The following is a 56,814-nucleotide window of genomic DNA, read 5'->3' as shown; positions in this document are numbered from 1 at the left end:
AGAAGCGCACCAGCATCGGCAGCACGACGAAATAGACCAGCGCCGCGCCGAGGACGAAGAAGAACGGCGTCGCGACCAGATACGGCAGGAACGCCTGCTTCTCGTGCTTGTAGAGCCCGGGCGCGACGAACTTGTAGATCTGCGTCGCCACGATCGGGAACGAGATGAAGCCGGCGCCGAACAGCGCCAGCTTGAGCTGGGTGATGAAATATTCGAGCAGCGCCGTGTAGATGAATTTCGAGTTCTCCGGCCCCGCAATCCACACGAACGGCCAGACAAGCACGTTGTAGATCTGCTTGGCGAAGAAGAAGCAGAAGATGAAGGCCAGGCCAAAGCCGAGCAGCGCCTTGATCAGCCGCGAGCGCAGCTCGATCAAATGGTCCATCAGCGGGGCTTTGCTGGCCTCGATATCGGCGTCGGTCATGACGCTTTGGCGTCCTTGATCGCTTCGGATGGCGCGGTGTCCTGCGCAACCTCTGCCTGTTCGACCTCACGGGTGATCGCGAGCGGCTCGTTCGCGGCCGCATGCGCTTCGGCTTCCATGAAGGTCGACGGCGTCGGGGTCTCCGGTGTCGTGGGCGTGACGGGCGGATCGATGGCAGTAGCGGCCGGCGTCTCGGCCGGCTTGTCCAGCGCATCGATGCGAAGCGCGTCGCTCACGTCCTTCTGGAGCGAGCTCATCGGATTGAAACCCGTGGCGGCTTCCTTGACCTCGTCGAAGCTTTTCTTGAGGTCGGCCATCTCGGCCTCACGCATCGCCTCCTGGAACTGGCCCTGGAATTCGGCCGCCATCTTGCGCGCCTTGCCCATCCACTGCCCGACCATGCGCAGCACGCCCGGCAGCTCTTTCGGGCCGATGGCGATCAGGGCCACGACCCCGATGAGGACCAGTTCACTCCACCCGATGTCGAACATGAGGTCTTCCGTTCACGCGAAGCCGGAGCCGGCCCAATCCCTTGCGCGCAGGATCGGGCCGCTACCCGCGTCTCGCGTGCTTCTTCCGGCTCAGACGGCCTTGCTGCCGACGTCGGACCGTGTCGCGGTCGGCGCAGCATTGTGCTCGATCGACTTCGCCGGCTCGGGCTTCTCGGCAGCCTTGTCGTCGTCCTGCATGCCCTTCTTGAACGCCTTGATGCCCTGAGCCACGTCGCCCATCAGATCCGAAATCTTGCCGCGGCCGAACAGCAGCAGGACCACTGCGATCACCAAGATCCAGTGCCAAATGCTGAGTGAACCCATCCTGCAACCCTCCAAACGCGCATGGCCGGGGACCCGGCCGATCTCACCGAAACCTAGGCTTGGCAGACCTCAAAAACAAGGACCAAGGCAGCGCCAATTCGCTGTCGGCGCTACGCAATCTTGCTAGTGTTAACTGGTCGCAGGAGCCCGTATTTCGCCGGTACGTCAGTCCTCGGCGCCGCCTTCGCTGCCACCCTCATTGCCGCCTTCTGGCGGGCTCTCAGGCTCGACCGCAGGCGCAAGGGCGAGATCGAGGTCATCGCCCGGTTCCAGCGGATCCTCGTCCTCCCGCAGGGCCGGATCATCCGACGGCGTCGGCACGCTGAACCCGGTGGGCAGACGCGAATCCAACAGTCCCGTCCCCTTCAGCTCTTCCAGGCCCGGCAGGTCGCCGAGCTGTTCCAGGGTGAACTGCGACAGGAACTCCTCGGTGGTTCCGAAGGTCAAGGGCCGGCCCGGCGTCTTGCGCCGGCCGCGCGGCTTGATCCAGCCGGTCTCCAGCAGCACGTCGAGCGTGCCCTTCGACGTGACGACGCCGCGGATCTCCTCGATCTCGGCCCGCGTCACCGGCTGGTGATAGGCGATGATCGCGAGCACCTCGATTGCGGCCCGCGACAGGCGGCGGGTCTCGGTGCTCTCCCGCGTCATCAGCCAGGCCAGATCGCCCGCGGTGCGGAACGTCCATTTGTTGGCGACGCGAACGAGATTGACGCCGCGCGAGGCATAATCGGCCTGCAACTGCTCGAGCGCAGCCTTGACGTCGACGCCCTCGGGCATGCGCTTGGCCAGCGTCGCGGTGTCCAGCGGTTCATTCGAGGCGAACAGCAGCGCCTCCAGCAGCCGCAACTCCTCGGGACGCGCCTGGTATTCGTTCTCCATCGGCTCGGCCTCTTCTACCCGCACTTCAGCCAGGCTTGCCATGGCAGATTCTCCTTCTTGCACTTAAGCGACCGGCGCATCAGGCGCAGGAGCTGCGTCCGGGACCGGTTTTGGGCGCCCCTTCCGGAAATAGATCGGCGCAAACGCTTCCTTCTGATTCAGCTCGAGCTGACCTTCGCGCACCAGTTCGAGCGCGGCGGCAAAGCTCGAGGCGAACACCGTCGCGCGCTGCGTCGGGTCGGCGACATGCCGGATCAGGAAGTCGTCGAGAACACCCCAATCGTCCTGCTCGGTGATGCTGCCGACCAGCCGCTCCAGCGTGGCGCGTGCTTCGGCGAGCGACCACACCGTGCGCTTGGCCAGATGCACGCTCGCCAGCACGCGCGACTGGCGTTGCGCGGCATAGGCGGTGAGCAAATCATAGAGCGTGGCCGTGTATTTCGGGTGCTTGATCTCGGCGATGTGCTCGGGCTCGCCACGCGCGAAGATGTCGCGCTGCAATTGCGGCCTGTTCATCAGCCGGTTGGCGGCTTCGCGAATGGCTTCCAGGCGGCGCAGCCGGTTGGCGAGCGCCGTCGCCATCTGCTCGGCGCTCGGGCCTTCCGCGCTCGGCGGCTCCGGCAGCAGCAGGCGCGACTTCAGGAAGGCAAGCCATGCGGCCATCACCAGATAGTCCGCGGCGAGCTCCAGCCGGATCTTTCGCGCGGCTTCGATGAAATGGAGGTACTGGTCGGCGAGCGCGAGGATCGAAATCTTGGCGAGATCGACCTTCTGCTGCCGCGCCAGCGCAAGCAACAAATCGAGCGGGCCCTCATAGCCCTCGACGTCCACCACCAACGCCGGCTCACCCTCGGCGAGCTCTGCGGGCCGCCCGGTTTCGAACGATAGGATTTCTGCAGTCATGCCGATGCCGTGTTTGCCCGTGCGATCAATGCATCCAGTTCGGCGCGTGCGGCCACGCGGTCGAACGGCTGCGGCGGCTTGCGTGCGGCGAGCGCGGCGTTCGCCCGCTCCAGCGCCCCACCGGCCAGTTCAGGTGTCTCGCCGGCGACGTCGCGCATCTCCTCGATGTTGCCGTTGCAATGCAGGGCCACGTCGCAGCCGGCCGCGAAGATCGCGCGAGTCCGCTCGGCGATATTTCCCGACAGCGCGTTCATCGACACGTCATCACTCATTAACAAACCCTGGAACCCGATTGCGCCGCGAATCACGTCAGCAATCATTGTCGCAGATGTCGTCGCCGGATGGGCGGGGTCGAAGGCGCTAAACACAACATGTGCAGTCATGGCCATCGGCAGATCAGCCAGCGGCCTGAATGCGGCGAAATCGGTCCGCTCCAGCTCGTCCCGGGGCGTGTCGACGGTCGGCAGCTTGAAATGGGTGTCGGCGGTGGCGCGGCCATGCCCGGGAATATGCTTGAGCACCGGCAGCACGCCGCCCTGCTCCAGGCCCTCGGTGACGGCGCGGGCAATCGCCGCGACCTTGCCCGGCTCCGTGCCGTAGGCCCGGTTACCAATGACCGCATCGGCGCCCGGCACCGGCACGTCGGCCAGCGGCAGGCAATCCACGGTGATGCCGAGATCGGCGAGATCGGCTGCGATCAGGCGGGCACTGAGGCGCGCCGCAGTGAGCCCGAGGGCCGAATCAGTGTCGTACAAGCTCGCGAATACGGCCCCCGGCGGATAGACCGGCCAGTGTGGCGGCCCCAGCCGCTGCACCCGTCCCCCCTCCTGGTCGATCAGGACCGGCGCGTCGGGGGCCTTCGCGACCGAACGCAATTCCGCAACCAATGCAGCAACTTGAGCCGGTGTTGCGACATTACGCTTGAACAGGATGAAGCCCCATGGGGGTTCGGCACGGATAAACTCCCGCTCGGCGGCGGTCAGTTCCGTTCCGGATACGCCGGTAATGAAGGCCCGCGTGCTCATAACGGCCGATTAACCCTGCCCCGTCAGGGGGTCAAGGAAACGACCGTTAATTCCTCTGGACGAAGCAGGCAGACAGGCCTGCGGACTTCAGATTGTTGCAGGCCTGCGTCGCTTCCTCAGCCGAACCATAGGGGCCGGCGAAGGCGCGGTAGACGACTCCCTTGCCCTTGTCGGTGAGGTCGACACGCTTGATGACGGGCGAACGGGAACCGAGCACGCTGCCGTATTTGCTCTGAAGCACCCGGTAGGATGCGGCGGCGCTATCCTCGCTCTGCTGCGAGGAGACTTGCACGATGTAGCCGCCACCGCTGCTGGTGGGCGCGATCTGCGTCGGGTTGGTCGCAGCTATCCGCTGCGGCGGCTCGGCCGCCGGGGACGATTGCGGCGCCAGCGACATCGGTTGGTTGGCGCTGGCATTGGCCGAGGTCGGCGGATTGCGCGGCGCGGCGGGCGCAACCGGCGCGGCAACGGGCTTCGGCGCCGCGGGCGCCGGCTTGGCGGCGGCCGATTGCGGCACGGCGCTATCGGTCTGATCGCTCTTCACCGCAACGGTCCTGATCGCGCGCGGCGAATTGTTCGGCAGCGTGCCGTTGCTCGGGCTCGGACCCGCGCTCGGCGGCGGCACGGTGGATGGTGACACGCTCGCCACCGAGGGCGGATTCGCATTCTGGTTCAGCGGCGGGAACACCACGCGCGGCCCGCCCGCCTTGGCGTTGACGTCGACGGGCGCCTCCTCGCGCGGCACGATCTTTTCAGTGCCGTCACCGCTGACCATGCGATCCGGCACCTTGGCCGCGGAGTCCGTCGGCGCCGGCACGATCTTGGTCGGGGTGTTGTCGGCCTTGATGATCGGCGGCTCGCCGCTGCGAGGCGAGCCGATATAGGTCTTGTAGGCGAATGCAGCACCGGTGCCGAGCACGGCAAGCGCCAGGATCGCCGCGACCGTCATCATGCCGCCGCGCTGCTTCTTCGGCTCCTCGACCTCGTCCTCCGGATAGTCGCTCTGGTCGGCGTAAGGGTCGTCGGGATAGGCCGGCTCGCGCTGATAGTCCTGCTCGCCTGTCTCCAGCCGACCATAGAGCGCATCGTCGTAGCGCGACGGATCGGGCTGCGCATACGGCTCCTGATAGGATTGCTCCTGGTAGGCCTGACCATGCTGCTGATAGGCCTGCTCCTGATGAGCCTGATCTTGATGAGCCTGATCTTGATAGGTGTCCTGATAGGCCTGGGGCTGATAAACGACAGGCTCGGGCGCGGCAGACTTGGCGGCGTAGCGATGCAGCGGGTGGACCGGGCTTACGGTGACCGGATAGTCAGGCTCCGGCGCGGGTGCCGGCTGCGGTTGCACGTTGGCACGCCGCATCCATGAGGGCGGCGACGGTGCCTGCTCCGCGTAGTCCTGCTGATCATCGAGCTGGCGGTAATCGTGGTCCTGATAGCTCTGGACCGGCGGACGCGACTGCGCTGCAAACGGATCGGTCTGCCCGATCAGACGGGCGAGCTCGGCCAACGGATCGCTATCCGCCTTCCCATGCTGGTCGCCGCCGCGACCATAGTCATCGGAAGGAAACGGTCTGTCCTGATATCGTTCGGCCATCGTGATGATGCGTCCCTTCGGGAAAGCCGCGCGCCCCTCGACCAAGGCACGGCTTTCGACCCACAAGGCTTTGAACCAAGTCTAAGCGATCCGGCTTCTGCCGGTTACCCCCGAATTCCCCTTAAGTAGTTCGCCCCAAACTACCGCATCTCGTCCGGGGCATGGACGCCGAGGATGGCGAGGCCCGATGCCAGGACCGAGACGACGCCCTGGACCATTGCCAATCGCGCCTTTGTAAGATCTGCATCATTATTGATAATGAAGCGTAAATAGGGCAAATCGCGCCCTTTCGTCCAAAGTGCATGAAATTCGCTGGCTAAATCATAGAGATAAAAGGCAATTCGGTGCGGCTCATGGGCCGCGGCGGCAGCTTCCAGCATGCGCGGATAAATTGCGAGGCGCTTAAGAAGATCGAGCTCGACGGGGTCCGACAGCCGTTCCACCGCCGACTCAGCGAGCCATGCGATCCGCGCGCCGGCATCCTCCGGGAGTTCCGGGAACACCTCGGCGCGAGCATTGCGGAAGATCGAGTGACCGCGAGCATGGCCGTACTGGACGTAGAACACCGGGTTGTCGCGCGACTGTTCCATGACCTTGGCGAGGTCGAAATCGAGCACCGCGTCGTTCTTCCGGTACAGCATCATGAAGCGGACGGCGTCCTGGCCGACTTCATCCACCACTTCACGTAAGGTGACGAAGTCCCCGCTCCGCTTGGACATCTTCACCGGCTCGCCGTTACGCAAGAGCTTCACCAGCTGGACGATCTTGACGTCGAGCGATCCCTTGCCCGAGGTCGTCGCTTTCACCGCCGCCTGCATGCGCTTGATGTAGCCGCCGTGATCGGCGCCCCAGACGTCGATCATCTCGGCAAAGCCGCGGTCGAACTTATTCTTGTGGTAGGCGATGTCGGAGGCGAAGTAGGTGTAGGAACCATCCGACTTGATCAGCGGACGATCGACGTCGTCGCCGTAGGCGGTCGCCCTGAATAGCAGCTGCTCGCGGTCTTCCCAATCCTCGACCGGCGCGCCCTTCGGCGGCGGCAGGCGGCCTTCGTAGATGTCGCCCTTGGCCTTCAGGAAATCGATGGTCTCGGCGACCTTGTTGTTGCCGGTTTCGATCAGGGAGCGCTCGGAGAAGAACACGTCGTGGCGGATGTTGAGGGCGGCGAGATCGTCCTTGATCTCGTCCATCATCATCGCGATGGCCTTGGCGCGCACGGTCGGCAGCCACTGGGCCTCGCTCATCGCGAGCAGCTTGTCGCCATGCTCCGTCGCCAGCGCCTGCCCGACCGGCTTGAGGTAGTCGCCGGGATAGAGCCCTTCCGGGATCGCGCCGATGTCCTCGCCGAGCGCCTCGCGATACCGCAGGAAGGCCGAGCGCGCGAGCACGTCGACCTGGGCGCCGGCGTCGTTGATGTAATATTCGCGCGTGACGTCGTGACCGGCGAACTGGAGCAGGCTGGCCAGCGCGTCGCCGAACACGGCGCCGCGGCAATGGCCGACATGCATCGGCCCGGTCGGATTGGCCGACACGTATTCGACATTGACCTTGGCGCCGCCCCGGATGCGGCCGTAATCGGCGCCTTCGCGCAGCACCGTACGCAGCGCCTCGGCCCAGGCGGCCGGCTTCAGCGTCAGATTGATGAAGCCGGGACCGGCGACATCGACCCTGGCGATGAGCGCGTCGGCACGCAGCCGTTCGGCAATCTGCTCGGCGAGATCGCGCGGCTTTGCCTTTGCCTCTTTCGCAAGCACCATGGCGGCGTTGGTCGCCATGTCGCCATGGGAGGCATCGCGCGGCGGCTCGACGACGACGCGGGAGAAATCGATGCCCTCGGGCCAGCTGGAATCCGCCGCAAGCGCGCGGCAGGCGCCGTGCACGCGTGCGAGCACGTCGGCGAACAGATGCAGCGATGAGGATGTCTGGGGCATGGCCGCCGCCTAACGCAAATCCGGGGTCGAGTCAAAGAGCCGCTGGTGCTCGGTCAGGGCGAAACGGTCGGTCATTCCGGCGATGAAATTGCCGATCCGGCGGGCCCGGTCGCCCTCATCGTCCGCCTCCGACCCCAGCAGCCATTCCGGCGGCAGCTCGCTGGGGGATTTCAGGTATTTTGCGAACAGGTCAAACAGGATCTGCTCGGCCTCGCCCATCACCCGCATCACCCGCGCGTGGCGGTACATGTGCTGGTACAGGAAGCGTTTGATGGCGGCCTCTTCCTCGGCCACTTCGGCGGGGAACGCGACCAGCGCCCGGCTCTGCCGGCGGACATCCTGGGCCGATTGCGGCTTCACGGCCGCCAGGTTCTTCCCTGTCTCCGCAAACACCGCTCCGATCAGGTGCGAGATCAGCTCGCGCACCAGCTCAGCACCGCGCCGGACGTCTTCAAGATCGGGATAATGCGCCGCAGTCTCGGCGATGATCTCCGCCGTCAGCGGCATCACCTTGAGATCGTCGAGCTGGAACAGGCCGGCGCGCAGACCGTCATCGATGTCGTGGGCATCATAGGCGATGTCGTCGGCGATCGCGGCGACCTGCGCCTCCAGCGAGGCGAAGCTCCACAATTCGAGATCGTAGGTCTTGACGTAGTCGGCGATCCCGACGGGAACGCCATGCTCGCGGTAGCCCCCGACCGGGGCGCCGCTGCGGTCGGTCAGCGGACCGTTATGCTTGACGATGCCTTCCAGCGATTCCCAGGTCAGGTTGAGCCCGTCGAACTCGGGATAGCGGTGCTCGAGCGAAGCCACGACGCGCAGCGTCTGGGCATTGTGGTCGAAGCCCCCGAACGCCTTCAGACAGGCGTCCAGGGCCCGCTCGCCGGCATGCCCGAACGGCGGATGACCGAGATCGTGCGCGAGCGCCAGAGTTTCGGTGAGGTCCTCGTCGAGCCCGAGCTGGCGGGCCAGCGCGCGGGCGATCTGGGCCACCTCCAGCGAATGGGTCAGCCGGGTGCGGTAGTGGTCGCCCTCGTGGAACACGAACACCTGGGTCTTGTACTTGAGGCGGCGGAACGCGGTGGAATGGATCACCCGATCGCAATCGCGCCGGAACGGGCTGCGGGTCCGGCTCGGAGGCTCGGCGACCAGCCGGCCGCGGCTGCGATCGGGGTCGCAGGCATAGGGCGCGCGGGGGGCTGCCATTCCGACGGACACGGCGAATTTAGTCCCTATCCATTTGATTCTGCGTATGGTGGCACTTAACTATGTCGGGCGCGGGATACCAAATGAATTGGGTATGACGCCGGGACTATCGGAGACCAGCAATGACGACTGCCGTGACCATCAGCGACCGGGCCGCACGCCGGATTGGGGAGATCCTCAAGGGCGAAGGCTCGGGCGCGATGCTGCGCATTTCGGTCGAGGGCGGCGGCTGCTCCGGCTTCCAGTACAAGTTCGACATCGACCGCGCCCGCACCGAAGACGATCTCGTGATCGAGCAGGACAATGCGGTGGTGCTGGTCGATTCCGCCTCCCAGCCGTTCCTGGCGGGGTCGCAGGTCGATTTCGTCGACGACCTGATCGGCGCCTCGTTCCGCGTCAACAATCCCAACGCCACCGCGTCCTGCGGCTGCGGGACGAGCTTCTCGGTCTAGCGCGCCTACGCGCCCGTTATCTCCCTTTCCTCGTCCGTCCAGGCCACCTCGACCGGCATCAACGTCGGCTGGAGCGGTGCGTCCTCCGACATGACGTGACCGTCCAGCGCCCGCAGGAGCGCTCCGACCAGTGCCGGCTTGCGCAGCGGCTTGGCCAGGAAGTCCGACATGCCGGCTTCGCGGCAGATCTTGATGTCCTCGGGGAAGGCATTGGCGGTCAGCGCGATGATCGGCATGGCTTCGAAGCGCTCGCCTTGCGCGCGGATCGCGCGGGTGGCGGCGAGCCCGTCCATGTCGGGCATGCGCACGTCCATCAGCACGACGTCGTAATTGCCCTCGCAGGCTGCCGCGACGGCTTCGGTCCCGTCGGTGACGACACGCAGCTCGATGTCGAATGCCCCCAGCATCTTGCTCACGACCATGCGGTTGACCGCATCGTCCTCCGCGACCAGCACCTTCAGCGGCCGGTCGAGACCGGAGATCCGGGCCTGGAGCTCGTCGGCTTCGTCGCGGCCGCCAGCCTGATCGGACGCCTGCGCCTGGCTCCAGGGCAGGACCAGCGTGAAGCGGAAGGTCGAGCCCTCTCCCGGCGTCGAGATGACGCCGATCGTGCCGCCCATCTGCTCGATGATCCGCCTGCTGATGGCAAGGCCGAGGCCAGTGCCGCCGAAGCGGCGGCTGATCGAGGCATCAGCCTGGGCGAAGTCGCTGAACAGCAGGTCGAGCTTGTCGGGCGCGATACCGATGCCGCTGTCGGTCACCGTCCATTCGACGGTCGCCAGCAGGTCGCGCCGCGCCTGGCAGGTCGCCGATATCGTCACCTCGCCTTCGTCGGTGAACTTCACAGCGTTGGAGGCGAGATTGAGCAGCACCTGGCGGATGCGCGCGACGTCGCCGCGGAGCGTCGGCGGCAGGTTCGGATCGAGCTCGACCTTGACCGTGAGCCCCTTGCTCTTGGCGCTGGCGCGCACCACGGTCGCAACCGTCTCGACCAGCGCCTGCGGCGCGAAGTCGATCGCCTCGAACTGGAAGCGGCCTGCTTCCAGCTTGGAGAGATCGAGAATGTCGTTGAGGATGCGCTGGAGGTTGTCGCCGGACTCGCGGATCGTGGTGACGGCCTCGCGCTGCTCCGGATCGAGCCTGGTTTCGAGGAGCATGCTGGCAAGACCGAGCACGCCGTTCATGGGCGTGCGGATCTCGTGGCTCATCACCGCCAGGAAGTCTGACTTGGCGCGGCTTTCGGCCTCGGCCTTTTCCGCGCGCCAGCGCTCGGTGACGTCGCGCCCGAAGCCGCGATAGCCCAGGAAATGACCGTCACGATCATGGGCCGGCTTCGCCGTCAGCGACCACAGCCGGGCCTCGCCGCCGGCGACGACCTTGAGATTCATCTCGTGCAGCGGCTCGGCCTGCTCCATCAGGCCGACGATGTTGTAGGCCGCTGACTTGTCCTCGGGGCAGAGCATGTCGAGCACGTCGGCGAACTGCGCGCCTTTCAGCAGCGGAAGCGGCAGCTGCGCGACGTCCGCGAAGCGCTCGGGCACGTCGACGAGGCGTCCCTCGGCATCGGTCTGCCAGAGCCAGTCGCTGGCGTTCTCCTGAAAATCCTTCAGCAGCAGCGAGATGATCTCGGTCTGGCGCTCGAGCTCGAGCTGGGCCTTGAGATTGCCGAGGAAGAGGTTGCCCTGGGAGACGATGTTGCGCGCCATGAAGAATGCGAACAGCAGCAGGAACACGGCGGTCACCAGATATGGGCCGGTGCCGCACAGGAGCAGCGCACCGGCGCAGGCGATCGTCATGGTCGCGAGATAGACGAGGCCCGCGCGCGGGAAGGTCGAGAGCGTGAAAGCGCCGCCGGACATCATGCCGACCATCAGGCAGGCCAGGAGCAATTGACTGGTCGGCTCGATGCGGCTGAACAGAGCGAGCGGCAGCGCGCCCCAGATCGCGGCGAGAAAAAACGCCTGCCGCAGCATCTGCCGCGCCGCGTGCGGCGATGCCTCCTGCGGCGGGTTCTGATGCGACTTGTGCCACGCGCGCACCGCGAGCGAAGCGGTGGCGGCGAGCGTCAGGCCCCAGATCGCGAGGAAGTCGTTCCAGCCCCTGCCCCAGAACAGGATCAGCACGATGGCGACGTTCAGCATCGTCACGGCCATCGTCACGGGGATCAGCTGGGTCACCGCGTCGATCTGCTTGGCGCGGATGCGGCGGATCTCGCGCTCGCTGAGATCGGCGGTCAGACCGTCCTCGATCTCGAAGCCGCCGAGCCAATACAGGAACGCGCCGATCAGGCCGTCACGCGGCTGAGTTCGATTCATCGCCTTGTCCGGCCATCCATCCGAGGAACCTCTTGACGATCAATGGCCTGCGGCCTGCTTAAGCCGGGTTAATTTGTGGGAGATTTTGCGGCCGGCTTGACGGGTGCGTTTGCATTTTGTTCTAACAAAGACCCCTGCCCGGAGCCCCCCATGCCCATCAGAGTAGCCACCTGGAACGTGAATTCGGTCCGGCAGCGGATCGATCTGCTCCTGACCTGGCTGAAAGAGTGCCAGCCGGACATCGTCTGCCTGCAGGAGATCAAGTGCGTCGACGAGGCCTTTCCGCGGCTGGAGATCGAGGCACTCGGCTACAACGTGGTGACGCACGGGCAGAAGACGTTCAACGGCGTCGCCCTGCTCTCCAAGCTCAGGTTCGACGAGACCAAGTCGGGCCTCGCCGGCGACGACGAGGATAGCCATGCCCGCTTCCTCGAAGGCGTGGTGACGCTGAAGCGAGGGGTGCTGCGCATCGCCTGCCTCTATCTGCCCAATGGCAATCCGGTCGGGACCGATAAATATCCCTACAAGCTCAAATGGATGTCGCGGCTTCTTGATTATTCGAAGGAGCGACTCAAGGAGGAGGTCCCGCTGATCCTGGCCGGCGACTTCAACGTCATCCCGCATGCCCGCGACGTGCACAATCCGGCCGCCTGGACCGAGGACGCCTTGTTCAAGACCGAGACGCGCGAGAGCTTCCAGTCCCTGCTCGGCATCGGCCTCAGCGACGCCTTGCGCGCCGTCACCGACGAGGGCGGGCTCTACACGTTCTGGGACTACCAGGCCGGGGCCTGGCAGAAGAACCAGGGGCTGCGGATCGACCACCTGCTGCTGTCGCCGCAGGCCAGCGACAAGCTCGCCAATGTCGGCATCGACAGCTATGTGCGCGGCTGGGAGAAGCCGTCGGATCACGTGCCGGTGTGGGCGGATCTCGATCTCGAGGCGGCTTAAGGCCGCCTCAGCCGATCACTCCCGACGCCCCTGCACCCATTGCTCCAGCATTTGCAGGGCCATGGCGCGGTCGTCGTCGGAGGCCTTGGCGAAGGCGCGGTTGTAGCTTTCCTTGATCCAGACCTCGTCGGCACCGGCGCTGTCGCGCGCCAGCGTCAGCCACATCAGGCCGCGTGCGGCCTGCCGCGGCAGGCGGTCGCCGTTGAACAGCATCTGACCGAGCAAGGCCTGGGCCTGATGCTGGCCCTTCTGCGCCGCGAGGCCAAGCCAGCGCGCGCCATAGCGGTAGTCCTCGCGCGAGGCGTCCGGGGTCTTCAGGTACAGACGGGCGAGGTCGTACTGCGCGTCCGCGTTGCCGAAATAGGATGCGGCATAGGAGAACATCTCGCGGGCGCGGTCCGGGTCGGCCTTGACCTTCGAATTCGGGATGCCGGCCAGATAGTAGCGGCCGAGGGCGACGAAGGCGTTGGCCACGATCTGCGCCTGCGGCGCCGACGGGCTGTCCTCGGCATGCGCGTTGGCGATCCGGCTGAAATATTCGAAGGCACGCAAATCGTCCTGGGCGACGCCGTCGCCGTTGGCGTACATGCGGCCGAGCTTCCATTGCGCGATGGGGTGGCCGCCCTCGGCGGCATATTGCAAGGCGGTGAGCGAGGTTTCCTGGGTCGCGACCTGCGGCGGAACCTTGGTGCGCACCGCACCCGCAGCGCCGGGCAAGGTCGTCACGACCGGGATGGTGGCATCCTTCGGGTTGACCGGCGCACCGTCGAAGGCGAACGCCGGCGCGGCCAGCGCAGCCGCCCCCAACACAAACGCAACTGTGGCACGCCTAAATGTCCGCATAGCACTGTTTCTCGTGCGCGCCGCCCGGATGGGTCACTGCCCCCCCGACCGCCGGTCCAACCTGCTGAGCATATTTCCAGAGCGCACCCGACGTGTGGTTAGTCGCGCGGGCGCTCCATTTGGTTCTGCGCTGGGCGAGCTCGGCGTCGCTCAATTTTACGTTAAGAGTACCGGCCACCGCGTCGATCTCGATGACGTCGCCGTCCTCGAGCAGCCCGATCGGGCCGCCGACCGCCGCCTCCGGCCCGACATGGCCGATGCAGAAGCCGCGGGTGGCGCCGGAGAAGCGGCCGTCGGTGATGAGCGCGATCTTGCCGCCCATGCCCTGGCCGGTCAGCGCTGCCGTGGTCTGGAGCATTTCCCGCATGCCGGGACCGCCCTTCGGCCCCTCGTAGCGGATCACGATGACTTCGCCTTCGCGGTAGGTGCGATTCTGGACCGCCTCGAACGCGTCCTCCTCACGGTCGAAGCACCTGGCCGGACCGGTAAACCTGAGGTTGGACATTCCCGCGACTTTCACGATCGCACCTTCTGGCGCCAAATTGCCCTTCAGGCCGACCACACCGCCTGTCACGGTGATGGGCTTGTCTGCCGGGTGCACCACGTCCTGGTGCGGATTCCATTTCACGCTCTTGAGGTTTTCGGCGATCGTGCGGCCCGTGACGGTAAGGCAATCACCGTGCAGGAAGCCGTTGTCGAGTAGCGTCTTCATCAGAAGCGGTATGCCACCTACTTCAAACATGTCTTTGGCGACATAACGGCCACCCGGCTTCAAATCCGCGACATATGGTGTCTTTTTGAAGATTTCAGCGACGTCGAACAGGTCGAACTTGATGCCGACCTCGTGCGCGATCGCAGGCAGGTGCAGCGCAGCATTGGTCGAGCCGCCGGATGCAGCGACCACGGCGGCCGCATTCTCCAGCGCCTCGCGGGTAACGATGTCGCGCGGCCGGATGTTCTGGGCGATCAGGTCCATCACCTTCTCGCCCGCGGTCATGCAGAAGGCGTCACGGATTTCATACGGTGCGGGGGCACCGGCCGAGTAAGGCAGCGCGAGGCCGATCGCCTCAGACACGGTCGCCATGGTGTTGGCGGTGAACTGCGCGCCGCAGGCGCCGGCCGAGGGACAGGCGACGCGCTCGATCTCGTCGAGGTCCTCGTCCGACATGGCGCCGACCGAATGCTTGCCGACCGCCTCGAACATGTCCTGCACGGTGACCTGCTGCCCGCGGAAATTGCCGGGCAGGATCGAGCCGCCATAGATGAAGATCGAGGGCACGTTGAGGCGGACCATCGCCATCATCATGCCCGGCAGCGACTTGTCGCAGCCGGCGAGCCCGACGAGCGCGTCATAGGCATGGCCGCGCACGGTCAGCTCGACCGAATCGGCGATGCATTCGCGCGACGGCAGCGAGGAGCGCATGCCGTCATGGCCCATGGCGATGCCGTCGGTCACGGTGATGGTGCAGAATTCGCGCGGCGTGCCGCCGGCGGACGCGACGCCTTTCTTCACCGCCTGCGCCTGACGCATCAGCGCGATGTTGCAGGGAGCAGCTTCGTTCCAGCACGAGGCGACGCCGACGAAGGGCTGGTGGATCTGCTCGGTGGTCAGACCCATGGCGTAGAAATAGGACCGGTGCGGCGCGCGCGCAGGGCCTTCCGTCACGTGACGGCTCGGCAGCCTTTGCTTGTTGATCTTCGCGCCCATCGCAACCAGCTTCTCCGGCCAACCCTTTCAGACCCGAAAAATCAGAGCCAAGATTTGAATCGACCTTGGGATTTTCTCGTCGCCTTCGAAGACCGCCACTGCCCTTAAAACATTAGAGCGATTTTATTCATGTCCGGGTGTGGCCAAAAAGCGGCGGCGATGCGAACCGCCGGTGATAAGGGTTAAATCCGATGTGGGTGTTGCACAGACAGCACAATCGTTACCGGGAAGACACGGGTTTGCTTACGAGATACCTCGCTAAAGTGACGATCCACAACCTCAGATCTTTCGGAAGGCACAGAACATCCACTCTGGACGACAGGCGGGCATTCCCGAAGTGAGTCGGCGGCAGCCCCACGCGAAGCGATGCGGTTCGCTCGTTGTCCCGGACAAGTTGCAACGCGCGGGGCGTTGCGGCGCAGAGCCGGGACCCAGGGGCGACATGGTACGGCGCAGATGGATGGGCCCCGGCTCGGCAGCGCATCGTCGAACCGGACGATGCTTCGCATCGCCGGGGGGACGCTGCGCTGCGTCCGGGGCACGAGAGAGTTTAGCGCTCGCACTCTCCTCCTCGTTGCGAGGAGCCCTTGCGACGAAGCAATCCAGATTCCCGCCGCGGAAAGATTCTGGATTGCTTCCGCCTTCGCCAAAGGCTTCCGCGGACAAGTTGCTGCGCTCGTAATGACGGAGTGTGAGGCGACGCTGCGTTCTCCAAGTAACACTGTCATTCCCCGCCTTGTACGCAATCGCGCACTGGAGCGGGGAATCCAGTACGCCGCGGCCTCTCGATTCAATCACTGGCGTCTCGGAGTACTGGATCGCCCGGTCAAGCCGGGCGATGACACCGAATGTGTGGACGCAGACGTGCGTATTCAGCCCCGCAGCGCATTTTGCCCGAGCTTTGCTTGGTCTCGCCGCCCTCATAGCCAAGAGGGCGCAGGGAAGGCCGGGTGCCGGCGGCACCCGCGGTCCGCTGCGCTAGAGCACACGCAGGAAGAACCGCACAGCAGCATACAGGTGAAGCCCAACACACGGCCTTCCCTGCGCGATGGTCGGACGGCTTATGCCGCGCTCTCCCGGGAGCCGAGTTCCCTCTGGCCTCCCTCGCTCCCGCGAAAGTCGCCGGCACCGCGCCGGTTGACGCCAATGCCGCATTCGCCAGAGCTTGACCGTAGCAACGACGGCCAGGACCACACGGTTTTGCCGTACGCGCGGTCCGTTGGCGCCGCAGGGTTCGACGGCGTTGTGCACGTTGCCATCGAAATGCCGGCGCGACGAACCTGACAGCGCCGCTCGTCCGTACGAAGCCTCGGGCTCACGGAGAGCAATCCGCCCCGCCCTCAGCTCTCGTACACGACGCTGCCGCGTCCACCGCAAGCCCGGCTCGCGACAATGACGACCTCATGATCGCCCCTCGAGATTGAGCCGGGATGGGCGATACATACGCCATTTCCGAATTTCGGTAAAGTGGAATATTTCTATGCGGGCAGATTGACAGAGAAGCGAAACACCGACGAGACGGCGACGCCGAACATCAGGACCGCCCGCGCGAGCGTTGCGCCTGGGCCCAGGCGACAGCGACATCGCGTGGCGGGGCATCCACGCGCTTGATGGGGGTCAATTCGCCGGAGGCCGAGACGATCGCCGTTTCTTCGCGGCGGCAACGCGTGCAGACGAAGCGGACCTCGTGCGGCGACGCCGACCAGCTCGACCGTTTCACATTGGCCGCCATCGGCCAGGCATCGCAATGCGAGCACGACACCAGAAATCGACCGGGATCGAGCATACCCATTCCATTGGACTCCGCGTCCTGCCGCCTCCTTCAATGATTAATGCATGTGAATCGTTCCGGTGCTCCAGCACCGCCGGCATTGGCTCGAGGGCCCTACCGGTTCCGCGCATCCGCAAAGTGCTCAGCGGGCGCCCTTGAGGGTGCAGGAGGTCGTGCAGGTGACCGTCGTGCCGCGGTCGCACGTTTTGCAGGCGCTGACGCACTGGTTCATGTCGCGTGGATTGTAGCTGTAGTTGCGCAACGGACAGGCCGGCGTCGTCGAGCCGGTGATGTCCTGCTCCTGATCGCAGGCCGCCGTCATGAGCGCGAATATGATCACTGCAACGAGGCGCATGGGATTGCCCTGTCAGACATGGCAAATCACACTCACGAGGCGCGCTGCATTGCAGCGAACCCCGGCCTTCCCACCAACGAGTGTCACCGACCGGCGATGCTCGCTTGCTCCAAGGATGCGCGCCAAACGTTAAGAACGGATTTCAGCCGGCTCAGGCCGCAGCCGTCGTCGCGATCGCCTGCCGGATATCGACGGCCAGCTGACGGTACTGTTCCCCGAGCTTCAAATAGAACTCGCGCTTGCTGCTGTCGGTGGCGAGCTTGGCGATCAGCTCGCATTCGGCGGTGAGCGTCTCGAACCGTTCCAGCCTGTCTTCGAGATGTGTCATCGGCGTGTCCCCATCAGACGCCTCATGGACACCCAACCTAAGCCCGGGAAATAGGTCACGGCGAACATCGTTATGGAGTAGCATCTTTTTTTCCGGCGCGGCGTGCCCGACCGCAAAGCACGGCTATTTCTGCTCCAGCCGCCAGACGCCGTCCCAATCGGGATCCGGCGGATTGGCCGCAAATTGAGCGATGCGGCCGAGCATCGTGCGCGAGGGGCCGTCGCCGGGGACCGCCTCGAGCGCCGCGTTGAAGGCGGCGCGGGCCTCGTCGAAGCGCCGCGCACGATAGGCGGCGAGACCATCGGCATAATGCGTGCGCAAGCTCACTTGCGCATCGCTGAGCGCGCCCGGTCTCGCCATCAGCTCGAAGATCGCCTGCGGCGCGCTTTGGCCCGCGACCGCCAGACGGTCGATCTCGCGCAATTCCAGGCGCGATCCGATCCCGTCCGCGGTCGCCTGCGAGATCAGGATGCGGGTGCCGTAGACCTTGTTGACGGCCTCCAGCCGCGAGGCGAGATTCACGGCATCGCCCATCACGGTGAAGCTCATCATCAGCTCGGAACCGATACTGCCGGTCAGGACCTCGCCCGTGGCGATGCCGATGCGAAGATCGCACGGCGCCGGCATGGCGCGGATGCCGAGCAGGTCCGGCAGCTGCTTCTGCAGCGCGGGCACCTGATCGGTCATCTCGACGGCGGCGAGCCCTGCGAGCAGACCCTGCTCATCCTCCTCGATGAAGGGCGGCCCCCAATAGGACATGATGGCGTCGCCGATATATTTGTCGATGATCCCGCGATTGTTCCTGATGGGAGCGGACATCACGGTGAAGTAGTGGTTCATCACCTTGACGAGGCCGCGCGGCGTCATGCCCTCGCTCATCGAGGTGAAGCCGCTCATGTCGCAGAACAAGATGGTCATCACCCGGCGCTCACCGTCGATGGCGACCTCCGGCCGGTCGATCAGGCCCTGCACCACCTTCGGGTCGATGTAACGGCCGAAGGTCTCGCGAATGCGCTCGTTGTGCCTGAGCTGCTCGATCATGCGGTTGAAGGCGGCAGCAAGCTCGCCGATCTCGTCCTGTGTCGAGACGGTGATGGGCTTGTCGAACCGGCCCGCCTCGACCTCGCGGGCGCCGGCCAGCAGCAGGCGCACCGGTCGCGTAATGCCGCTACTCACCAGCAGCGCAAACACGAAGCCGACGATCGCCGCGAGCAGGGTTACGACCCCCGAGACGATGATGGTCTGGTGCTGGCGGCCGATCACCTGAGACGTCGAGAAATAGACCTGCGCCAGCATGTCGGCGCGGATCGCATCGACCTTCCGGTTGAACGCATCGCGCAGCGTGTCGAGGTGTTCCAGCGTGCCGCGGGCCGCGGCCATATCCTTGGCGTCGACCTGCTTGAGCAGTTTCGCATTGCCCTCGTCCAGATCGCGCCGCAGCTCGGTGACGGAGCTTTCGATCCGGACGTCGAGCCGTGCCAGCGCGGCGTTGTCGGAATACGTCCTGGGGTCGTCGATGATCGCGTTGATGAGCTTGCGAGCGGCCTCGGCCTCCCGCTCGAAATTGCGGTCCAAGGCCTCGAAGTCGCGAAGCCGCGCCGCGTAGGCCTCCTCGTCCGACGGCGCCTCCATCCTGGTCATCACCATCCGCCGCTGCGCCAGCGCCCGTTCCAGCGAGCGGATGTTCGCGCGCGCCAGATGGCTATAGGCCGGGATGTAGCGGTTGGTCAGCTCGTCGAGCAAAATGCCGACCTGGCTGGACATCACCATCGACAGGATCGAGGTGACCAGCATCAGGACGATCAATCCGAGCGCGATGCCGACGATCTTGCGCCGGATCGACTGGTTGAAAATCGGCATAGGTACAGGGCAAAGGTTGAAAGGATGAAGAGAAGGAACTCATACACCGGATTTCGCCGAGGGAACACGCGCAATCTGGCCGTTCCGGCGTCCTGTACCGTGCGCAATCGTCGCGCGAGTCCAGATCGTTAACAAAGATTAAAGCCACTGCCTCTTCCGTCACTCGGAAGTTCCCCAGTTCCAATCCGTATTTTGCCGCATTGTTGCGACAGCCTGAGGATGCGACACGATGCCGACGCATCGTTCGGTACTTTGATTCGCAAGCCGCATGTCGCGGACCTTGGTTTGTAGTGGTTTTCGCAGGGGGGACCATCCAATGAACCAGTGCCTACGCTCGCTCGCGTGTGTCGTTGCCGTGGCCGCGATGGCCCTCCTTCCCACCGAGCTTGCGGCGAAGAGCAGTCAAAACTCATCCGCACCGAAGAAGACGCATGAGGCGAAAGCGGGCAAGCACCGCCACGCATCCGCCGGCAAAGCGCGGCACGGCAAGCACGCCGAGGCCAAACGCAAATCGAAGAAGGCGGTCGAGGAGCCCGCGGCCAAGCCGCCGCTGACCGGCGATCTTGCCGCGCTCAAGGACGCCATCGACCTGACGCGCAAGGGCAAGACCGAAGACGCGAGCGCTGCGCGCGACCGCATCACGGACCCTGCCGGACAGAAGCTCGCCGACTGGTTCATGCTGCGCCATCCCGACAGCACCGCGAATTTCAAGCGCTACGCCGCCTTCCTCGCCGCCAATCCCGGTTGGCCGAGCAGCGCCCTGTTCCGCCGCCGTGCCGAGGCACGGCTGTGGCAGGAGAAGGCCGACGCGGCCATCGTGCACAAGTTCACGATGGATCGCCCGACCAGCGCCAAGGGCAAGTTCGCACTCGCGCGCGTCCTGCTCGCCGAAGGTGAGACCGACAGGGCTGCGCGGCTGGTCCGGGAAACCTGGCGCGCGGAGGAACTGTCCGAGCGGAGCGAAGAGGACTCCTATGCGGCGTTCGGCGACCTTCTGTCCGCCGACGATCACCGCGCGCGCATGGACAAGCGCCTCGGCGCCAAGGATTATGCAGGTGCGCGGCGCGCGGCGAAGCGGCTCGGCGAGGACGCGCTCGCGATCGTGAAGGCCTGCGCCGCCGTCACCGGCAAGGCGAGCAAGGCCAAGGATCTGCTCGAGGACGTCGCGGCCGAGGAGCGACGCGATCTCGGTTACGTGCTGTGCCGCGCGCAGTGGCATCTTCAGAACGACCGCATCGACGACGCGGCCGAGGTGATCCTCGCTGCCAAGCCCGACATGATGGCCGCGCAGGACACCGATGCCTGGTGGCGCGAGCGCCGCATGCTGGCGCGCAAGCTGCTCGATCAGGGCAAGGCCAGGATCGCCTATGACGTGGTGCATACGGCCGCGGTGCCGGAAAAGGAGGTCTACCGCGTCGACTATCACTTCATGTGCGGCTGGATCGCGCTACGCTATCTCGACGATCCCAAGACGGCGATGGTGCATTTCGCCTCGATCGACGCTGGCTCGTCCAATCCGATCGCGCTGTCGCGGGCGCATTACTGGCGCGGCCGCGCGGCCGAAGCCATGGGCGCGGCGGCCGACGCGCGCATGAGCTACCGGGCGGCGGCGCGCTATCACACCGCCTATTACGGCCAGCTCGCCCGCGCCAGGCTCGGCCTCGACGGCATCGAACTGCGTCCGCCCTCGCCGGTGCTGGCCTCGGCCGATGCGCAGCTTGCGGACGAGCGCGTGCGCGCCGCCGACATGCTCTACGGCATCGGCGAGCGCGACATGGTGTTCTATTACGCCGAGGATTTCGCCAAAGAGAGCACCGACGTCGCCGCGCTGGAAGCGCTCGGCGAGCTTGCGGGCCGGCGCAACGATGCGCGCGTGATGCTGGAGGTCGGCAAGACCGCGCTGGCGCGCGGGCTCGCGCTCGACCATTACGCCTTCCCGACCATCGGCATCCCCGAGCACAAGCAGGTCGCACCGGCGATCGAGACCAGCGTGATCTATTCGGTGGCACGCACCGAGAGCTCGTTCGAGCAGCGCGACAAGTCGCATGCCAACGCGGTCGGGCTGATGCAGGTGACGCCGGAAGCGGGACGCGACACCGCGAAGCGCTTCGGCCTGACTTACGACTGGGACAGGATGGTCTCCGACCCCGTCTACAACACGCAGATGGGCGCCGCCGAGCTCAGCGCGCTGTTCTCGGAATATCGCGGTAACCAGATCATGACCTTCGCCGGATACAATGCCGGCCGCGGCCGCGTGCGTGAATGGGTGCAGAAGCGCGGTGATCCCCGGGACCCCAACATCGATCCGGTCGACTGGGTCGAGCGCATCCCGCTGTCCGAGACGCGCAACTACGTCCAGCGCGTGATGGAGAACGTGCTGGTCTACCGGGCAAGGTTCGAGGGCAGCAGCATGATCGCCGGCAAGAGCGACCAGCGCGTGGTGACGCACGAGGCCAGCGCAACGGAGCCAGCGGCGGCCGCAGCACCCATTCCCTGATCAACGCCGCCGGGGCTGGACGCGGCGCCTGCAAGAATACGGTGCTGCGGCTTCTACGCGCGTGCAGCCGCGCAGCTAAAGCGCGATGCGATTAGGATGAATCGTCATCGCGCTTTAGGTTATTGTTTGAGCATGATCGTTTCGGAAAACCGCTTCACACTTTTCCGGATCATGCTCTAGGTGTCACCTCCTTCCATCGTGATCGGGTCGCGACTGTCCAAATATGCGCCGGTCAAAGCTCTCGCGAAGGTCCAGGCGGTGATCGTGCAGCTCCAGCACCAGACGGCACTCATCACCGTCAACGTCTGGATCATGCTGCCAGCGGCGAGCTCGACCTTGCCGGCAATTGGTTCCGTCCGCCCAGGCACCGGCCAGTGCATGAACAGCGTGGAGAATTCGCCGCGCCGGTAACAATCGTCGTCACAGTAACGGCGCTGCGTCCGCGCATGGCGGACATAGCCGGAGCGGAGCGACCGCGAGCATGTGCTGCACGCGGCCGCGTGCAACGGCGGCTCGTGATTGACCACCACGAATTTCATGAAGCCGCTCTCACGCCATCTTTGGCGAGCGTCTCGCAGAACAGCGCGTAGCACTGATGATCGCAGTAAGGCAGACGGGTCGCAATCTCGCGCAAATAGCTGCCCCTGATCGGCTCGCAGCACTGCATGCACGAGGTCTGCCGGAAGGGGGTCCGGCCGTTGACCAGCACGAAAGCGAATCTCATGTGGCACCTCCCAAAGCGAAGCAGTAAACGCTGTCGAGCGGAGACAGTGCGGGCGGTGGAGCGCACAGATGGTTCCGGCCGTCCGGATTATCCCTGTTTCGCTCCACCTTTTGCGGTGGGATCAGAATGTATCTCCCGTCCTCCCGGCGCCGCGCATAGATCTGGCCGTCGATGTACTTGATGTCGGTCGGATAACAGTCGGCGCTGTTGCAACAACTGAGGCTCGGGTTATCAGGCATGTGCCAGGTGGAATAGAACTTTTCGTGCAGCGCCTGGTCCTGGGGTGGGTGCTTGCGATGAACGGCACCGTGTCCCGTCTCCTGTGCCTGGCCGGCCGCGATGGGGGCGATGAGAACGATCCAGCAGAAGAGCTTGCATGAGCGGTTCAACGCACGGCCTCCCGGATCAACTCTCCAATCCAGCCTTATGCGACCTGGGCCCGAAACAACCACCGGCGGTCGCGTTCGCTTCGCGTGCGGAAACGATCAACGCACTTCTTGGAGCAGAGCGCCGTGCGCCAGGAATAGTAGCGGATCAGGCCAAACTTGCCGCCGCACACCGCACAGCCCTTGACTGAGGAGCAACTTTCGGACGCCGATGGGCGACGCTCAGGAAGTACCGACATATCGCACATTGCTGTCTCCCTCTGTTGCTTGCGCTTTTCTCGGCTGTTCGCTTCGACACTCCCGATGGTCGAGAGGCTAGTCCGCCGGGCACGAAACGCTCAATTGTACGGAGGTAAAATGGCCGACATGACTAGGCATGGAGGAGCTATACCTAAGTTTGTCCCGTATTCGCCCGGGCCCACGCGGCCCGAGTTCAACGAGACGGCGCACGACGCACCGGCTGCACGGTCACCGTGAACCTCGGCCGGCACGGTGTCCTTGAGGCGCCGCAATGGACCTGGCGGTGAGCGGACGGTCCAAAGGCGAACGTCATGACGGCCGACCCGACTTTGGCTGGAATTGCTCCTCTGGCCGCAACGTGCTCTACTCCTGTTCACGCAGAGAGTGCCGGGAGCGTCAGCGATGAAGCCTGGCCGGGCAGCGACGTTCGGAAAGTCAGCCGCGCAATTCCTCGTCGGCTGCTTGAGGCAAACTGTTCCCGCCAAGCAGCGCACCGATGCCAATGCCGCCGACTTGCTCGAGGCGGTCAAGCAATGGCAGCAGGTCTTCGAGCACACGCCGGTCATGTACTTCATGGTCGATCCGGCCGGTACCGTGATCAACGTGAACACATTCGGCGCCGAGCAGCTGGGCTACACGCCGGCGGAGTTGATCGGCCGATCCGTGCTGGATGTCTTCCTCGCGGAAGATCGCGCCACTGTCCGCGCCTGTGTCGCGTTGTGCCTCAAGACCCTTGATCAGTCACACACCTGGGAGATCCGGAAGGTTCGCAAGGACGGCTCGATGTTATGGGTGCGCGAGAACGCCAAGGCCATGCTGCGAGCCAATGGCGGGCCGATCGTGCTGGTCGCCTGCGAGAACATCACCGAACGGAAGGAGGCCGAGAACGCGCTGCGACAGAGCGAGGCTTATCTCGCCCAGGCGCAGGAATTGAGCCACACTGGTAGTTTTGGCTGGAAGGCCGCAACCCGCGAGATCACCTGGTCCAAGGAGACCTATCGCATCTTCGAATGCGAGGAAGGGACGAAGCCCGCGATCCCCTTCATGCTCCAGCGGATCCATCCGGAGGACCGGCTCGCCGTGCAGCAGACGACGGGCCGGGCGGCGCGCGAGGGCAAGGACTATGATCACGAATACCGGCTGGTGATGCCCGACGGTTCCATCAAATACGTCCGAGCGGTGGCACGGGCAACGCGAGATGCGAACGGTCGCGTTGAGTTCGTCGGATCGGTCACCGACATCACGGCGACCAAGGAGGCAGAACGCAGGCTTCGTGACAGCGAGCAGCGCTTTCGCGATTATGCCGAAACTGCGTCTGACTGGTTCTGGGAAACCGGGCCGGACCACCGGGTCACCCAGATATCCGAGCACTCCGATACCAACACCGCCCCCGCCGGCCTGATCGGGCTCACGCGTTGGGACATTGCGCCCGACGCCGCTCTCGAGCCCGAAAAATGGCGACAACATCGAGCGGCGCTCGACGCCCACGTCCCGTTCCGCGACTTGGTGTACCGCAGCAAAGACCGTAGTGGGCAGCCGATCTACGTCCGGACCAGCGGCAAGCCCTTCTTCGACGCGGACGGCACTTTCCTGGGCTACCGTGGCGTTTGCACGGACGTAACCGCCGCCATCCGGGCCAACCAAGCCGAAGACGCGCTGCGCAAGGCCCAGGCCGAGCTCGCCCATGTGACACGTGTCACGACACTGGGTGAGCTGACCGCTTCGATTGCGCACGAAATCAATCAGCCGCTCGCTGCAGTGATCGCAAACGCCGACGCCTGCCTCGCCTGGCTGCAGCGCAGTCCGCCGGATCTCAAAGCGGCCCGCCGCTCGGTCGAGTGGATCATCGAGGACGGCAGGCGTGCCGGCGACGTGATCCGTCACGTTCGGGCGCTCGCCAAGCGTTCTGACATCGAGATGGTTCCGCTCGACGCCAATGCGGTCGTGCGGGAGGCCGTCGCGCTGGTTCAGCGCGAGATGGCCAGCCACGCCGTGTCCGTCCGCATGGAGCTGTCGTCGGCACTGCCGAGGATCTTTGGAGATCGCATCCAATTGCAGCAGGTCCTGATCAACCTGATCATGAACGGGATCGAGGCCATGGCAGACGTCCACGATCGCCCGCGCGAGCTGGCGATCCGCTCACAGGCGAGCGGCGATGGCGCGATGCAGGTGAGCGTTTCCGACTGCGGAACCGGCATCAGCGAACAGGCGATAGACCGCCTGTTCACGCCGTTCTTCACCACGAAGTCCTCCGGCATGGGCATGGGTCTGTCGATCTGTCGATCGATCATCGAGGCCCATGGCGGACGACTTTCCGCCATACCAAATCAGGAGCGCGGCGCGACTTTTCAGATCACCTTGCCCCTCCACCGAGAGGAAGCATCGTGACCGAGCGCGCGGAATCTTCGCCGCCGCAGAAGGACGGCGATCAGCCCCTTGTCCTCATCGTCGACGACGACGCGTCCATGCGCCGTGCGCTCACCAATCTGTTCGAGTCGGTCGGTCTCAAGGTCGAAGCATTCGGCTCGGCGCCGCAGCTCCTACAGGCCAAGCCGCCAGACGTCCCGAGCTGCCTGGTGCTCGACATCCGCCTGCCCGGAACGAGCGGCCTCGAGCTGCAGACCGACCTTGCCAAGGCAAATATCCACACGCCTATCATCTTCATTACCGGTCATGGCGATATCCCCATGACGGTTCGGGCCATGAAGAGCGGGGCGATCGACTTCTTGACCAAGCCGGTCCGCGATCAGGACATTCTCGACGCAGTCCAGGCCGCGATCGAGCGAGACCGCAAGCGCCGCGACCTCAACAGGATGGTCTCGACGGTCAGATCACGCTTCGAGTCACTGTCCTCGCGGGAGCGAGACGTATTGTCACTGGTGACGTCCGGCCTGATGAACAAGCAGGTCGCCGCCCAGCTCGGATTGGCCGAAATCACCGTCAAGATCTACCGCGGCCAGATCATGCGGAAGATGGGCGCGAAGTCGCTGGCCGATCTGGTGAGAATGAGCGAGGCGCTCGGGATCGGCCCGAACAAGCCCGATGCACAAACCTAAGTATGAGTTTCCAATCGTGACCGGCAGGTCCACCTTGCGCCTTTATGTTCTAGCCGTGGCGACGGCAAGCGTAATTCCCGGCGAGGAGCGGACGTCTTGTCAGTGGCTTCGGTCATCTCGGTGCTTGACGACGACCCCTACGTTCGGGCCGCGATCAACAATCTCCTGGAATCGCGCGGATACAACGTCCACACATTCGCCTCGGCGGAAGAGTTCCTGAGCTCGACCGATTCGAGCGACACCTCGTGCGTGATCGCCGACGTGCAGATGCCGCTGATGAGCGGAATCGATCTGTTGACGAGGATGCGGGCGCAGGGGTCGGCTACGCCGTTCATATTCATCACAGCTTTCCCGGATGAGGGCGTGCGTGTGCGGGCGCTCGATGCGGGCGCAATCTGTTTTCTCGGTAAGCCGTTCGCCGCCTCGGATCTGATGCAATGCCTGGACCGTGCGCTGGCACCAGGTCACCAAACCACGTCGTGAGCGCCCCGCCGCCAGCAAACGCGGCGGTGACGCCGCGAGGAGTGCGCCGCCGGTTCAATCCACCTTGATGTTGGCCGCCTTGATGATCGGCCACCATTTCGCGATCTCGGCCTTTTGCCGCGTGCCGAGCGCTTCGGGCGTGAGCTGATCCTTCGGTGTCATCTCGAGACCCTGGCTTTCGAGCTGCTTCCTCACCGCAGGATCGTTCAGCGCCTCCACGGCCGCGGCGTTGAGCTTCGCGACGATCTCCTTCGGTGTGCCCTTCGGCACCCACATGCCCGACCACAGCGTCATGTTGAAGCCTTTCAGGCCCGCCTCCTCCGCGGTCGGGATCTCGGGTGCGGAGGCGAGGCGTTTGTCGTCGGTGACGGCGTAGGCGCGGATGGTGCCGGCGCGGACCTGGCCGATGGAATTGGAGGTCTGGTCGACGATGATGTCGATCTGGCCGGCGATGAGATCGTTCAATGCCGGTGCAGTGCCGCGATACGGCACGTATTGCAGCTTGATGCCGGAGACGCTCTCGAAATAGACGCCCGCGATGTGGCTGCCGGAGCCCGCGCCGGCCGTGCCGGCGGTCGGCGGCGATGGCCGCGACTTCAGCCAGTCCAATAGCTCCTTCAGCGAGGTCGCGGGCACCGCATTCTTGCTGACCACGATCATCGGGTTGCTCGGCAGCAGCACCACCGGCTCGAGGTCGGCGACGAGGTCGAATTTGAGCTTGTAGACGGCGCCGTTGGCGACATGGGTGCCGAGATGGCCGAACGAGATGGTGTAGCCGTCGGGCGGCGATTGCACGGCACGACCGACACCGATCGAGCCGCCTGCTCCGGTGACGTTCTCGACCACGACCGGCTGGCCCAGCGGCACCCGCATACGCTCGGCGAGCACCCGCGCCATTGCGTCCGAAGGGCCCCCGGCCGCGAACGGCACGATGATGGTAATGGGACGCGAGGGAAAATCGTCGGCGCGCGCGGCGCCTGCAACAGCGAGAACAGCAATCAGCGCAGCCCAGAAGGCCTTCTTCATTGTCTTCTCCCCAGTGATGTCTTTTTCTTCACCTCGCCCCGCTTGCGGGGAGAGGTCGAATTGCGAAGCAATTCGGGTGAGGGGGAGTCTCCGCGAACTCAACTGTCACTGTGTTTGCGGAAGCAGCCCCTCACCCCGACCCTCTCCCCGTAAGAACGGGGAGAGGGAGAAGCAAGTTAGAACTTCGAATAGTCAATCGGCTTGTGGCGATCGAGCGTGCGGGTGACCGGCGGCAGCGGATATTTCAGGCCGGTCGCGCAGTTGAACAGCATGACGCGATCGGTCTTGCTGACCCGGCCGTCGGCGAGACTTTCCTTGTAGGCGGCGTAGGTCGCGGCACCCTCGGGGCAGAGCAAGAGCCCCTCCTCGCGCGCGACCTCGTTCAGCGCCGCCGAGATCTTGTCGTCATCGACGGCAATGGCAAAACCTTTGCTCTCGCGCACGGCACGCAGGATGAGGAAATCGCCGATTGCCTGCGGCACGCGGATGCCCGAGGCGATGGTGTGTGCGTCCTCCCAGCGCGTCGCATGCTCGGTCCCGGCCTCATAGGCGCGCACCATCGGCGCGCAGCCGGAGGCCTGCACCGCGACCATGCGCGGGCGCTTTGAGCCGATGAAGCCGATCTTCTCCAGCTCGTCGAACGCCTTCCACATCCCGATCAGGCCGGTGCCGCCGCCGGTCGGATAGAAGATCACGTCAGGCACGTCCCAGCCGAGCTGCTCGGCGAGCTCGAGGCCCATCGTCTTCTTGCCCTCGATGCGGTACGGCTCCTTCAAGGTCGAGGTGTCGAACCAGCCGACTTTCGCCTTGCCCTCGCCGACGATCTTGCCGCAATCGTCGATATAGCCGTTGACGCGGTAGACGGTCGCGCCCTGCAGCTCGATCTCGCTGACGTTCACTTCGGGCGTATCGGCCGGGCAGAAGATCGTGGTCTTGATGCCGCAGGACGTGGCGTAGGCCGCCAGCGCCGCGCCGGCATTGCCGTTGGTCGGCATCGCCATGTGCTTGATGCCGAGCGCCTTGCCCATCGACACCGCCATCACGAGGCCGCGCGCCTTGAATGAGCCGGTCGGCAGCCGTCCCTCGTCCTTGACGATGATCTCGCCGCCGCCGAGTTTTGCGCCGAGCTTCGGCAGCCGGATCAGGGGCGTCGTGACTTCGCCGAGCGAGACGATGTCCTTGCATTTGCGCACCGGCAGCAGCTCGCGATAGCGCCACATGTCGCCGGGGCGCTGGGCGAGCGCATCCTTGGTCAGCGCCTTCTTCACGCCCGCGAGGTCGTAGCGGACCAGAAGCGGCTTGCCGGCCTTGGAGAGGTTGTGAACCTCGTCGGCCGCGTAATGATCGCCCTCCATCGCGCATTCGAGATGGGTGACGAAGGTCGGGCGTTCGATGGTGAGATTGTCGTTGTCGTTCATGGGATGATTTCCTTCTTGTTCTGCAAACAGCTCTCTCTGCTCGTCATTGCGAGCGAAGCGAAGCAATCCAGAATCTTTCCGCAGCAGCAGTCTGGATTGCTTCGCTTCGCTCGCAATGACGGCGGCGGGCGACGCGCTCGCCCCTCAAATGTTCAACACCCGTCCATACGCATCCAGCACGGCTTCCTTCATCATCTCCGATAGGGTCGGATGCGGGAAGACCGTGTGCATCAGCTCTTCTTCCGTCGTCTCCAGATTCATGGCGACGACGTAGCCCTGGATCAGCTCGGTGACCTCCGCGCCGACCATGTGGGCCCCGAGCAGTTGGCCGGTCTTCTTGTCAAAGATGACTTTGACCAGGCCCTGATCCTCGCCGAGCGCGATCGCCTTGCCGTTGCCGACGAAGGGAAAGCGGCCGACGCGGATCTCGCGGCCGTTCTCCTTGGCCTTGGCTTCCGTCAAGCCGACCGATGCAACCTGCGGGTGGCAATAGGTGCAGCCCGGGATCATGTTCTTGTCGAGGGGATGCGGATTGAGGCCCTTGATCGCTTCGACGCAGATCACGCCCTCATGCTCGGCCTTGTGCGCCAGCATCGGGGGGCCGGCAACGTCGCCGATCGCGTAGATGCCGGGGACGTTGGTCTTGCCGTAGCCGTCGACCACGATGATGCCGCGGTCGGTCTTCACGCCGACTTTTTCCAGGCCGAGATTCTCGATGTTGCCGACGACGCCGACCGCCGAGATCACGCGCTCGAACTCTGATGTGACAGGCTTGCCCTTGCCGTCGTCGATGGTGGCGAGGACGCTGTCGGCCTTCTTCTCCAGCTTGGTGACCTTGGTCGAGGACATGATCTTGATGCCCTGCTTCTCCAGCCGCTTGCGGGCGAGGCCCGCGATCTCGGCGTCCTCGACGGGCAGAATCTGCGGCAGCACCTCGACCACGGTGACGTCGCTTCCCATGGTGTGGAAGAACGAGGCGAACTCGATGCCGATCGCGCCGGAGCCGACCACCAGCAGCGACTTCGGCATCCGCTCCGGCACCATCGCCTCGAAATAGGTCCAGACCAGCTTCTTGTCCGGCTCGAGGCCGGGCAGCACGCGCGGCCGCGCGCCGGTGGCGACGATGATGTGCTTGGCCTGGTAGGTCCCCTCGCCTAGCGCGCCCTTCGGGCCCTCGACGTCGGACTTCTTCACCGTGACCTTGCCGGGCGCATCGATCGAGGCCGCGCCCCAGATCACGCTGACCTTGTTCTTCTTCATCAGGAAGCCGACGCCGTCGTTGAGGCGCTTGGAGACGCCGCGCGAACGCTGCACCACCGCCTTCGGATCGAACGAGACCTTCTCGGCGGAGAGCCCGTAGTCCTTCGCGTGCTGCATGTAATGGTAGATCTCGGCCGAACGCAGCAGCGCCTTGGTCGGAATGCAGCCCCAGTTGAGGCAGATGCCGCCGAGATAGGATTTTTCGACGATCGCGGTCTTGAAGCCGAGCTGCGCGGCGCGGATGGCGGTGACATAGCCGCCGGGGCCGGAGCCGATGATGATGACGTCGAAGGATGTGTCGGCCATAGCGGCTCCCGTTCAACTCAAGAAGCGCCGCGGGCGCGGCGCTTGACCAGAAAAGACCTCACCAGCCATTCGAGCAGCACCACCAGGACTATGATGGCAAGCGCAGTGAGCACGATCGGCTGGGCGATGTTCCGTGCCAGCTGCTCGCCGGCAAAGAACGCAGAGTGAAGAAAATCGAGCCCGACGGGGTGGAGCGCGACGATGACTCCGAGCAATAGCGATATCCATGGCCAGCGGGTCCGGACATTCAAGGTCGCCCCCTCTGCCGCCGCTTCAGACCATCATCATCACGGGGTTTTCGATCAGCTGCTTGAACGCGCCGATCAGCTCGGCGCCGAGCGCGCCGTCGATGGCGCGGTGATCGCAGGACAAGGTCACGCTCATCATGTGCGCGATCTCGATCTTGCCGCCGCGCACCACGGGACGCTCCTCGCTGGTGCCAACCGCAAGGATCGTGGCATGAGGCGGATTGATCACCGCAGTGAAGTGGCTGATGCCGTACATGCCGAGGTTGGAAACGGCCGTGGTGCCGCCCTGGTATTCCTCCGGCTTGAGCTTGCGCGAGCGGGCGCGCGCCGCAAAATCCTTCATCTCGTTGGAGATGGTCGAGAGCGTCTTGGTCTCCGCTTTCCGGATGATCGGCGTGATCAGGCCGCCGGGCATCGCGACGGCGACGCCGACGTCGGAATGGTGGTGCTTGACCATGCCGCTTTCGGTCCAGCTGACGTTGCAGTTCGGGATCTTCTGCAGCGCCACCGCCATCGCCTTGATGACGAAATCGTTGACCGAGATCTTGTAGAGCGGCTTCTTCTCCTTGTCCTTCGGCGCGGCGGTGTTGATCTCCTCGCGGGCAGTGAGCAGCTTGCCGATGTCGCAGTCGATGGTGAGGTAGAAGTGCGGGACGTTCTGGATCGATGCGGTCAGGCGCTGGGCGATGGTGCGGCGCATGCCGTCATGCGGGACGATGTCGTAGGAGCCGGGCTCGAACAGCGACAGGATCTGCTTGTCCGACATGGTCGGCGCGATCGCAGGCGCGCCTGACGGTGCCGCGGCGGGCGCTTTCAGACCCTTGCCGGACTTGGCCTGCTCGACGTCGCGGGCGACCACGCGGCCGTGCGGACCGGTGCCGGCGACCAGGGCGACATCGATGCCGGCCTCCTTGGCGAGACGGCGCGCCAGCGGCGACGAGAATACACGGCCGCCATGACCATTGGCTTGCGCTGCCGGAGCTGCAGCCTGCTGCGCGGGTGCCGCGGCGGGCGCAGCAGCTTTCGGTGCGGCAGGCGCAGGCGCGGGAGCCGGCGAAGCAGGAGCCTCAGCAGCCTTCGGCGGCGCGGCCGAAGCGCTGGGCTTGGCGCTCCCTGCAGCCTTCACGTCCTCACCCTCGCCGGCGAGTACCGCGATCACGTCGTTCACCGGAACGTCCTGCGTGCCCTCGGGCACCAGGATCTTGGCGATCGTGCCCTCGTCGATCGCCTCGACCTCCATGGTCGCCTTGTCGGTCTCGATCTCGGCGATGACGTCGCCGGACTTGACCTTGTCGCCCTCCTTCTTCAGCCACTTGGCGAGGTTGCCCTTCTCCATCGTCGGCGAGAGAGCGGGCATCAGGATGTTGATGGGCATGCTGACCTCAAGAAGAACTTTGCAAAACGTCGTCATCCGACAGCGGCGACGAACAGACCAGGTTTAGTTGCCGATGTCGCCCTGCCACAGGCGCTCATTGGCAGGGATGGAACGCCAATTCTTCATCATGGTGATGGAGCGGTCGTCGGCAAGGTCGATCCACGGAATCCCGAACTTGTCGAGAATGTCCTTGGAGCCTTCGAAGGTGACGGATTCCCCGATCACCACCAGCTTGACCTTGAACAGCGCGAGCGCGCCGGCGCACATCGAGCAAGGCGACAGCGTGGTGTACATGACGGTGTCGTGGAACGAGATCGCGCCGGCCTCGCGCAGGCAGCTCATCTCGCCATGCAGGATCGGATTGTTCTCCTGCACGCGGTTGTTGTGGCCGCGGGCGATGATCTTGTTGTCGCGCGTCAGCACCGCGCCGATCGGCAAGCCGCCCTGCGCGATCGAGGCTTCCGCCTCGCGGATCGCCTCCAGCATCAAATCGTAATGATAGGCTTCGATCGCCATGGTCAGTGCCCCTTGCCGCGCGGCGTGGTGGTGCCCGTGTCGGTGGGGCGCTCGATCTCGGCCTGGAACATGTCGAGGATCCGGTTCAGCGCGTCCTCCTCGGTATATTCGCTCTCGCGCGCATAGGCGCGCGCGGCATGACGTGCGAGATCGACGAGCAGGAGGCCCCACATGTCCGGCTCCTCGAAGGCGCGCTGGAACGCCATCGACAGCCCACCGTCCAGGACGAACACGCGCAGGATCTCGACCGCGTCGTCGCGGGTCATGACGTCTGGCGGCAGTGGCTGCTCCTTGGGGCCTGCCATGGTCTACCTGTAGCAGACGGCTTTAGCGGCCTCGACGACGTCCGCCGCCGAGGGCAGCGCGAGCTTCTCCAGGTTCGCGGCATAGGGCATCGGCACGTCCTTGCCAGACACGCGCGTCACCGGCGCATCAAGATAGTCGAAGGCGTTCTCCATGATGCGCGCGGCGATCTCGGCGCCGACGCCGCTCTGGGCCCAGCCCTCTTCCACGGTGACGGCCCGGCCCGTTTTCTTGACCGAGTTGATGATGGTCTCGGTGTCCATCGGGCGCAGCGTGCGCAGGTCGATCACCTCGGCCTCGATGCCGTCCTTGGCGAGCTCGTCGGCGGCCTTCAGCGCATAGGTCATGCCGTTCGACCAGGAAATGATGGTGACGTGGCTGCCGGCGCGGACGATGCGCGCCTTGCCGATCGGGATGATGAAATCGTCGAGCTTGGGCACTTCGCCGGTGTGACCGTACAGCACCTCGTTCTCGAGGAAGATCACCGGGTTGGGATCGCGGATCGCAGCCTTGAGCAGGCCCTTGGCGTCCGCGGCCGAATACGGCGCCACCACCTTGAGGCCCGGGACGTGCGAATACCACGCCGAATAGTCCTGGCTGTGCTGGGCGGCGACGCGCGCGGCCGCACCGTTCGGACCGCGGAACACGATGGAGCAGCCCATCTGGCCGCCCGACATGTAGAGCGTCTTGGCCGCGGAGTTGATGATCTGGTCGATCGCCTGCATGGCGAAGTTGAAGGTCATGAACTCGACGATCGGCTTGAGACCGGTCATCGCGGCACCGACGCCGACGCCCGCGAAGCCGTGCTCGGTGATCGGCGTGTCGATCACGCGCTTGGCACCGAACTCCTGGAGCAGGCCCTGGGTCACCTTGTAGGCGCCCTGATATTCGGCAACTTCTTCGCCCATCACGAACACGTCCGCGTCGCGGCGCATCTCTTCGGCCATGGCATCGCGCAGCGCTTCGCGGATGGTCTGCGTCACCATTTCGGTGCCAGCGGGGACTTCCGGATCCGGCTCGGCGACGGCCTGCGGAGCAGGAGCGGCTTTCGGCGTGGGCGCCTCGGCCTTTGCTGCGGCCGGCGGCGCGGACTCCGCAGCCTTCGCCGCCGCTGCGGGTGCCTTGGCGAGATCAGCCGCGCTCTCGCCGTCTGCGAGGATGGTCGCGATCGGGGTGTTCACCGCGACGTCGGCGGTGCCCTCGGGGATCAGGATCTTGCCGAGCGTGCCCTCGTCGGTCGCCTCGACCTCCATGGTCGCCTTGTCGGTCTCGATCTCGGCGATGACGTCGCCGGACTTGATCGTCTCGCCCTCTTTCTTCAGCCATTTGGCGAGGTTGCCCTTCTCCATCGTGGGCGACAACGCGGGCATCAGCACTTGAATTGGCATATCTTCTCCAAAGAAAGCTTGCGCGCGCGTTCAGCGGTACACGTCGGTCCAGAGCTCGGCGGCATCCGGCTCGGGATCATGCTGGGCGAAATCGGCGGAGGCGTTGACGATGTCGCGCACTTCGGCGTCGATCGCCTTGAGATCGGCCTCGCTGACCTTGGCGGCGAGCAACCGATTGCGAACCTGCTCGATCGGATCCTGGTCGTGGCGAACCTTCTCGACCTCCTCGCGCGTACGATATTTTGCGGGATCGGACATCGAGTGGCCGCGATAGCGGTAGGTCTGCATCTCCAGGATGAAAGGACCCTTGCCGCCACGGCACCAGGCCGCCGCCTCCTCGCCCGCCGCCTTCACGGCGCGGACGTCCATGCCGTCGACCTGCTTGCCCGGGATGTTGAAGGACGCACCGCGCTTGGAAAAATCCTGCTGTGCCGAGGCGCGCGAGACCGAGGTGCCCATGGCGTAGCGGTTGTTCTCGATGACGTAGATCACCGGCAGCTTCCAGAGCTCCGCCATGTTGAAGCTCTCATAGACCTGGCCCTGATTGGCCGCGCCGTCGCCGAAATAGGTGACGCTGACATTGTCGTTGCCGCGATAGTGGTTGGCAAAGGCAAGGCCGGTGCCGAGCGAGACCTGGGCGCCGACGATGCCGTGACCGCCGTAGAAGTGCTTCTCCTTGCTGAACATGTGCATGGAGCCGCCCTTGCCCTTGGAATAGCCGCCGCGGCGTCCCGTCAGCTCGGCCATGACACCGTTGGCGTCCATGCCGGTCGCAAGCATGTGACCGTGGTCGCGATAACCGGTGATGACCTGATCGCCCTCTTTGAGGGCCATCTGCATGCCGACCACCACGGCCTCCTGGCCGATATAGAGGTGGCAGAAGCCGCCGATGGCACCCATGCCGTAGAGCTGGCCTGCCTTTTCCTCGAAGCGCCGGATCAGGAGCATGTCGCGGAGCGCCTTGAGTTCCTGCTCCTGCGTGAATTCCGGGGGCGAACCGCCGTCGGTCTTGTCCTGTGGAGCGCTTGCGGCGGCTTTCTTGGGTGCGGCCATGGGAATTCCGGGTCAGAGAAAACTTTCGCCCTCTCTAACCCAAGTCAAACGCCCTTGGAAAGCACCGCGGCGGCATGGCACGACTTTCATTATGCCGCACTGCAACGTGATCGAAATATTGCAAAATCTTTGGCGCTGATCGGGCAACAAATCTATGAGCGCCATCGCGCGCGCAGATTCGTGACCGGATCAAGAACAGTGCACGACGCCAATCCCGACATGCGGAGCGGACGGCGCCGAAGCGGCGCCGCCCTCTCCGATCCGATCAGAAGAAGCCGAGCTTCTTCGGGCTGTAGCTGACCAGAAGGTTCTTGGTCTGCTGGTAATGATCGAGCATCATCTTGTGGGTCTCGCGCCCGACGCCCGACTGCTTGTAGCCGCCGAACGCCGCATGGGCGGGATAGGCATGGTAGCAATTGGTCCAGACCCGGCCGGCCTGGATCTCCCGGCCGAAGCGGTAGCAGCGATTGGCGTCGCGGCTCCAAACGCCGGCACCCAGGCCGTAGAGCGTGTCGTTGGCGATCGCGAGCGCCTCTTCGTCGGTCTTGAAGGTCGTGACCGAGACGACGGGGCCGAAAATCTCCTCCTGGAAGATTCGCATCTTGTTGTGGCCCTCGAACACGGTCGGCTGGACGTAGAAGCCGCCGGTGAGATCGCCGCCGAGATCGGCGCGTCCGCCGCCGGCCAGCACCTTGGCGCCCTCCTGCTTGCCGATGTCGATATAGGAGAGGATCTTGCTGAGTTGCTCGCTGGAGGCCTGCGCGCCGATCATGGTGGTGGGATCGCGCGGATCGCCCTGCTTGATCGCAGCGACGCGCTTGAGCGCCCGCTCCATGAAGCGGTCATAGATGTCGGCGTGGACCAGCGCCCGGCTCGGACAGGTGCAGACCTCGCCCTGGTTCAGCGCGAACATGACGAATCCCTCGATCGCCTTGTCAAAGAAATCGTCGTCCTCGGCGGTGACGTCCTTGAAGAAGATGTTGGGCGACTTGCCGCCGAGCTCTAGCGTGACCGGAATAAGATTCTGGCTGGCATATTGCATGATCAGCCGGCCCGTCGTGGTCTCGCCGGTGAAGGCGATCTTGGCAATGCGCGGGCTCGACGCCAGCGGCTTGCCGGCCTCGAGGCCAAAGCCGTTGACGATGTTGAGCACGCCGGCCGGCAGCAGGTCGGCGATGATCTCGGCGAAGACCATGATCGAGGCCGGGGTCTGCTCGGCGGGCTTGAGCACCACGCAATTGCCGGCGGCCAGCGCCGGCGCGAGCTTCCAACAGGCCATCAGAAGCGGGAAGTTCCAGGGAATGATCTGGCCGACCACGCCGAGCGGCTCGTGGAAATGATAGGCGATGGTGTCGTGGTCGATCTCGCCGATCGAGCCTTCCTGGGCGCGGACGACACCGGCGAAATAGCGGAAATGGTCGATCGCGAGCGGCAGGTCGGCGGCGCGCGTCTCGCGGATCGGCTTGCCATTGTCCCAGGTCTCGGCAATCGCGAGGCGCTCGAGGTTCTCTTCCATGCGGTCGGCGATCCGGTTCAGGACCGCGGCGCGCTCGGCGACGCTGGTGCGGCCCCAGGCGGACTTGGCGGCATGCGCCGCGTCGAGCGCTGCCTCGATGTCCTGCGCGTCGGACCGCGCGATCTTGCAGACCACCTGGCCAGTCAGGGGCGAGGCATTGTCGAAATATTTCCCGGAGATCGGCGCGACGAACTTGCCGCCGATGAAATTGTCGTAGCGTTCGGCAAAGGGCACTTTGGTGACGCTGAGGAATTCCACCTTGTTCATTGATCACTCCCGATGTTGCTGTTTGCGCTTGTCGTCGCCTGTTCGCGACTTGCGCCGACGATGATGCGGGAGGTGTTTTCTGTCAGCCCGGGCGGAAGCGATGGTGGGGCGGACCTGTCGCAGAACTGCGACAGTCGTGGACGAGGTAAGCGTGAGATGGAGCGCTCACGGCCACCCTACCGTCATTGCGAGCGCAGCGAAGCAATCCAGAGTCCCTCCGCGGAAAGATTCTGGATTGCTTCGCTGCGCTCGCAATGACGGATGAGCTCAGTGGTTCAGCTCGAACCGCTTCAGCTTCCGATGGAGCGTGGCGCGGCTGACGCCGAGGGCCTTGGCGGCGGCGGAGACATTGCCGCCGGCGCGGAGCAGCGCCCGCTGCAGCACCGCGCGCTGGCCGCCGGCAAGATGATCGCGCGCGGCATCGCCGCCGAGAAGATCGGCCGCGGGCACCGGCCGCAACGCACCGCCGGGCGCGATGCCGAGCGCCAGCCGGGCGGAGCGCGTTGCGCCGATCACGAGATCGTCCGCATCGACCGCAACGAGGCCGCCGCAGCTTCCATCCGCCGCCTGTGTCAGCACGATGCGGGCATGGGCGAAGACCTTGCGAAACAGGTCGGCCTCGATCCGCCTGGCCGCCTCGCCTGCCGCGAGCGCGATCAGGCTGGCAAAGGCGTCGGTGCGGTCGGCGCGGCAGGAAGAGACGTCGAGCACGCCCGCGAGCGCCGCCTCGTGATCGTAGATCGGAACGGCGGTGCAGCTCAGAAGCGTGTTGCGCGCAAAGAAGTGCTGGTCGCGATCGATGGTCAGCGGACGCAGCTCGACGAGGCAAGTGCCGATACCGTTGGTGCCCTCGTGCTCCTCGCTCCAGAGTGCACCGGTCCAAAGGCCCCAGGACTGAAACGTCGCATCGTCCGCCACCGTGCCGCGGCGATCGACCGGCACGCCCTCGCGATCGGCGAGCAGCACGCAGCAGCCCGCAGCGCCGACAGCCTGATAAAGCCGGTCCATGGCGCCCTGGGCGGCCGCCAGAAGCGGCGCGATGCGCTCGCGCGCCTGCTGCAGCTCGGCCTCGGTCAGCCGCATCGGCGCGGCGTGGCCGCCGGGATCGAGATGGTGCAACCGGGAGGAACGGCGCCACGAGGCCACGAGCGCGGACCGTGCCGCCTGGCCTGACGCTATGGCGGCCTCGACGCGGGCCGCGTGATGCCGGGGCATTGTCCCATTCATCACAGTTTCCTCCGGATATCGATTGTAGGACGCGCCGGTGCTCCCCGGTTGATCTGCGTCAACTTCAGCGCGCGCCAGCAAAGGCATGAGCCCGCCGCGGCGCCGCCGTCAAGGGAACCGCCCGGATCGGGGGTTACGACCTTCGCAGGAGGAGGCAAAGTTGTGGTGGTCGGATGTCAGCAGCGACTTTCCCTGCGGCGTTCGAAAGCTGCGGATGCCGCTAGTTCGCCGGGATCATTCGAACGAGATCGCGCGGATGGACATAGTCGAGCTGGAAGCGCGCCCGCTCGTCCAGCATGTCCGGGTCGATCTTCTCGGACCGCAGCAGCGACACCCGTTGTTCGCTTCTGGCGCGCTCGCGCTTGAGCTGAGCCAGCTCGCTGGTCAGCGCGATGATCTCCTGGTCGAGCTCCTGGCGGGCGTTGAGACCGTATTTGCCGGTGTAGGCGTTGACGCCGAAATAGCCGACGATCGCCGCCGCCATCGCATAGAGGGCAAGACCGGTCAGGATCGATTTCAGGCGCGCGCGGGAGACCATCTTTGGAAGATGGGACAGGTTGGTTAAGGAAGTGCTAATTGCCAGAACGAGGCACTATCTCCATGACGCGTCATGCCCGGGCTTGTCCCGGCCATCCACGTGCTTTGCCGGCGATAACGAAGAACGTGGATGCCCGGGACAAGCCCGGGCATGACGGAGCGTCGGCTTGGCCGGAAGCTCAGCCCTGATTCTTCGCCACATGCGCGGCGAAGGCGTCGATGTATTGCTGCAGCACCGTCTTGAGGGAGTCCTTGGTCAGATTGCCGTCCGCATCGAAGGCATCGCCGACGCTACTGAGATAGATTTCCGGCTGCTGGAGGACCGGACCGGAAATGCCCGGCAGGATGTTCTGCAGATGCTTGGCCGCGCTGACGCCGCCGAGCAGCCCCGGCGAATTAGAGATGATGCCGACCGGTTTGCCGAGGAACGAGCTCTTGCCATAGGGGCGCGAGGCGACGTCGATGGCGTTCTTCAGGACGCCCGGGATCGAGCGGTTGTATTCGGGCGTGACGAACAGGACGCCATTCGACGTCTTGAGCTTCTCGCGGAAGGCGAGCCAGTCCGCGGGCGGCGCGCCCTCTAGGTCCTGGTTGAAGAACGAGATGCCCGCCGGCGTGATCACCTCGAGCTTGAGCGAGGCAGGCGCAAGCTTGGCGAGCGCATTGGCGATCTTGAGTGAGAAGCTGTCCTTGCGCAGGCTGCCAGCGATCGTGACGATGTTGTAGGCCATTGGGTGTCCTTGAAGGCTCGAGCGGAAATGCCGGGACGGCACTTAAGCCATCCGGGTCAATAGATGCAAGTGCATGAACCGGTCCGATTTGGAAACGCTGCGTTTCTGGAAATGGGTCCGGTTGCGATCCGTCCAGGCCACGATCAAAAGCAATCAGGCCGCCAAGCGGCGGCCTGATGCGTGTCGATAACCGACCGAAGCGATCACTTGTTCGGGTTGATGAGGAATTTTTCGCCGGTGGCCCGCTTGGCGTAGACTGCGATATTGGCGGGATCGAGCGCCTCGGCGAGCGAGACAACCTTGGTGTAATGGCTGGCGAAGGTGGTTTTGAGCTCGGATGCCACGCGCTGGCGCAGGCGGCCGATCTCGGCCGGGCCGATGTTTTGAAGGAATGGCGTGAGCAGCCAGCCGCCGACGCCCCAGCTGAGCCCGAACGAGCGGTTCAGCTCCGTCGGCCGCGTGTCGAGGCTGCCATAGATGTAGACCTGCTTGTACACGTTGGAGCCGTAGCGGCTGTATTCCTTCGCGGTCTTGTTGGCTGCGATCTCCATCGCGGTCAGGATCTGGCTCGCCAGCTTGCCGCCGCCGATGGCGTCGAAGGCGATGGTGGCGCCGGTCTCGACCAGCGCGTTGGTCAGATCGTCCATGAAGTTGGGCGCGCTGGAATCCACGACGTACTTTGCGCCGATCTTGTGCAGGATGTCGGCCTGCTCCTTGTTCCTGACGATATTGACGAGGCCGATGCCGTCCTTGATGCAGATCTTGTTGAGCATCTGACCGAGATTGGAGGCTGCGGCCGTGTGCACGAGCGCCTTGTGGTTCTCCCGCCGCATCGTCTCGGTCATGCCGAGTGCAGTTAGCGGATTGACGAACCAGGAAGCGCCGTCCGCCGCCGTGGTGCCCGGCGGCAGCTCCATGACGTCGCGGACCTTGAGCACGCGGTACTGCGTGTACATCCCGCCGCCGATCATCGACACCGTCTTGCCCATCAGGGCCTTGGCCGCATCCGACGATCCGGTCCGTATCACCGTGCCGGCGCCCTCGTTGCCGACCGGCAGCGACTGATCGAATCTCGCCGCCATCATCCGCATCGCCGCCTCCGGCATCGTGGCGGTGATGACCGGCATCTCCTTGCTGCCGGAGACCTTGGCGGCCGACATGTCGGCGGGACCGATCAGGAGCCCGAGGTCGGACGGGTTGATCGGGGTGGCCTCGACGCGAACCACGACCTCATCGTCGGCCGGCTCCGGGGTCGGGACCGTCACGAGAGACAATTCCAGCTCGCCGCTCTTCTTGAGCAGCGAACGCAATTCCAGTCCGGTCTTGCCGTCACTCATGTCGATCCTCCCCTGTCCTTCTGTTCGCGCGGATCGAGACGCCGGCTTACGCCAGCGCCTTCAGTGCCGCCCTGCCGCCATAGAGCGCCTGCTTGCCGAGCTGCTGCTCGATGCGCAAGAGCTGGTTGTATTTGGCGGTCCGGTCGGACCTTGCAAGGGAGCCGGTCTTGATCTGACCGCAATTGGTGGCGACCGCGAGGTCGGCGATGGTGGAATCCTCGGTCTCGCCGGAGCGGTGCGACATCACCGAGGTGTAGCCGGCCTTGTGCGCCATCTCGACCGCGGCGAGCGTCTCGGTCAGCGTGCCGATCTGGTTGACCTTGATCAGGATCGAGTTGGCGCGGCCGGTCTTGATGCCTTCGGCAAGGCGCTTGACGTTGGTGACGAAGAGGTCGTCGCCGACCAGCTGGCACTTCTTGCCGATCAGGTCAGTGAGCTCCTTCCAGCCGTCCATGTCGTCTTCCGACATGCCGTCCTCGATGGTCACGATCGGATAGCGCGCGACGAGGTCGGCAAGATACTTCGCCTGCTCGGTGATCGAACGGGTCTTGCCCTCGCCTTCATAGACGTATTTGCCGTCCTTGAAGAACTCGGTCGAGGCGCAGTCGAGGCCGAGCATGATGTCGGTGCCCGCCTTGAAGCCGGCCTTGCCGATCGCATTCATGACGAAGTCGAGCGCGGCGTCCGCCGACGGCAGGTTCGGAGCGAAACCGCCCTCGTCGCCGACATTGGTGTTGTGGCCGGCCTTCTTCAATTCGGACTTCAGCGTATGGAAGACTTCCGCGCCGTAGCGCAGGCCCTCGGCAAAGCTCGAGGCGCCGACCGGCAGGATCATGAATTCCTGGAAGTCGATCGGGTTGTCGGCGTGCACGCCGCCATTGATGATGTTCATCATCGGCACCGGCAGCAGGCGCGCGGAGGTGCCGCCGACGTAGCGATAGAGCGGCATGTCGAGCGAATTCGCGGCCGCCTTGGCGCAGGCCAGCGAGACGCCGAGGATGGCGTTGGCGCCGAGCCGGCTCTTGTTCGGCGTGCCGTCGAGGTCGATCATGATCTGGTCGATCTGGGCCTGCTGCTCGACATCGAGGCCGCTCAGGGCCTCGAAGATCTCGCCATTGACGGCGCCGACCGCCTTGGTCACGCCCTTGCCGAGATAGCGCGCCTTGTCGCCGTCGCGCAGTTCCACGGCCTCATGGGCGCCGGTGGAGGCGCCGGACGGAACCGCGGCGCGGCCGAGCGCCCCGTCCTCCAGCACGACATCGACCTCGACGGTGGGATTGCCCCGGCTATCGAGAATTTCGCGGCCGATGATGTCGATGATGGCGGTCATGATGTCCACTTCCGTTCGTTGGGGCTGATCGGTGCCGCGGGTCTTACACGGGCCGCAAGCAAATGTGAACGCTTGGACGCACGGCTCCGACTGACGCGAAAGGCGCCTCAGAATATGCTCGACCACGTCTGGTCCGCGTGCCCAACCTCAATCTCAAACAGTCGGGGTAACGCCATGAATCGCCGCCAATTTCTTGCTTCGAGCGCCGCGCTGCTCGCCGCCCGTCCAGGTTTTGCGCAGGAAGGCCCGTTCCGGACGAGATACTACCCGATCAGTCCGGGTATCGGCCTGCACGATCTCACGCCCGCCCCTGACGGCACCATCTGGTTCACGGCGCAGGGCAAGGGTCTGCTCGGCAGTCTCGATCCACGCGATGGCCGTTTCAAGACGGTCAGCCTAGGCCAGGGCGCAGCCCCACACGGCGTAACCGTCGGGCCCGACGGTGCGCCCTGGATCACCGAAGGCGGCCAGAACGCGATTGCGCGGGTCGACCCTGCCGATCTCAAGGTGACGCTGTTCCGCCTGCCGGAAAAGTTAGCCTCCGCCAATCTCAGCACCGGCGTGTTCGACAGGGATGGCACCTACTGGTTCACCGGCCAGTCCGGCTATTACGGCCGGCTGTCTCCGAAGACCGGCGAGATGAACGTGTTCAAGGCACCGAAGGGGGTCGGCCCCTACGGCATCACGGTCACGCCCAAGGGCGATATCTGGTACGCCTCCCTCGGCGGCAGCCATATCGCGAAGATCGACCGCGCGGGCGGCAATGCGACCGTGGTCGAGCCGCCGACCCCGAACCAGGGGTCGCGGCGCGTCTGGTCGGATTCGAGGGGCCGGATCTGGGTCAGCGAGTGGAACAGCGGCCACGTCTCGGTGCATGATCCCGCGGACGGCTCGTGGAAGACCTGGAAGCTGCCAGGCGAACGTCCCCGCGCCTATGCCGTTTATGTCGACGACAAGGACAAGGTCTGGCTGACCGATTTCTCCGCCAACGCCATCGTGCGCTTCGATCCCGCCACCGAGAAGTTCAACGTCTTCGCCAGCGACAAGGCCAACGCCAATGTCCGCCAGCTCGACGGGCGGCCGGGCGAGCTTTGGGGCTGCGAGTCCGGCAACGACCGCATCGTCATGATCCAGACAATCGCCGCCGGTTGACGACGAGCCCGTTTGCGTCCATCCCGGCATCCTCTGGAGCGCGATCTTATCGCGCTCCTATTGCTTAATTGAGCATGATCTTTCGGAAAACCGGTGCCCACTTTTCCGGATCATGCTCCACAGGATGTTGACGACGATGGCGAAAAAGTCCCTCCAGCTCGGCCGCGCGGTCGAATGGCCGCACACGCCGGAAGAGGCCCAGCTCGACCGCGTGCCCAATCCGCAGAAAGGCACGGACTATCTGGTCCGCTTCACCGTGCCGGAATTCACCTCGCTCTGCCCTGTCACGGGCCAGCCGGATTTCGCGCATCTGATGATCGACTACGCGCCGGGGGCGTGGCTCCTGGAGTCGAAATCGCTCAAGCTCTACATCGCGAGCTTCCGCAATCACGGCGCCTTCCACGAGGACTGCACCGTGATGATCGGCAAGCGTATCGCGTCCGAGATCAAGCCGAAATTCCTGCGCATCGGCGGCTATTGGTATCCGCGCGGCGGCATCCCGATCGACGTGTTCTGGCAGACCGGCCGCGTGCCGAAGGGACTCTGGGTGCCGGAGCAAGGCGTGGCGCCCTATCGCGGGCGGGGCTAGGGCATGCTCGGTCACGTGTGACCATCAAGAGAAAACGGCCTCGGTCGACAGCGACGAGGCCGCTCTCGCAGCACGGTCCTAGCTTGCCAAGCGCTGCCTCAGGCTCTGGTAGAGCGCCGTCTCGAAGTTCATATAGCCGATGAATGATGTCGGATCACCGAAGGGCAGAATCTGGGTGGCCCAGAACCCGCCGACGTTGTTCTGCCGATCGATCCAGTAGAACAGGTTGGCAAGCCCGGCCCAGCCCAGCGCGCCGGCGGGACGTCCTGTCGGGGCTTCCTCGTCGTTGACCATGAAGCTCAACGCCCAGGATTTGGATTGGCCCGGAAAGAATTCCGCGTCGTTGCACAGTGACGGGATGACACCCGTGATCGGCGTTACCTTCCTGTCGCCCAGGTGGTTCCTTTCCGCCATCCGAACGGTTTCGGCTTTCAGCACGCGGCCGTGTTCGCCAACCCCATCATTCAGCCACATGCGGATGAAACGCATGTAGTCGCCGACCGCGCCGTACAGGCCGTGGCCGCCCATATGGACTTCGGGCTTTGCCGGAAGCTCGAAATCCATCGGCGTCAGCGACCCGTCGGCATTCCGCGCGTGGATGCCGGCCAGTTTCTGGCGCATCGCATCGGTCAGCTCGAAGGTCATGTCCTCGATCCCGAGCGGTTCGAAGATGCGTGTCTTGAAGACTTCACCGAGTCGCTTGCCCGCGATGGCCTCGACGATCTGGCCGCACCAGTCGAGATTTGTTCCATAGTCCCAGCGCTCGCCGGGATCGAACAGCAGCGGGGTCATCAGGGAGGCCTTGGTCGCGGTGATCACGCTGGGCTGCCCCTTCTCCTGCGCCAGCCGGTTGTAGATGTGGTTGATGAAATCGTAGCTCAGGCCCGCCGTGTGGGTCATCAGCATGCGCGTGGTGATATCGCGCTTCGGTGCACGCAGGATCGGCTCGCCCGCTGCATCGAAGCCCTCGATCACCTGCAGCTTTCCGATCTCGTTCGCGTAACGCTTCGCGGGCGCATCGAGATCGAGCTTGCCCTCCTCGACGAGTTGCAGAACGGCCGTGCCGGTAATCGCCTTGGTGGTGGAGAAAAGGGCAAAGACGCTGTCGGTGGTCATGTCCGCCGGCCGATCGAGACGGCGTTTGCCGGCTGCGCCTTCATAGATGTTGCGCCGGCGGTCCGTCACCATCGCGACAACGCCGGGCACGCGCGGCGTGGATGTGACGACGCCGTCGAGAACGGCATCTGCCGTCGCGCCAAAATTCATGATCATGATCGTCCTCCCGTGCTGGATTGTTTGATGTGGTCGATGCTCGCGTCGCGAGCGCTCATTGCATCGCGAAGCCCTCGTAACCGTTCACCGCGGCCTCGTCGCACTTCTGTCGATACGCGCCGACGCCGCCGCAGTACGACAGGACACGGCGCGGCTTGCCTTCGACGTTCGAGCCCAGGTACCAGGAATTGGTTTTCGCGATCAGCGTCGCGTTTGCGATCTCATCGTGATGGGCCACCCAGCTGTCCTGGGCGTCCTTTGTCGGCTCGACCACCTTCAGATCCTTGCTGCGCATGTACTTGATGCAGTCATCGATCCATTCGACCTGCTGCTGCAGGCACGTGGTCATGTTGCACAGCGCAGCCGATGGAGCGAGCGGAACGGCGGTCGTGAACAGGTTGGGATAGCCGTGAACCTGCAGGCCCATCGTGGTGCGGATGTCCCTGCCCCAGTCCTCCCTCAGCGATCGGCCGTCGCGACCCCTGATATCGATGCGCGTCAAGGCACCGGTGCCGGCGTCGAAGCCGGTTGCTAGGATAATGACATCCAGCTCATGGACCGTACCGTCAGCGGTCTGAATACCAGTGGGCGTGACGCGATCGATCGGATTGCTCTTGACGCTGACGATCTCGACGTTGGGGCGATGGAAGGCCTCGAGGAAGTTCTGCTCGAGCGGCACACGGTGCGTTCCGAAGCCATAATCGGCAGGAATCAACGCATCGCACAGTTTCGGATCCTCGAGCCGCTCGCGCATCTTCCCGCGCACGAATTCGGAGATCTCGGCATTGACCTCCGGGTCGAAGAACAGCTCGGCGAACGAGGATATCCATAGCTTCAGAGAACCGTCATTCCAGCAGGCCTCGATCACCGCGCGGCGGCGCTCCGGCGTGAGGTCTGCCCAGGCGTGCTCGAAGTCGTATTCAAAGCCGGTGAATGTGCGCGGCAGGCGTTCGGTGAGTGACTTGAATCTCGACTTGTAGTCCTCGACCTCCGCGGCCCCAAATTTCGGATTCTTCATCGGGATGATGTATTGCGGCGTCCGGATGAACACCTTGAGATGGCCGACATCGCCGGCGATCGTCTGGATGACCTGGATGCCGGTCGCACCGTTGCCGATGACTCCGACGCGCTTGCCTGCGAGGTCGACAGGCTGCTCCGGCCAGCGCGCCGTATGGAACAACCGTCCCTTGAAAGTCTCCTGCCCCGGAAAGGATACGTAGGGAGCCGACAGCATGCCGCAGCAGGTGACCAGAAACTGGGTGTCGATCACATCGCCCCGGTCGGTCGTGACCAGCCAGCGCTGCGTGGCCTCGTTGAAGTGCGCGCTCTTGACCGTCGTACTGAACTGGATGTCCTTGCGCAGATCGAGACGGTCGGCGACGTAGTTCATCCAGCGCTCGATTTCGGGCTGGCCCGGAAACTTCTCGCTCCAGCTCCAATCCTTGTAGAGCTCCTCGGAGAAAAGATACTGATAGATGTAGGCCTCGGAGTCGAAGCGCGCGCCGGGATATCGATTCCAATACCACGTGCCGCCTACGCCTGACGCGGCGTCGATCCCCCTGACGCTCAATCCCTGCTCGCGCAGACGATAGAGTTGATAGAGCCCAGCGACGCCGGCTCCGACAACCACGGCATCGAATCTCGCTGGTCCATGCGAACCGTTGCTTCCATTGGATTTGGTCAGGGCTTCCGCCATTTCTTCCTCCTCGGTGATTTTTGAGTGCGCACGACCTTCCCCATCCGTCATGCGATCGGATGGTGGTGCAGCGCGTCATTGTTGATCCCATCAGTGCGGGACGGGGGAAGCTATGAGTATTCCGGCGGCTGGAGCTTGAACAAATCGGACAATTCTTTGAACGAAGCCGGACGTCCGTTGCCGGTTCTGCAGTTCGGCAACACGGCTCGCTTGGCAAATGGCAAAACCGGCTTATGCTCGTCTCCGCCGTTCGGCCAATGACAAGCAGAAGCGGTCAACCGCGCCTTAGAATTCAGGGAAGGAGTGGCGCGCGATGGGCCAATTAATCACGGTTGAGGAGCTCCCACGCTACGCTCCCGGCCAATTGATGCTGGACAGCTCCGCCGTGGGCAAGGCTGACTTTCGGTTGCGCGTCTTCCGCTATGCGCCGTCCGACATCTGGGTGCCGCCGTCCGAGAATTTCCTGATCGTCGTCTATCGCGAAGGCACCACGTCAATGAACCGCCGTGTGACCGGCGCGTGGAAGCAGGATCACGTCGGACGCGGTGTCACAACCCTGCTGACACGTGCGGAGCCTTCGAACTGGCGCTGGAGCAATGACCTCGAAGTCAGCCATTTCTACATCTCGCCGAGCCTGATGACGAAGACCGCGAGCGAGGCATTCGACCGCGAGTCAGAAGGCGTCGAACTCCACGATCTGCTCAGGATCGAAGATCCGGTGCTGACCTGGATCGGTGACCGGATGGTGCAGGAAGTGTCCGAAGGCGGCCCGGGCGGCCGGCTCTGCTACGATGCGCTGGCACTTCAGGCGAGCGTGCACATCTTGCGAAAATATGCCTCGGTGGAATTCAAGCTGCCCTGTCCGCAGGGGCGCTTCAGGCCAGCGCATGCAAGGCTGATCGAGGACTATGTCGAACAGAACATCTCCAGGAACATCACGCTCGAGGAGCTAGCCAACATCTGCAACTGCTCGCCGGTGCAGTTCGCGCGCAAGTTCCAGGTGCACTATGGCATGCGGCCGCATGCCTATGTCCTGAGCCGCAAGGTGGAGCGCGCCCGCCAACATCTGCGCAAGGATCGGCTCGCCCTGAAGGAAATTGCGCTCTTGAGCGGATTTTCCGATCAAAGCCATCTCAATCGGATTTTCCGCAGACACATGAACGTCACGCCGGCTGAGTATCGCAAGAGCTGCGCGAGCTAGCCTCCTCCGCCCAGTGTGACGTGGACGAAGTGAGACAGCCCCCACCCGTGTTCCGCGCAAGGTGCAGCGCGAAACGCTGCGCCCCGCACAGCCGGGACCCAGCGCCACGGATTCTGGACCCCGGATCAGCAACGCACCACGCCGCAAGTGCGGCGCGCTGCGTCGCATCCGGGGAACGAACAACAACGTCTCGGTATAGTCAGTAGGCGCTCAGCAAATCCACCTTTGCATTCGCCAGTACCAGCCGCCGTGCCAGGATGGCGGCGAGGTTGCGCATGATCTTCAACGACGTTTCCGGGTGCAGGCGGCGGTAATCGGCAAAGCTGTCGAGCGGCAGTTCGAGGCAGGTGACAGGCGTGTCGGCGAAGACGTCGGCGCTGCGGCTGTGCTCCAGGATCGCCATCTCGCCGAATTTCATGCCGGGACCATGCGAGGCGAGCCGCACGCCGCTCCGCAGCTCGCGTGGTGGGCGGGGACGTCCCGCCCACCCGCTTTTTTATCCGCCTCAGGTGATCGCGATCGGACAGCCATTGCTGCCGGTCGCGCCTTTGATCGGCGACGGCGTGAAGCAGTAGACGAACTGGTACTTCTTGTCGGCAATCAACTCGTCGAAGATCAGGTTCTCGTGGTTGAGAATGCCGTGCTTGGTCTGCAATTCGGCGTGAACCACGAAGGCGAGCGACTTGTCGGGATTGGGCACCACTTCGACCGCCCAGGTGTCGGCCGCAGTCAGCGCGAGATCCTTCTCGATGATCCACTTCGCGGCATCGAGGCCGATTCCAGGCTCGCCGCTATTATAGCGATCGTTGTTCTTCATCCACAGTGAGCCCCAGCCGGTGTGGAACATGATCGCATCGCCTGGCTTGATGTCGCCCTCCGCGATGCTTTGCTTCGCTAGCGCCGCCTTGATATCGGCCGAGGTGATCTCCTGGCCCGCGTCCATCATGCCGCCCTTCAGCGCGACCATGTCGATCAGGTGGGCGCGTGTGAACAGCGGCTTGAGCTTCTCGGTGCCAAGCTTCTTCAGGCCGTAGGCGTCGCCGATCTCAGCGGCAGTGAAGCCGTTGTAGAAGCGCATCTCGCTCTTGTCGCCGTCCTTGCCCAGCTGGATGCCGATATGGCCGAGCCCGTCGAATTGTGTGCCGGTCTGGCCGATTTCGGTGGCGAGAAACTCGTCGTGATAGACGAGCTTGTTGTCGCCGAACGGGCCGCCAGTCGGCCCGCCGGGAATGCGCAACGAAAATGCGCGGGCGCCGAACAACGGCATGCCTTGCTCGTAAACGCGGCCGATCTTGTAGATCTTGCCATCCTTGATCCACTTCACGGCATCGAGAACCTTCGCCGGCGTGATGTGGTTCGACGCGCCAGCCTCGTCGTCCTTGCCCCATTTCGAGGGCCACCAAGGCTTGTCCACGCCCTTTGGCATCGCCGGGGTTTGGGCTTGGGCCGCGGTGATCGGTGCAAGTGAGAACTTGCCGTGCATCGCACCTGCGAATGCCGCCCCGGCCGCACCAGCAAGGCCTGCCGTGCGGAGCAAGGTCCGCCGATCGGTCGCCGCACCGCCCTTCTCTTCATCGCCTTTGGTATCGTCCATCGCTTCCTCCCGGGGTGTGCCCGCTAAGATCGGGCTTAAGATCCTGTTTTCGGAATGCTCGTCCTCCATTAGGCTGTTGTCCAGCGACAAAAATAAGACCAGGGTTGAGGACGCCGATGAGCCTTTTCGAGAGCGACAAATCCGCCGAGCGGACTCCGGTGTCACTGATCACCGGCTTTCTTGGCAGCGGCAAGACCACACTGCTCAACCGCCTGCTGCGCCACGACGCGATGAAGGACAGCGCCGTCATCATCAACGAATATGGCGAGGTCAGCCTCGACCACCTCCTCGTGGAACGCGTGGACGGCGAAGTCGCCGTGCTTGCGAGTGGTTGTATTTGCTGCACTATTCGCAGCGATCTCGAAGAGACCCTGCGCGCGCTGCTGGTGCGCCGCGATCGTGGCGAGGTCCCGCCGTTCCGCAGGATTCTGGTTGAGACAACGGGGTTGGCTGACCCCGCCCCCATCGCTCAGCTGCTGCTGAACAACCCTTTGGTCTCGCATTTCCTTCGGCTAGACACCCTGGTGACCACCGTCGACGCGGTCAATGCAGCGCGGCAGCTCGACCGCCAATACGAGGCGGTGAAGCAGGTCGCGCTCGCTGACCGGCTGCTGATCACTAAGCGCGATTTGGTCAATGATACTGACGCACTGGACTTGCGGCTTCGTCGGCTCAATCCCAGCGCCAGGATCGAGAACGTGGCGCATGGCGAGGTCGATCCGGCTCAACTGTTCGGCGCCGCCCTCATTGACCCCGAAAAGAAGACAGCCGATATCGAGCGCTGGCTCAACGAGCAGGCGTTCGCCGACGTCGCCAAGGCTGCACATGAGAGCGGCCACCATCATGATGACGGTCATGCCCATCACGAGCATCATAGCCACGATGCCTCGATCCTTAACTTCATGATCGCATTCGACGATCCCCTTGACTGGATGGCCGTATCGCGCTGGCTCGCGCATCTGCGCGCCACCCGGGGCGAGGACCTCTTGCGGGTCAAGGGCATCTTGAATCTTCGCGATGAAGCGACGCCGGTCGCAGTTCATGGCGTCCACCACGTCTTCCATCCGCCGGTGGCGCTTGCAAAATGGCCCCATGCTGCCGACCGCCGTTCGCGCATCGTGTTCATCACCCGTGGCATTACGCGTCACGAGGTGCTTGACCTCTGGCAGGAGGCCTACGCGAGCGCCTGAGCGCCACAAGGACTGCTTGCGAAGCTTTTTGCGAGGGCGCTTCGTCCGGACGCGCCCTCAGACGCGCGCATCTGACGGCGCCCGCTGCTTGAGCAGCCGCGCGCAGACGAGGCCGAGCAGCACCATGATCGCGGCGCTCGCCGACAGGGTCGCCATCTTGCCGGCATGCTGGAGCCCGAAGCCGTAGGCGAGCGGGCCCACCGTCTGCCCCATGAAGAAGAAGAACGAATGCAGCGACATTGCCGTGGCGCGCGCCTCGACCGAGAGCTCGCTGGCGAAGACCTGGAGACAGCCATGGGCGATGTAGAAGCCCCAGCCCATCACGACGAGATTCAGCGCCTGCACTTCCCAGCGTGGACCGAAGGCGACGGCGATGAGCTGTGAGGCCACCAGCGTCATCCCTGCGATCATCATGCCCCTCACGCCGAGCCAAGGCAGCAGGCGCGACACCGTCAGCGTGTAGAACAGGCCGCCGACCGCAAAGCCGGCGATGACGATGCCGGCGATCGATAGCGAGGTCTGGCCGAGCTCGAACAGGAACGAAGCGATGTAAGGAAACAGGCCGAGCACGCAGCAGCCTTCGATGAACACCGCCGAATAGCAGACATAGGCATTCGGGTTGGTGAAGATAGTGCGATAGCCGGCCTTCAACGCCGACAGGCTCGTCTTCGGCGGATGCTTGACCTTGGCGCCACGAAAGCCGGCCGCGACCGCGATCGATGCGATGATCACGAGGACACCGAGCACCGCCAGCACGCCGCGCCAGCCGAGGAAATCACCGATCAGGCCTGAGGCCGAGGCGCCGAGCAGATTGCCCGTCATGGCGCCGGCGAGCGTGCGGCTGATCGCAACCTGGCGTTTCTCGGGACCGACGAGATCGCTGGTCAGACTGAGCGCCACCGGAAATACGCCGCCGGAGCCGATGCCCGCGAGGATGCGAGTTGCGAACAGAACCGAGAACGACGTCGAGAATGCGCCCAGGATGTTCGCGAAGCCGAGCAGCGCGAGGCAGCCGATCATCAGCCGGGTCTTGCCGAACAGGTCGGCGGCGGCCCCGATGATCGGCTGGATGATCGAGAAGGTGAAGGCGAACACCGCGGCAAAGCCCGCGGCGGTCGCGATGCTGACGCCAAAATCCTCGGCGACGTGCGGCAGCACCGGATCGAGTGCACGGGCCGATAAGGCAGCGGCGAAGCTTGCGCCTGAGATGACGTAGAGCGCCGCCGGCAAGCCGTGATCTTGCGGCCCCGCCTCGCTCTGCTGCATCAGCGCGGATTCTTTGCCAGTGCGTCGAACGCCATCAGCCGGGCGATGAGCCCTTCGAACTCGCGCAGCGGTACCATGTTGGGACCGTCGGACGGCGCGCGATCGGGATCGGGATGGGTCTCGATGAAGACGCCGGCAACGCCGACCGCGACAGCTGCACGCGCCAGCACCGGGACGAATTCGCGCTCGCCGCCCGAGGACGTCCCCTTCCCGCCCGGCTGCTGCACCGAATGGGTGGCGTCGAAGATCACGGGCGCGCCGGTGGTGCGCGCCAGGATCGGCAGCGCGCGCATGTCGGAGACGAGCGTGTTGTAGCCGAAGGACGCACCGCGCTCGGTGACGAGCACGTTGGGATTGCCAGCGCTCGTGATCTTGGTCACGACATTGGCCATGTCCCAGGGTGCCAGGAACTGACCTTTCTTGACGTTGACGACCTTGCCGGTCGCGGCCGCCGCCAGCAGCAGATCGGTCTGCCGGCACAGAAAGGCTGGAATCTGCAGGATGTCCACAGCCTGCGCCACCTCGGCGCATTGCGTGGCTTCGTGCACGTCGGTCAGAACAGGCAAGCCGAGCGAGGATCGGATTTCCGCGAAGATCGGCAGCGACTGCGCAAGACCCAGCCCGCGCGCCGCCGCCGCGCTGGTGCGATTGGCCTTGTCGAACGAGGTCTTGTAGACGAGGCCGATGTTCAGCCGCTCCGCGATCTCCTTCAGCGCGGAGGCGACCTCCAGCGCATGCTGGCGGCTCTCGAGCTGGCAGGGCCCAGCAATGACCGCGATCGGCAAATCATTGCCGAACTTGACCCTGCCGATGGTGACGACCGGCGCCGCTGAATTCGAAGAGCTCAAGGCACATCCCTCGTTTCGGCGCGACCATAGCCGGCATGAGGGTTGGATCAACCCTCTTCCGCCCGGACGGTCCGAATATCAGGGTTGCGCCAGGGTTCCCTGCCCGCTGCCTGCTACTTCACCGCCGAGAAGGCGGTCGGGGTCAGGATCTGGCTGACGATGTTAGCGACGATCTGGCCGTCGGCTTCGCTCTCGGCGCGCGCCTTCATCCAGTCCGGATCGGTCATGAACGCGCCCCACTTCTTCTCGCGCTCGGCAAGCGAGTCCCAGGCGAGGAAATAGGTCAGCTCCTGGTTGGATTCGCCGATCAGGGTGGTGAAGAACCCGGCCTGCTTGATGCCATGCTTCTCCCAAATCTTGAGCGTGGCGGTCTCGAACCGCTTGAGCAATGCCGGTAGGCGGCCGGGCACGCAACGATAGACGCGCATTTCGTAGATCATTCTTGCTCCCTCCCTGACAGGAGCGGCGGTTATACCCGCTGGCCACAACTCTGTCTTGAGCCTCGGCCGGGCGACCCTCATGGCGGTTCGCGCATAGCTCGATAGCGCGGGGCCGGCGCTCTTGATAATGTGCAGGCTCGGTCCGGCGGATCAGCCGGCGGCGGCCCGAGAGCAATCGGCAAAACGACGGAAGCGATCAAAGGGGGGCAGAGGCAATGACCTATTTTGATCTCGGACCCTACAGCCGCAAAATCAGCACGACTTCGCCCGATGCGCAGCTCTGGTTTGACCGAGGGCTCAACTGGGTGTTCGGATTCAACCACGGCGAGGCGATCAAATGCTTTCGCAAGGCGCTCGAGTTCGATAACAGCTGCGCCATGGCCCACTGGGGCATCGGCTACGCCGCGGGTCCCAACTACAACCTGCCCTGGGTCCGCTATGACGCACAAGGCCGTCAATTGGCGCTAGCGGCATCATACGATGCGACGCAGGACGCGCTCGCGCAGGCGGATAGGGCGAGCCCGGTCGAGCAAGCGCTGATCCGCGCCTTGTCGGCGCGCTATCCGCAGCGTGAAGCGATCGAGGACATGGCGCCGTGGGACAAGGCCTTCACGCGAGAGATGCGAAAGGTCTTCGCCACGTATCCCGACGATCTCGAGGTCCGAGCCATCTTTGCCGAATCGATCATGAACGAGACGCCGTGGCTGATGTGGGACCTTGAGTCTGGAGAACCCACCAAGGGCGCTGGCACCGAGGAATGCAGGGCCGTGCTCGAACAAGCTTTCGATCGATCGCCGGCTGCGTGGGATCATCCGGGGCTGCTCCATCTCTACGTCCATCTCATGGAGATGTCACCCTACCCGCAACGGGCGATGCGGGCTGGCGACCGGCTGCGCGGGATCGCCCCCGACAGCGGCCATCTGATCCACATGCCGACGCATCTCGACGTGCTGTGCGGACAGTACAACGACGTCCTGCTCTACAACCAGAAGGCGCTGGCGACCGACCGCAGGTTCCTCGCCTATTCGGACGATCCGGGTGTCTACCTGGTCTATGTCATTCACAACTTCCACTTCGCCATCTACGGCGCGATGTTCCTGGGTCAATACGCCCCCGCGATCGCAGCGGCCGAGGAACTCATTGCCACCGTGCCCGAGCCAGTGCTGCGCATTCAATCGCCCCCGATGGCGGACTTCCTAGAAGGCTATTTGACGATGAAGCAGCACGTTCTCGTGCGTTTCGGCAAATGGCACGACATCATTGCCCAACAGCTACCGGAGGATCGGCAGCTATACTGCTCGGTGACGGCGATGATCCACTACGCCAAGGCGGTGGCTCATTCGGCGCTTGGCCACATAACTGAGGCCGAAACCGAGAAAGCGTTGTTCGCACAGGCGAAGACGCGCGTGCCGGAGAGCCGACTCGTGCACAACAACAAGGTCATCGCCCTGCTCGACGTGGCCGAAGCCATGTTGAATGGCGAACTGGAATATCGCAAAGCCAACTACGACTTTGCGTTCGCTGAGCTGCGCCGATCCGTCGCGCTCAGCGACGCCCTGCCCTATGACGAGCCGTGGGGATGGATGCAGCCACCGCGTCACGCACTCGGCGCGCTGCTGCTGGAGCAGGGAAGGATCCAGGAAGCCGAGGCGGTGTACCGTTCCGATCTCGGCCTCGACGGAAAGCTGAGCCGGGCCTGCCAGCATCCCGACAATCTGTGGTCGCTTCACGGCTTGCACGAATGTCTCATGCGACGTGGCGACAAGGCCGAGAGGCCGCTGATCAAGCAGCGACTTGACCTTGCCCAGTCGCGGGCGGAGGTGCCGATCAAGGCATCTTGCTTCTGCCGCAGGATGGACATCGCGGCCGCGTAGCCGGACGTGCGAGCAAGACTTTGTCAGGGCAGACCCAGCCGGCTACACCAGCCGGCTCTGCTTCGCCGCTGCCTCGATGAACGAGGCGAACAGCGGATGCGGCTCGAAGGGGCGCGACTTCAGCTCGGGGTGGAACTGGACACCGATGAACCAGGGGTGATCCTCGTACTCGACGATTTCAGGCAGCACACCGTCGGGCGAGAGGCCTGAGAATTTAAGGCCGTGCTGCTCGAGGCGGTCCTTGTAGGCGGTATTGACCTCGTAGCGATGGCGGTGACGCTCGGAAATCTCGGTCGCGCCGCCATAGACCTGCGAGACCCGGCTGCCCCGGTTCAGCGTTGCCGGATAGGCGCCAAGCCGCATCGTGCCGCCGAGATCGCCGGCCTGCGAGCGCTTCTCGAGCTCGTTGCCGCGCAGCCACTCGGTCATCAGGCCGACCAGCGGCTCCTTGGTCGGGCCGAACTCGGTGGAATTGGCGTCCTCGATGCCGACGAGGTTTCGCGCGGCCTCGATCACCGCCATCTGCATGCCGAAGCAGATGCCGAAATACGGCACGTCGCGCTCGCGCGCGAACTGCGCTGCCTTGATCTTGCCCTCGGCGCCGCGCTGGCCGAAGCCGCCGGGCACCAGGATGCCGTTGACGTGCTCGAGGAACGGCGCCGGATCTTCCTTCTCGAAGATCTCGCTCTCGATCCAGTCGAGATTGACCTTCACCTTGTTGGCGATGCCGCCATGCGAGAGCGCCTCGATCAGCGATTTGTACGCATCCTTCATGCCGGTGTACTTGCCGACGATGGCGATGGTGACGTTGCCTTCGGGGTTGCGGATGCGCTCGTTGATCTCCTGCCAGCTGCGCAGCTCCGGCGGAATCCGAGAGGCGATCCCGAAAGCGGCGAGCACCTCGTCGTCGAGGCCCGCATTGTGGTAGGCCTCGGGCACCGCGTAGATGTTGTCGACGTCGCGCGCCTCGATCACGGCGCTTTCGCGCACGTTGCAGAACAGCCCGAGCTTGCGCCGCTCTTCCTTCGGGATCTCGCGATCGGTGCGGCAGAGCAGGATGTCCGGCTGGATGCCGATCGAGCGCAGCTCTTTCACCGAGTGCTGCGTC

At 64.4% G+C, this 56,814-nt stretch carries 53 protein-coding genes (2 of these 53 running past the window's edge); 11 read left to right on the top strand and 42 right to left on the bottom strand.

What is annotated here, in order from left to right; translation table 11 throughout:
* From tatC to I6F31_RS21600, 9 genes are all read right to left on the bottom strand, one after another.
* Positions 1-424, bottom strand: partial view of a twin-arginine translocase subunit TatC gene (tatC, locus tag I6F31_RS21640; protein ID WP_036012758.1) — the 5' portion only. 389 nt of this gene lie to the left of the window's left edge; the window shows 424 of its 813 coding nt (coding positions 1-424); its start codon is at positions 422-424; its stop codon lies off the left edge, out of view.
* Positions 421-915, bottom strand: coding sequence for a Sec-independent protein translocase protein TatB (gene tatB / locus I6F31_RS21635; protein WP_225112484.1), 495 nt, complete (start codon positions 913-915; stop codon positions 421-423). Before tatB ends, tatC begins: the two co-directional genes overlap by 4 nt.
* A gap of 90 nt (positions 916-1,005) precedes the next feature.
* Positions 1,006-1,239: a twin-arginine translocase TatA/TatE family subunit gene (locus I6F31_RS21630; RefSeq protein WP_036012762.1), complete on the bottom strand. Its 234-nt coding sequence runs from the start codon at positions 1,237-1,239 to the stop codon at positions 1,006-1,008.
* A gap of 165 nt (positions 1,240-1,404) precedes the next feature.
* Entirely contained in the window at positions 1,405-2,160 is a 756-nt protein-coding gene (gene scpB, locus I6F31_RS21625; RefSeq protein ID WP_225186075.1) for an SMC-Scp complex subunit ScpB, read from the bottom strand.
* A gap of 21 nt (positions 2,161-2,181) precedes the next feature.
* The gene (locus tag I6F31_RS21620; RefSeq protein ID WP_036012765.1) at positions 2,182-3,021 is read right to left on the bottom strand and encodes a ScpA family protein; all 840 of its coding nucleotides are present in this window, start codon (positions 3,019-3,021) and stop codon (positions 2,182-2,184) included.
* The gene (gene nagZ, locus I6F31_RS21615) at positions 3,018-4,046 is read right to left on the bottom strand and encodes a beta-N-acetylhexosaminidase (RefSeq protein WP_225186074.1); all 1,029 of its coding nucleotides are present in this window, start codon (positions 4,044-4,046) and stop codon (positions 3,018-3,020) included. Before nagZ ends, I6F31_RS21620 begins: the two co-directional genes overlap by 4 nt.
* 46 nt (positions 4,047-4,092) lie before the next feature.
* Positions 4,093-5,643 carry an SPOR domain-containing protein gene (locus I6F31_RS21610; protein WP_225186073.1) on the bottom strand — a complete coding sequence of 517 codons (1,551 nt, stop codon included), beginning with the start codon at positions 5,641-5,643 and terminating at the stop codon, positions 4,093-4,095.
* Between the two features lie 140 nt (positions 5,644-5,783).
* Entirely contained in the window at positions 5,784-7,574 is a 1,791-nt protein-coding gene (argS, locus tag I6F31_RS21605) for an arginine--tRNA ligase (RefSeq protein ID WP_036028247.1), read from the bottom strand.
* A gap of 9 nt (positions 7,575-7,583) precedes the next feature.
* Positions 7,584-8,792: a deoxyguanosinetriphosphate triphosphohydrolase gene (locus tag I6F31_RS21600; RefSeq protein WP_036028249.1), complete on the bottom strand. Its 1,209-nt coding sequence runs from the start codon at positions 8,790-8,792 to the stop codon at positions 7,584-7,586.
* A gap of 110 nt (positions 8,793-8,902) precedes the next feature.
* Between I6F31_RS21600 and erpA the strand changes: the two genes are divergently transcribed.
* Positions 8,903-9,232 (top strand): iron-sulfur cluster insertion protein ErpA, encoded by a 330-nt coding sequence (gene erpA, locus I6F31_RS21595; protein WP_225147103.1) that lies wholly within the window; start codon positions 8,903-8,905, stop codon positions 9,230-9,232.
* 5 nt (positions 9,233-9,237) lie between these two features.
* Here the strand turns inward: erpA and I6F31_RS21590 are convergent, their stop codons facing one another.
* Positions 9,238-11,547 (bottom strand): ATP-binding protein, encoded by a 2,310-nt coding sequence (locus I6F31_RS21590; protein ID WP_225147104.1) that lies wholly within the window; start codon positions 11,545-11,547, stop codon positions 9,238-9,240.
* Positions 11,548-11,697: 150 nt separating this feature from the next.
* Between I6F31_RS21590 and xth the strand changes: the two genes are divergently transcribed.
* Positions 11,698-12,495, top strand: a complete 798-nt coding sequence (gene xth / locus I6F31_RS21585; RefSeq protein ID WP_225147105.1) for an exodeoxyribonuclease III — start codon at positions 11,698-11,700, stop codon at positions 12,493-12,495.
* A 15-nt stretch (positions 12,496-12,510) separates the two neighbouring features.
* On the opposite strand, the gene I6F31_RS21580 is transcribed toward xth, so the two are convergent.
* The 6 genes from I6F31_RS21580 to I6F31_RS21555 all read right to left on the bottom strand — a co-directional run bounded on the left by I6F31_RS21580 (position 12,511) and on the right by I6F31_RS21555 (position 19,360).
* The gene (locus I6F31_RS21580) at positions 12,511-13,338 is read right to left on the bottom strand and encodes a tetratricopeptide repeat protein (RefSeq protein WP_225112491.1); all 828 of its coding nucleotides are present in this window, start codon (positions 13,336-13,338) and stop codon (positions 12,511-12,513) included.
* On the bottom strand, positions 13,325-15,046 hold the full coding sequence (gene ilvD / locus I6F31_RS21575) for a dihydroxy-acid dehydratase (protein WP_225147106.1): 1,722 nt from the start codon (positions 15,044-15,046) through the stop codon (positions 13,325-13,327). Before ilvD ends, I6F31_RS21580 begins: the two co-directional genes overlap by 14 nt.
* Before the next feature lie 1,534 nt (positions 15,047-16,580).
* Positions 16,581-16,838, bottom strand: coding sequence for a hypothetical protein (locus tag I6F31_RS21570; RefSeq protein WP_036009816.1), 258 nt, complete (start codon positions 16,836-16,838; stop codon positions 16,581-16,583).
* Positions 16,839-16,959: 121 nt separating this feature from the next.
* A complete protein-coding gene (locus I6F31_RS21565; protein WP_036044357.1) occupies positions 16,960-17,172 on the bottom strand; it encodes a hypothetical protein in 213 nt (70 codons plus the stop codon).
* Positions 17,173-17,323: 151 nt separating this feature from the next.
* Complete coding sequence (locus I6F31_RS21560) at positions 17,324-17,500, bottom strand: hypothetical protein (protein WP_167361664.1); 177 nt, start codon at positions 17,498-17,500, stop codon at positions 17,324-17,326.
* A gap of 123 nt (positions 17,501-17,623) precedes the next feature.
* A complete protein-coding gene (locus I6F31_RS21555; RefSeq protein WP_225147107.1) occupies positions 17,624-19,360 on the bottom strand; it encodes an adenylate/guanylate cyclase domain-containing protein in 1,737 nt (578 codons plus the stop codon).
* Between the two features lie 316 nt (positions 19,361-19,676).
* Here I6F31_RS21555 and I6F31_RS21550 point away from each other — a divergent pair, with 316 nt between their 5' ends.
* On the top strand, positions 19,677-21,857 hold the full coding sequence (locus I6F31_RS21550) for a lytic transglycosylase domain-containing protein (protein WP_225147108.1): 2,181 nt from the start codon (positions 19,677-19,679) through the stop codon (positions 21,855-21,857).
* Positions 21,858-22,033: 176 nt separating this feature from the next.
* On the opposite strand, the gene I6F31_RS21545 is transcribed toward I6F31_RS21550, so the two are convergent.
* The 3 genes from I6F31_RS21545 to I6F31_RS21535 are packed head-to-tail and all read right to left on the bottom strand — an operon-like array spanning position 22,034 to position 22,970.
* On the bottom strand, positions 22,034-22,396 hold the full coding sequence (locus I6F31_RS21545; RefSeq protein WP_036044352.1) for a hypothetical protein: 363 nt from the start codon (positions 22,394-22,396) through the stop codon (positions 22,034-22,036).
* Positions 22,393-22,581, bottom strand: a complete 189-nt coding sequence (locus I6F31_RS21540; protein WP_225147109.1) for a hypothetical protein — start codon at positions 22,579-22,581, stop codon at positions 22,393-22,395. The genes I6F31_RS21545 and I6F31_RS21540 overlap by 4 nt, the downstream gene beginning before the upstream one ends.
* Positions 22,578-22,970 carry a hypothetical protein gene (locus I6F31_RS21535; protein ID WP_036031659.1) on the bottom strand — a complete coding sequence of 131 codons (393 nt, stop codon included), beginning with the start codon at positions 22,968-22,970 and terminating at the stop codon, positions 22,578-22,580. The genes I6F31_RS21540 and I6F31_RS21535 overlap by 4 nt, the downstream gene beginning before the upstream one ends.
* A gap of 639 nt (positions 22,971-23,609) precedes the next feature.
* Here I6F31_RS21535 and I6F31_RS21530 point away from each other — a divergent pair.
* The 3 genes from I6F31_RS21530 (at position 23,610) to I6F31_RS21520 (ending at position 26,746) form a co-directional block, all read left to right on the top strand.
* The gene (locus I6F31_RS21530; RefSeq protein WP_225186106.1) at positions 23,610-25,595 is read left to right on the top strand and encodes a PAS domain S-box protein; all 1,986 of its coding nucleotides are present in this window, start codon (positions 23,610-23,612) and stop codon (positions 25,593-25,595) included.
* Positions 25,592-26,263, top strand: a complete 672-nt coding sequence (locus I6F31_RS21525; protein WP_036009831.1) for a response regulator transcription factor — start codon at positions 25,592-25,594, stop codon at positions 26,261-26,263. The genes I6F31_RS21530 and I6F31_RS21525 overlap by 4 nt, the downstream gene beginning before the upstream one ends.
* 96 nt (positions 26,264-26,359) lie before the next feature.
* The gene (locus I6F31_RS21520; protein WP_036009834.1) at positions 26,360-26,746 is read left to right on the top strand and encodes a response regulator; all 387 of its coding nucleotides are present in this window, start codon (positions 26,360-26,362) and stop codon (positions 26,744-26,746) included.
* Between the two features lie 54 nt (positions 26,747-26,800).
* Here the strand turns inward: I6F31_RS21520 and I6F31_RS21515 are convergent, their stop codons facing one another.
* From I6F31_RS21515 to eno, 15 genes are all read right to left on the bottom strand, one after another.
* The gene (locus I6F31_RS21515) at positions 26,801-27,772 is read right to left on the bottom strand and encodes a tripartite tricarboxylate transporter substrate binding protein BugD (protein ID WP_036009837.1); all 972 of its coding nucleotides are present in this window, start codon (positions 27,770-27,772) and stop codon (positions 26,801-26,803) included.
* 176 nt (positions 27,773-27,948) lie between these two features.
* Positions 27,949-29,190 (bottom strand): threonine synthase, encoded by a 1,242-nt coding sequence (locus I6F31_RS21510; protein WP_036009840.1) that lies wholly within the window; start codon positions 29,188-29,190, stop codon positions 27,949-27,951.
* A gap of 144 nt (positions 29,191-29,334) precedes the next feature.
* Positions 29,335-30,756, bottom strand: coding sequence for a dihydrolipoyl dehydrogenase (gene lpdA / locus I6F31_RS21505; protein WP_036009842.1), 1,422 nt, complete (start codon positions 30,754-30,756; stop codon positions 29,335-29,337).
* Positions 30,757-30,773: 17 nt separating this feature from the next.
* A complete protein-coding gene (locus I6F31_RS21500) occupies positions 30,774-30,980 on the bottom strand; it encodes a hypothetical protein (protein WP_225150577.1) in 207 nt (68 codons plus the stop codon).
* A 49-nt stretch (positions 30,981-31,029) separates the two neighbouring features.
* Positions 31,030-32,379, bottom strand: a complete 1,350-nt coding sequence (locus tag I6F31_RS21495) for a pyruvate dehydrogenase complex dihydrolipoamide acetyltransferase (RefSeq protein WP_036009848.1) — start codon at positions 32,377-32,379, stop codon at positions 31,030-31,032.
* 63 nt (positions 32,380-32,442) lie between these two features.
* Positions 32,443-32,895 (bottom strand): nucleoside deaminase, encoded by a 453-nt coding sequence (locus I6F31_RS21490; protein WP_109143645.1) that lies wholly within the window; start codon positions 32,893-32,895, stop codon positions 32,443-32,445.
* A 2-nt stretch (positions 32,896-32,897) separates the two neighbouring features.
* Positions 32,898-33,200 carry a DUF5076 domain-containing protein gene (locus I6F31_RS21485; RefSeq protein WP_008547332.1) on the bottom strand — a complete coding sequence of 101 codons (303 nt, stop codon included), beginning with the start codon at positions 33,198-33,200 and terminating at the stop codon, positions 32,898-32,900.
* 3 nt (positions 33,201-33,203) lie between these two features.
* On the bottom strand, positions 33,204-34,586 hold the full coding sequence (locus I6F31_RS21480) for a pyruvate dehydrogenase complex E1 component subunit beta (protein ID WP_036009859.1): 1,383 nt from the start codon (positions 34,584-34,586) through the stop codon (positions 33,204-33,206).
* Positions 34,587-34,616: 30 nt separating this feature from the next.
* Positions 34,617-35,639: a pyruvate dehydrogenase (acetyl-transferring) E1 component subunit alpha gene (gene pdhA, locus I6F31_RS21475; RefSeq protein ID WP_036009862.1), complete on the bottom strand. Its 1,023-nt coding sequence runs from the start codon at positions 35,637-35,639 to the stop codon at positions 34,617-34,619.
* Between the two features lie 265 nt (positions 35,640-35,904).
* Entirely contained in the window at positions 35,905-37,422 is a 1,518-nt protein-coding gene (gene adh / locus I6F31_RS21470) for an aldehyde dehydrogenase (protein WP_036009864.1), read from the bottom strand.
* A gap of 267 nt (positions 37,423-37,689) precedes the next feature.
* Entirely contained in the window at positions 37,690-38,649 is a 960-nt protein-coding gene (locus I6F31_RS21465) for a GAF domain-containing protein (RefSeq protein ID WP_192893195.1), read from the bottom strand.
* A 220-nt stretch (positions 38,650-38,869) separates the two neighbouring features.
* Positions 38,870-39,187, bottom strand: a complete 318-nt coding sequence (locus I6F31_RS21460; RefSeq protein WP_025036496.1) for a septum formation initiator family protein — start codon at positions 39,185-39,187, stop codon at positions 38,870-38,872.
* A gap of 178 nt (positions 39,188-39,365) precedes the next feature.
* Entirely contained in the window at positions 39,366-39,917 is a 552-nt protein-coding gene (locus I6F31_RS21455) for an NAD(P)H-dependent oxidoreductase (RefSeq protein WP_036009870.1), read from the bottom strand.
* A gap of 203 nt (positions 39,918-40,120) precedes the next feature.
* Positions 40,121-41,254: a zinc-binding dehydrogenase gene (locus I6F31_RS21450; protein ID WP_109143644.1), complete on the bottom strand. Its 1,134-nt coding sequence runs from the start codon at positions 41,252-41,254 to the stop codon at positions 40,121-40,123.
* A 46-nt stretch (positions 41,255-41,300) separates the two neighbouring features.
* Positions 41,301-42,584 carry a phosphopyruvate hydratase gene (gene eno, locus I6F31_RS21445; protein WP_109145783.1) on the bottom strand — a complete coding sequence of 428 codons (1,284 nt, stop codon included), beginning with the start codon at positions 42,582-42,584 and terminating at the stop codon, positions 41,301-41,303.
* A gap of 174 nt (positions 42,585-42,758) precedes the next feature.
* On the opposite strand from eno, the gene I6F31_RS21440 reads away from it, so the two are divergent.
* Together I6F31_RS21440 and queF are read left to right on the top strand one after the other, a co-directional pair.
* Positions 42,759-43,736, top strand: a complete 978-nt coding sequence (locus I6F31_RS21440) for a lyase (RefSeq protein ID WP_225186072.1) — start codon at positions 42,759-42,761, stop codon at positions 43,734-43,736.
* A 112-nt stretch (positions 43,737-43,848) separates the two neighbouring features.
* Positions 43,849-44,325, top strand: a complete 477-nt coding sequence (gene queF, locus I6F31_RS21435) for a preQ(1) synthase (RefSeq protein ID WP_192893427.1) — start codon at positions 43,849-43,851, stop codon at positions 44,323-44,325.
* A 78-nt stretch (positions 44,326-44,403) separates the two neighbouring features.
* Here the strand turns inward: queF and I6F31_RS21430 are convergent, their stop codons facing one another.
* Both I6F31_RS21430 and I6F31_RS21425 read right to left on the bottom strand, forming a co-directional pair.
* Entirely contained in the window at positions 44,404-45,597 is a 1,194-nt protein-coding gene (locus tag I6F31_RS21430; RefSeq protein ID WP_225175086.1) for a serine hydrolase domain-containing protein, read from the bottom strand.
* A gap of 55 nt (positions 45,598-45,652) precedes the next feature.
* Positions 45,653-47,293, bottom strand: coding sequence for an NAD(P)/FAD-dependent oxidoreductase (locus tag I6F31_RS21425; protein WP_225186071.1), 1,641 nt, complete (start codon positions 47,291-47,293; stop codon positions 45,653-45,655).
* A 385-nt stretch (positions 47,294-47,678) separates the two neighbouring features.
* Between I6F31_RS21425 and I6F31_RS21420 the strand changes: the two genes are divergently transcribed.
* Positions 47,679-48,494: an AraC family transcriptional regulator gene (locus tag I6F31_RS21420; RefSeq protein WP_225186070.1), complete on the top strand. Its 816-nt coding sequence runs from the start codon at positions 47,679-47,681 to the stop codon at positions 48,492-48,494.
* Positions 48,495-48,693: 199 nt separating this feature from the next.
* Here I6F31_RS21420 and I6F31_RS21415 read toward each other — a convergent pair whose 3' ends face one another.
* Both I6F31_RS21415 and I6F31_RS21410 read right to left on the bottom strand, forming a co-directional pair.
* On the bottom strand, positions 48,694-48,939 hold the full coding sequence (locus tag I6F31_RS21415) for a cyclic nucleotide-binding domain-containing protein (RefSeq protein WP_225186069.1): 246 nt from the start codon (positions 48,937-48,939) through the stop codon (positions 48,694-48,696).
* Positions 48,940-48,999: 60 nt separating this feature from the next.
* The gene (locus I6F31_RS21410) at positions 49,000-50,088 is read right to left on the bottom strand and encodes a cyclase family protein (protein ID WP_225170892.1); all 1,089 of its coding nucleotides are present in this window, start codon (positions 50,086-50,088) and stop codon (positions 49,000-49,002) included.
* 116 nt (positions 50,089-50,204) lie between these two features.
* On the opposite strand from I6F31_RS21410, the gene I6F31_RS21405 reads away from it, so the two are divergent.
* A complete protein-coding gene (locus tag I6F31_RS21405; protein ID WP_225186068.1) occupies positions 50,205-51,278 on the top strand; it encodes a GTP-binding protein in 1,074 nt (357 codons plus the stop codon).
* A 57-nt stretch (positions 51,279-51,335) separates the two neighbouring features.
* On the opposite strand, the gene I6F31_RS21400 is transcribed toward I6F31_RS21405, so the two are convergent.
* The 3 genes from I6F31_RS21400 to I6F31_RS21390 all read right to left on the bottom strand — a co-directional run bounded on the left by I6F31_RS21400 (position 51,336) and on the right by I6F31_RS21390 (position 53,832).
* Entirely contained in the window at positions 51,336-52,544 is a 1,209-nt protein-coding gene (locus I6F31_RS21400; RefSeq protein WP_225186067.1) for an MFS transporter, read from the bottom strand.
* A complete protein-coding gene (gene kdsA, locus I6F31_RS21395) occupies positions 52,544-53,392 on the bottom strand; it encodes a 3-deoxy-8-phosphooctulonate synthase (RefSeq protein WP_225186066.1) in 849 nt (282 codons plus the stop codon). The genes I6F31_RS21400 and kdsA overlap by 1 nt, the downstream gene beginning before the upstream one ends.
* A gap of 113 nt (positions 53,393-53,505) precedes the next feature.
* Positions 53,506-53,832, bottom strand: coding sequence for an NIPSNAP family protein (locus I6F31_RS21390; protein ID WP_225125229.1), 327 nt, complete (start codon positions 53,830-53,832; stop codon positions 53,506-53,508).
* A gap of 215 nt (positions 53,833-54,047) precedes the next feature.
* Between I6F31_RS21390 and I6F31_RS21385 the strand changes: the two genes are divergently transcribed.
* On the top strand, positions 54,048-55,706 hold the full coding sequence (locus tag I6F31_RS21385; RefSeq protein ID WP_225186065.1) for a hypothetical protein: 1,659 nt from the start codon (positions 54,048-54,050) through the stop codon (positions 55,704-55,706).
* A 42-nt stretch (positions 55,707-55,748) separates the two neighbouring features.
* On the opposite strand, the gene I6F31_RS21380 is transcribed toward I6F31_RS21385, so the two are convergent.
* Positions 55,749-56,814, bottom strand: partial view of a CTP synthase gene (locus I6F31_RS21380; RefSeq protein ID WP_100230731.1) — the 3' portion only. Its footprint extends 566 nt past the window's final position; 1,066 of the gene's 1,632 nt are visible here — the last part of the coding sequence; its start codon lies beyond the right edge, outside the window — the gene reads right to left on this strand; its stop codon occupies positions 55,749-55,751.

It is taken from the genome of Bradyrhizobium sp. NBAIM01 (assembly GCF_020194115.1).
GTDB classification, from domain to species: Bacteria; Pseudomonadota; Alphaproteobacteria; order Rhizobiales; family Xanthobacteraceae; genus Bradyrhizobium; species Bradyrhizobium yuanmingense.
This window is presented reverse-complemented; position numbering and strand designations above follow the sequence as displayed.

Excerpts from the sequence above, each read along its gene's own strand:
- tatB (WP_225112484.1), bottom strand. The coding sequence starts at position 915 with ATGTTCGACATCGGGTGGAGTGAACTGGTCCTCATCGGGGTCGTGGCC.
- I6F31_RS21630 (WP_036012762.1), bottom strand. The coding sequence starts at position 1,239 with ATGGGTTCACTCAGCATTTGGCACTGGATCTTGGTGATCGCAGTGGTC.
- scpB (WP_225186075.1), bottom strand. The coding sequence starts at position 2,160 with ATGGCAAGCCTGGCTGAAGTGCGGGTAGAAGAGGCCGAGCCGATGGAG.
- I6F31_RS21620 (WP_036012765.1), bottom strand. The coding sequence starts at position 3,021 with ATGACTGCAGAAATCCTATCGTTCGAAACCGGGCGGCCCGCAGAGCTC.
- nagZ (WP_225186074.1), bottom strand. The coding sequence starts at position 4,046 with ATGAGCACGCGGGCCTTCATTACCGGCGTATCCGGAACGGAACTGACC.
- I6F31_RS21610 (WP_225186073.1), bottom strand. The coding sequence starts at position 5,643 with ATGGCCGAACGATATCAGGACAGACCGTTTCCTTCCGATGACTATGGT.
- argS (WP_036028247.1), bottom strand. The coding sequence starts at position 7,574 with ATGCCCCAGACATCCTCATCGCTGCATCTGTTCGCCGACGTGCTCGCA.
- erpA (WP_225147103.1), top strand. The coding sequence starts at position 8,903 with ATGACGACTGCCGTGACCATCAGCGACCGGGCCGCACGCCGGATTGGG.
- I6F31_RS21590 (WP_225147104.1), bottom strand. The coding sequence starts at position 11,547 with ATGAATCGAACTCAGCCGCGTGACGGCCTGATCGGCGCGTTCCTGTAT.
- xth (WP_225147105.1), top strand. The coding sequence starts at position 11,698 with ATGCCCATCAGAGTAGCCACCTGGAACGTGAATTCGGTCCGGCAGCGG.
- I6F31_RS21580 (WP_225112491.1), bottom strand. The coding sequence starts at position 13,338 with ATGCGGACATTTAGGCGTGCCACAGTTGCGTTTGTGTTGGGGGCGGCT.
- ilvD (WP_225147106.1), bottom strand. The coding sequence starts at position 15,046 with ATGGGCGCGAAGATCAACAAGCAAAGGCTGCCGAGCCGTCACGTGACG.
- I6F31_RS21570 (WP_036009816.1), bottom strand. The coding sequence starts at position 16,838 with ATGGGTATGCTCGATCCCGGTCGATTTCTGGTGTCGTGCTCGCATTGC.
- I6F31_RS21565 (WP_036044357.1), bottom strand. The coding sequence starts at position 17,172 with ATGCGCCTCGTTGCAGTGATCATATTCGCGCTCATGACGGCGGCCTGC.
- I6F31_RS21560 (WP_167361664.1), bottom strand. The coding sequence starts at position 17,500 with ATGACACATCTCGAAGACAGGCTGGAACGGTTCGAGACGCTCACCGCC.
- I6F31_RS21555 (WP_225147107.1), bottom strand. The coding sequence starts at position 19,360 with ATGCCGATTTTCAACCAGTCGATCCGGCGCAAGATCGTCGGCATCGCG.
- I6F31_RS21550 (WP_225147108.1), top strand. The coding sequence starts at position 19,677 with ATGAACCAGTGCCTACGCTCGCTCGCGTGTGTCGTTGCCGTGGCCGCG.
- I6F31_RS21545 (WP_036044352.1), bottom strand. The coding sequence starts at position 22,396 with ATGAAATTCGTGGTGGTCAATCACGAGCCGCCGTTGCACGCGGCCGCG.
- I6F31_RS21540 (WP_225147109.1), bottom strand. The coding sequence starts at position 22,581 with ATGAGATTCGCTTTCGTGCTGGTCAACGGCCGGACCCCCTTCCGGCAG.
- I6F31_RS21530 (WP_225186106.1), top strand. The coding sequence starts at position 23,610 with ATGAAGCCTGGCCGGGCAGCGACGTTCGGAAAGTCAGCCGCGCAATTC.
- I6F31_RS21515 (WP_036009837.1), bottom strand. The coding sequence starts at position 27,772 with ATGAAGAAGGCCTTCTGGGCTGCGCTGATTGCTGTTCTCGCTGTTGCA.
- I6F31_RS21510 (WP_036009840.1), bottom strand. The coding sequence starts at position 29,190 with ATGAACGACAACGACAATCTCACCATCGAACGCCCGACCTTCGTCACC.
- lpdA (WP_036009842.1), bottom strand. The coding sequence starts at position 30,756 with ATGGCCGACACATCCTTCGACGTCATCATCATCGGCTCCGGCCCCGGC.
- I6F31_RS21495 (WP_036009848.1), bottom strand. The coding sequence starts at position 32,379 with ATGCCCATCAACATCCTGATGCCCGCTCTCTCGCCGACGATGGAGAAG.
- I6F31_RS21490 (WP_109143645.1), bottom strand. The coding sequence starts at position 32,895 with ATGGCGATCGAAGCCTATCATTACGATTTGATGCTGGAGGCGATCCGC.
- I6F31_RS21485 (WP_008547332.1), bottom strand. The coding sequence starts at position 33,200 with ATGGCAGGCCCCAAGGAGCAGCCACTGCCGCCAGACGTCATGACCCGC.
- I6F31_RS21480 (WP_036009859.1), bottom strand. The coding sequence starts at position 34,586 with ATGCCAATTCAAGTGCTGATGCCCGCGTTGTCGCCCACGATGGAGAAG.
- pdhA (WP_036009862.1), bottom strand. The coding sequence starts at position 35,639 with ATGGCCGCACCCAAGAAAGCCGCCGCAAGCGCTCCACAGGACAAGACC.
- adh (WP_036009864.1), bottom strand. The coding sequence starts at position 37,422 with ATGAACAAGGTGGAATTCCTCAGCGTCACCAAAGTGCCCTTTGCCGAA.
- I6F31_RS21465 (WP_192893195.1), bottom strand. The coding sequence starts at position 38,649 with ATGAATGGGACAATGCCCCGGCATCACGCGGCCCGCGTCGAGGCCGCC.
- I6F31_RS21460 (WP_025036496.1), bottom strand. The coding sequence starts at position 39,187 with ATGGTCTCCCGCGCGCGCCTGAAATCGATCCTGACCGGTCTTGCCCTC.
- I6F31_RS21455 (WP_036009870.1), bottom strand. The coding sequence starts at position 39,917 with ATGGCCTACAACATCGTCACGATCGCTGGCAGCCTGCGCAAGGACAGC.
- I6F31_RS21450 (WP_109143644.1), bottom strand. The coding sequence starts at position 41,254 with ATGAGTGACGGCAAGACCGGACTGGAATTGCGTTCGCTGCTCAAGAAG.
- eno (WP_109145783.1), bottom strand. The coding sequence starts at position 42,584 with ATGACCGCCATCATCGACATCATCGGCCGCGAAATTCTCGATAGCCGG.
- I6F31_RS21440 (WP_225186072.1), top strand. The coding sequence starts at position 42,759 with ATGAATCGCCGCCAATTTCTTGCTTCGAGCGCCGCGCTGCTCGCCGCC.
- queF (WP_192893427.1), top strand. The coding sequence starts at position 43,849 with ATGCTCCACAGGATGTTGACGACGATGGCGAAAAAGTCCCTCCAGCTC.
- I6F31_RS21430 (WP_225175086.1), bottom strand. The coding sequence starts at position 45,597 with ATGATCATGAATTTTGGCGCGACGGCAGATGCCGTTCTCGACGGCGTC.
- I6F31_RS21425 (WP_225186071.1), bottom strand. The coding sequence starts at position 47,293 with ATGGCGGAAGCCCTGACCAAATCCAATGGAAGCAACGGTTCGCATGGA.
- I6F31_RS21410 (WP_225170892.1), bottom strand. The coding sequence starts at position 50,088 with ATGGACGATACCAAAGGCGATGAAGAGAAGGGCGGTGCGGCGACCGAT.
- I6F31_RS21405 (WP_225186068.1), top strand. The coding sequence starts at position 50,205 with ATGAGCCTTTTCGAGAGCGACAAATCCGCCGAGCGGACTCCGGTGTCA.
- I6F31_RS21400 (WP_225186067.1), bottom strand. The coding sequence starts at position 52,544 with ATGCAGCAGAGCGAGGCGGGGCCGCAAGATCACGGCTTGCCGGCGGCG.
- I6F31_RS21390 (WP_225125229.1), bottom strand. The coding sequence starts at position 53,832 with ATGATCTACGAAATGCGCGTCTATCGTTGCGTGCCCGGCCGCCTACCG.
- I6F31_RS21385 (WP_225186065.1), top strand. The coding sequence starts at position 54,048 with ATGACCTATTTTGATCTCGGACCCTACAGCCGCAAAATCAGCACGACT.